Origin of the sequence: Novosphingobium sediminicola, from assembly GCF_014196525.1 — a bacterium.
GTDB classification, from domain to species: Bacteria; Pseudomonadota; Alphaproteobacteria; order Sphingomonadales; family Sphingomonadaceae; genus Novosphingobium; species Novosphingobium sediminicola.
Map to the genome: position 1 here is coordinate 1 of NZ_JACIDX010000025.1, position 52,307 is coordinate 52,307.

The following is a 52,307-nucleotide window of genomic DNA, read 5'->3' on the forward strand; positions in this document are numbered from 1 at the left end:
AACAGGTCCGCGACCAGCCCGATATCGGCCACCTGGAAGATCGGCGCGTCCTCGTCCTTGTTGATGGCGATGATGGTTTTGCTGTCCTTCATGCCCGCCAGATGCTGGATCGCCCCGGAAATGCCGACGGCCACATAGACCTGCGGCGCGACGATCTTGCCGGTCTGGCCCACCTGATAATCGTTGGGCACGTATCCCGCGTCGACCGCCGCGCGGCTCGCGCCCACCGCCGCGCCCAGCTTGTCGGCCAGCGGCAGGATCGTGGCGGCAAAGGTCTCGGCATCCTTCAAGGCGCGACCGCCCGAGACGATCACCTTGGCGCTGGTCAGTTCGGGGCGCTCACTCTTGGCGATCTCGGCGCCCACAAAGCTGGAGAGGCCCGCGTCGCCGGTGGTGGCGATGGTTTCGATGGCCGCGCTGCCGCCGCTCGCATCGGCCTTGGCAAAGGCGGTGCCGCGCACGGTGATCACCAGCCTGGCGTCACTGCTCTCGACCGTGGCAATCGCATTGCCCGCATAGATCGGGCGGGTGAAGGTCTTGGGGCCTTCCACGCTCAGAATATCCGAGATCTGCGCCACATCGAGCAAGGCGGCCACGCGCGGGGCGATGTTCTTGCCGGTGGTCGTCGCGGGGGCGACAAAGGCGTCATAGGAGCCCATCAGACCCACCACCAGCGGCGCGATGTTCTCGGGCAGGCCATGGCCATAGGCCGCATCATCGCCCACCAGCACCTTGGCCACGCCCGCGATCTTCGCGGCGGCATCAGCCACGCCCGACACGCCGGCCCCTGCCACCAGCACATGCACTTCGCCCAGTTGCGAGGCCGCCGTTACCGCCGAAAGGGTGGCATCTTTGAGAGCCGCATTGTCATGTTCAGCCCACACCAAAACCTGCGCCATATTACGCGACTCCCAGTTCTTTAAGCTTGCCCACCAGCGCATCGACATCGGCGACCTTCACGCCCGCGCTGCGCACCGCCGGTTCGGAAACCTTGAGCACCTTGACGCGCGGCGTCACATCCACGCCGTAATCGGCCGGGCTCTTGGTTTCGAGCTTCTTGCTCTTGGCCTTCATGATGTTGGGCAGGCTGGCATAGCGCGGCTCGTTCAGCCGCAGGTCGGTCGTGACAATCGCGGGCAGGCTCAGGCGCACCGTCTCCAGACCGCCGTCCACCTCGCGCGTCACCAGCACCGCGTCGCCATCGACCTCGACCTTGGAGGCAAACGTCCCCTGCGGGCGGCCCAGCAGCGCGGCCAGCATTTGACCGGTCTGGTTATTGTCATCGTCAATCGCCTGCTTGCCCAGCAGCACCAGACCCGGCGCCTCCTCGCCCACAATCGCCTTGAGGATCCTGGCCACCGCCAGAGGCTCCACGCTCTCCTCACTGCTCACCAAAATCGCCCGGTCCGCCCCCATCGCCAGCGCCGAACGCAACGTCTCCTGTGCCTTCGCCGGGCCGATCGACACGACAACCACCTCGCTCGCCGCGCCCTTCTCCTTCAGGCGAACCGCCTCCTCAACCGCGATCTCGTCAAACGGGTTCATGCTCATCTTCACATTCGACAAGTCAACGCCCGAACCGTCCGCCTTCACACGAGGCTTCACGTTGTAATCGATCACTCTTTTGACAGGCACGAGTATCTTCATATGCAGCATCCTCACATAATGGTCATACCATTAGAGCATTGCACACCTCTGTCAAGGCACTACGGTCTGGCCATTGCTCCTTTTTGCACAGGCGTTATACCGGAAGGCGTTTCCTTACAGAGTATATCGCCATGCCACTTGCCCCCGCCGCCCGCCCTAATTTCGCCCCCATCAAGACCCAGCGCACCTTTGAAGTGATCTGCGAACAGATCAGGGCGCGACTGGCCAATGGGTCATTGAAAACGGGTGATAAATTACCCGCTGAACGTGAACTGGCGCTGGAGTTTCAGGTGAGCCGCAGCGCGCTGCGCGAGGCGTTGCGCAGCCTGGAAATGGCCGGGATCATCCGCAACACCAAGGGTGTGAAGGGTGGCTCCTTCATTCAAGCGGCCGAACCAGACCGCATCATTCAGGCGATGCAGGACTATGTGCATCTGGGCAATGTCTCACTCGATGAACTGACTGAGGCGCGTCTTGCCACACTGGATATCATCGTGCGCCTCGCCTGCGAAAGGGCGACCGAGGCGGATCTGGCCGAATTGGAGGCGATTGCCGAGCGCACCAAGCAGGAAAGCAGCGTCGAGGCGCGCTATGAATGCGCCGCGCAATGGTATGAAGTGCTCGCCCGGGCCACAAAGAACCGGATTTACGGCATTTTCGTCAATTCGCTCTCCTCGATCCTGCATGAATTCGTTCAAGGCCCCGATTATCAAACCTTGCAGGAAACGCTGATCGATTCGCGGATGCGCCTGATCCGCCATTTGCGCAAACGCGATGCCGAGGCCGCCGCGCTGGAAATGCGCAAGCATCTCGAACGCATCCATCGCCATGTTCGCAAAAATATGAAGGCGCGCACAGCCGCAGGCTAAGCGCCTTTTCACCCTCATCAATCCATCGGCGCCCATGATGCGCGATTGACCGGCCCGCGCCCTCATGCAATAGGTAGGACCATTATACTATTTGAGGGAGAGCTCATGTCCAACCCCTATCCCGGCCCCGCCCGCGACGCGCTTTCGGGCATTCGCGTGCTGGATTTCACCAGCGTCATGGCCGGCCCCTTTGCCTCGCGCATGCTGGCCGATCTGGGCGCGCAGGTGGTCAAGATTGAATCGCTCGAAGGCGATCAGGTCCGCGCCCGACCGCCCCGGCGCGATGGGAAAAGCGCCTATTTCGGGCATCTCAATGCGGGCAAGCAATCGCTGGCCTGCAATCTCAAGGCCCCCGCCATCCGTAAACTGATCCAGCAGATGGTGCCCGGTTTCGACATCGTAATCGAAAATTTCCGCCCCGGTGTGATGGAGCGCTTCGGGCTGGATTACGCCACGCTATCGGCCATCAATCCCCGGCTGATCTATTGCTCTATCTCTGGCTATGGCCAACATGGCCCCAAGGCGCATCACCCCGCCTATGCCCCCGTTATCCATGCGGCCAGCGGGTTTGATATGGTCAATCTCAACTATCAGGACGATTCCCAGCGCCCCGCGACAAGCGGCGTTTTCATCGCCGATGTGCTGGGCGGCACTCATGCCTTTGGCGCGATTCAGGCCGCGCTTTATCAGCGCGAAAAGACCGGTGTGGGCCAGAATATCGACGTTTCCATGCTGGAGGCCATGGTGGGCATGCTGGTTTATGAGACTCAGGCCGCGCAATTTCCCGGCGATGCGCGCCGCCCGCTCTACACCCCGCTGCGCACGCTCGATGGCTTTATCATGGTCGCGCCCACCAGCCCGCGCAATTTCGAGCAGTTGACGCAGGCCGTCGGCCATCCCGAATGGCAGCAGGACCCGCGCTTCCTCACCAACGCCGACCGCAATGCCAATTGGGCCAAGCTGCTCTCGCTGGTCGAGGAATGGACCTGCCTTCAGACCGGAGCGCAGGCCGAAGCTATTCTGGCAAGCCATGGTGTGCCTTGCGCACTCTATCGCGGGGTCGAGGACGTGCTGAACGATCCGCAACTTGCCGCAAGAGGCGCCTTTACCCGGATCGACGATGGAGCGGGTCCTTACCTCGTCACCAATCCGCCGTTTCGCATGAGCGACTCGCGCTGTCATGCCCGCAATCATGTCTCGGCGCTGGGCGCGGATGGGGCAACGATTCTGGCGGCGGAACTGGGGCTGGGCGAGGCTGACCTTGCCGCTTTGCGTGCGGCGGGCGATCTGGTCTGATGGATGGTGGCGGGGCGCATTAAGCGCCCCGCCACGCAATATTTAACGCAGCAATTCGCGCGCAATCGTGTTGCGCTGGATTTCCGAGGAACCTTCATAGATCCGCGTGATGCGTATATCGCGATAGAGCCGCTCGATGGCAAAGCCCTTGCAATAGCCCGAGCCGCCAAAGATCTGGAGCGCGGTGTCCACGGTGCGGCTGCCCGCCTCGGTGGCAAACAATTTGGCCATTGAGGCCAGTTCGCGCTTCTTCTCACCCTGATCGTAACGCCATGCAGCATCCAACAGCAGAAGACGCGCCGCGCGCATGTCGGTCGCCATGGTGGCGATATAGTGGCGGATGGCCTGAAAATCGGAAATCACGCCGCCAAAAGCAGGGCGTACCTTGGATTCGGCAATCGCCAGTTCCAGCGCATATTCACCCATGCCGACAGCCGTCGCGCCGACATTCATCCGCCCTTCGTTCAATCCTTCGAGCGCATAATGGAACCCGCGCCCTTCCTCACCGATCACCGCATCGGCGGGCAATTGGCAATCGTCAAAGGCCAGCTCATAAACCCCCGGCGAGGCCGTGCCCATCAGTTCGATCGTGCCCGTCACCGCAAAGCCGGGCGTGTCCTTGGGCATCAGAAAGGCGGTAATGCCGCCACGCGGCCCCTTGGACTTGTCGGTATAGGCATAGACGATCACGTAATTGGCGTTCTTGCCGTTCGAGATATAGGTCTTGCTGCCATTGATGACCCAGCCATCGGCATTGCGCACAGCCGTCGTGCGCATCGAACCGGGATCGGAGCCGGAGTTGGGCTCGGTCAGAGCAAAGGCGATGCCGATCTCGCCGGTGGCCATGCCGGGCAACAGGCGGGCTTTCTGTTCCTCGCTGCCATGCTGGATAATGTTCTTGGCGCCCGGCCCCATCAGCGGGCGCAATTCGGTCCAGAACTGGGGGGGCAAACGCGCCAGCTCGATCTGCACCACCGCCTGCGCCAGCGCGCCCAGCCCAAGGCCGCCATGTTCCTCAGGGAGCGCCATAGCGAAATAGCCGTTTTCGACCAGCGTCTTGCGCACGATCGGATCGACCTTGCCGGTTTCGTGAAAGGCGCGTTCATGGACCAGCAGGCCATTGACGATCTGACGCGTAACATCGCGAAATTCAGCGATTTCCTCGGGCAATTCAAAGTCCATCTGCATCCTCCTTGTGGAAAGAGTTTGGGCACATCGGCGCCAAATCACAAATGGTCGTACCATTTAATAAAAGGTCAGTCCATTTGAATTTCACGATTGGCGCGAGGCCATCCTTCCCCTACAATCCCCCCCATGGCAGCCGATCCTTTCGACCTGAACCTGCGGCATTTGCGCGCCCTGCTCTATATTGCCGAAAAGGGCAGCATCACGGCCGCCGCCGACAGCGTCAGCCTCTCGCAACCCGCGCTCACCCAAGGGCTGGCCAAGCTGGAGCGTCAGTTCGGCTATACGATGTTTGAGCGCAGATCAGGCGGCATGGTGCCAACGCCCATGGGCGCCATTGTCATCGAACGCACCCGCGCCGCGCTCGATCATCTCTCCCATGCCACCAAGGGCCTTTCGGCGGTTTTCCAATATCCCGAACGCCTGATGACGATGACCCAGTTGCGGGCCTTTCTCGCGCTGGTCGAGGCCGGCGGTTTTGCCGCTGCGGCCCAGAGTAGCGGCATGTCGCAAACGGCGGTCCACCGCGCCGTGGGCGATCTGGAGCATATGATCGGGGGCCAATTGGTCGAGCGGCGCGGGCGGGCGGTCTGGCTTAATCCATCGGGCAAGCGCCTTGCGCGCGGGGCGCGTCTGGCCGTGGCCGAAATCATTGCGGCTGTGGCCGATCTGGGCTTTGACAGCGGAGGCGAACAGATCGCTTTTGGCGCGCTGCCGCTCTCGCGCCCCTATCTGGTGCCCACGGCCATGGCGCGCATGGCCAACAGCCATCCCCACGCCGCCTTCAAAGTGCTGGAGGGAAGCTGGCGCGAACTGGTCGAACCGCTGCGCGATGGCGAGATTGACATGATCGTGGGCGCGCTGCGCCCCTTTGAGATCGCCGACCTTTATCAAATGCCGCTTTATGAGGACCGGTTGGTGATCGCGGCGGGCAGCCGACACCCGCTGGCCGGGGTGGCCGAACCGACGCTGGAGCAACTGGCCTCCTATCGCTGGATCGTGCCGCCCGCCAATTCGCCGCTGCGCGAACAATGGCAGCGCCTGTTCGATGGCGCGCCCCTGCCCCCTACGCCGGTGGAATGCGGATCGGTGATGATTATCGGCCGCCTGCTGACCGAGGGCGATTTTCTTACCCTGCTCTCGCCCGATCAGGTCGCGCTGCAAATCCGCAGCGGGCTGCTTACACAGATCGGCGCGCCTCTGGAACACAGCCGCCGCGTGATGGGCATCACCACGCGGCGCAGCTGGCGCCCCACCGCCACCCAGCATCACTTTCTCGAATGCCTTGAACAGGTGGCCACCGTCATGCGCTCAAGCACGGCCCAGCCCGAGCAACGCGGCACGGGCTGGGTATAATCGCGCGTCAGTCCAGATTGATCCACACAGATTTGGTTTCCAAATAATCCTCGATGTGATGCGGCCCGGATTCACGCCCGAAACCGCTCAGCTTATAGCCGCCGAAAGGCACGCCCGGATCGAGCATCTGATAACAATTGACCCAGACCGACCCGGCCTGAATGCCGCGCGCCATGCGATGCGCGGTGGACAGATCGCGCGTCCAAACCCCGCTGCCCAGGCCAAAGGGCGTGGCATTGGCCCGCGCCAGCACTTCCTCAACCGTGTCAAAGGCAAAGGCGCATAGCACCGGGCCGAACACTTCCTCGCGCGCGATGGTCATGTCATCGGCCACGCCGGTAAAGATCGTGGGTTCAACGAAGAACCCCTTATCCAGCCCCGCGCCCGCCATACGCGCGCCGCCCACCAGCGTGTGCGCGCCCTCCTGCCCGGCTCCGTCGATAAAGCTCAGAATGCGATCCATCTGGGGCGCAGAAACCACCGGACCGATCTGCGTTTCGGGGTCCAGCGGATCGCCCACGCGAATGGTGCGGGTGTAATCGGCCAGCCGGGCCATGAATTCATCATGGATCGAACGTTGGACAAACAGGCGTGTGCCCGCGCTGCAAATCTGGCCCGCATTGGCGAAAACGGCCATGGCGGCGGCGGGCACCGCCTTGTCCAGATCGGCATCGGCAAACACGATGTTGGGCGATTTGCCGCCCAGTTCCACGCTCACCCGCTTCATGGTCGAGGCGGCGGCATGCAGGATCTTTTCGCCCACACCGGTCGATCCGGTAAAGGCGATCTTGTCGATGCCGGGATGCGATGACAGAGCCGCCCCCGCATCGCCCAGCCCGGTCAGCACGTTGATGACGCCTTCGGGCACCCCGGCCTCAAGGCACAATTCGCCAAAGCGCAGCGCCGAGAGCGGGGTCTGTTCGGCCGGTTTCATCACCATGGTGCAACCGCTGGCCAACACCGGCGCGGCCTTCCAAACCGACATGCCGATGGGGCCGTTCCACGGGTTGATGGCCGCCACCACGCCGATCGGTTCTTTCAGCGTATGCGAGAGCACATCGCCCGGCGCCGAATTGGGCAAAGTATCGCCCGCGATCAGGGTCGCCTGCCCCGCGTAATAGCGCAGCAGAGCGCCCGCCCGCCCCTTGCCCAAAATCGTGCGCGACACCGGCGCGCCCAGATCGAGCGTATCGAGCATCGCCAGTTCCTCGAAATGCTCCTCCACCAAATCGGCCAGACGCAGCATGATGCGCTGGCGCTCGACCGGCTTCATCCGCCGCCATGGGCCTTCAAAAGCCGCGCGGGCCGCCTTTACGGCGCGGTCAACATCCTCCGCCCCGCCCTGCGCCACGCGGGCCAGCAGATCGCCGGTGGCCGGATTGCGCGTTTCAAATCGCTGGCCCGACAGGGCAGGCACGCGCGCGCCGCCGATCAGCATGTCCTGCTCCATCCGGTCGAGCATGGCAGGAGGCTTGCGCATCAGGGTCATTTCCATGGGGGATCTCTCCAAATCTGTCTGGCGGCCTCAGGCCGCGATATTCGAACTTGCGGCGTCTTCCAGAATGAAGGCGGCCGCGCGCTGGGCAATCATCATCGTGGGGGCGCTGGTGTTGCCACTGATGATTTCGGGCATCACCGAGGCATCGACCACGCGCAGCCCCGACACGCCGCGCACGCGCAGGCGGCCATCGACCACCGCCATCGGATCGCTGTCCGGCCCCATCTTGCAGGTGCCGGTGGGGTGATAGGCGGTGTTGACGATCTGGCGCAGGGCCTGGTCGATCTGGGCATCGCTCTGTACATGGGCGCCCGGCTCGATCTCGGCCCCGGTCATCGGCGCCAGAGCGGGTTGGGCAAAGATGCGGCGCGCCTCGCGGAAACCGGCGATCAGCGTGCGCATGTCATAGGGATCGGCAAAGAAATTGGGGTCAATGACCGCCTTGTCCTCCACCCGGTTGCTGGCCAGACGCACCGATCCCTGGCTCTTGGGCCGCAGCAACTGGATCAGCGCCATATAGCCATGCTCGGAAGGAATGACGCGCGCATTGGCCTTCAACCCAACCAGAAAGGTGATCTGAATATCGGGCCGCCCGCTGCCGTCGGTGCACAGGAAACCGCCGCATTCGGCCACATTGCTGGCCAACATGCCGTCGCGCCGCAGCAGATAGCGCAAAGGGCTGAGCAATGCGCGGCCATAGGTGCGCGGCGAAAGCGCATAGGATTCCGCGCTGGGGTTTTCCATCGACAGATGAACCGTGGGATGATCCTGCAAATGCGCGCCCACGCCGGGCAGATCGCACAGCACAGCGATCCCCCTGTCGCGCAGATGCGCCGCAGGGCCGATCCCGGACAGCATCAGCAATTGCGGCGAATTGATCGCCCCGCCGCACAGCACCATCTCGCGCCGGGCCGAAAGTACGCGCCTTTGCCCGGCCTGCTCGATCTCCACCCCGCAGGCGCGGCCCCGGTCAAACAGGATGCGCCGCGCCAGCGTGTCGGACAGCACGGTCAGATTGGGCCGGTTCAGCGCCGGATGCAGAAAGGCCCGCGCGCTCGACAGGCGGGTGCCGCGCCGCTGGTTGAGGTCATAGGGGCCGAAACCGGCCTGTTTCTCGCCCGCGAAATCCTCGTTGCGGGCGTGGCCCGCCTGCCCCGCCGCCGCGATGATCGCATGGGTGATGGGGTTGAGCGAGGCGGGACGCTGAACATCGAGTTCGCCGCCCTTGCCATGCCATGGTTTATCTGCCCCGGCGTAATTCTCCACCGCCATGAACGCGGGCAGGACATCCTGATACGACCAGCCCTGATTGCCCGCACGCTCCCAGCCGTCATAATCCTCGCGCTGGCCCCTTATATAGACGCCGCCATTGATCGCGCTGCACCCGCCCAGCAATTTGCCGCGGGGAAAGCCGATACTGCGCCCGCCAATCGCATCATTGCCCGACAGGCTGTGCTTCCAGTTATAGCGCTCATGCGGGATCAGGAAGATATTGCCCACCGGCATGATCGTCTTGATATTGACCGGCCATTGGCGGTCCGAAGGCCCCGCCTCGATCAGCGCGACCCGATTGGCCGGATCGGCCGAAAGACGGTTGGCCAGCAGGCTGCCCGCCGATCCCGAGCCGATGACGATATAATCGAATGTGTCGCTCACCCTTGAAGATCCTCGGTTCGGCCCCGGCCCAGCGGGGGAATATGGCCGCGAACGGCCAGAAAACTTGCCATATTGACCACCATCAGCGCGCCAAGCGTGGCGAAAAAGCCTGTCCAGCCCACCACCAGCCACGATCCGGCAAAGGCGCTGGCCAGCGCGCCGATGCGCCCGGCCGCCCCCATCAGCCCCATGCCCCGCGCCCGCAGCGGCAGGGGAAATGCATGCGCGCCCAGCGCGAACATGGCCGATTGCGCGGCGCTGGCCGTCAGGCCCAGCAGAGCCAGCCCGACCATCACGCCCGCCCCGTGCCCGGCCAGCAGGATGCAGACCAACGCCCCAAGCCCGGCCATAACCGGCAGCGTCCGCCGCGACCCCACCCGCATGATCGCCAGAGCCGCCAGCATCGCCCCCACCGTGCCGCCCATGTTGAACCATGTCAGGCCCAGACTGGTTTCCCGCAGCGAGAACCCCTGCGCCGAGAGCAGCATGGGCGCCCAGTTGAACATCAGATAGATCAGAAACATGCCCGAGAGCATCGCGGCGGACAGCCCCATCGTGCTGCGCGCCAGATCGCCCTTCATCAATTCTCCCATTGGGGGGAGGGCCACACCGGCACGGGGCGGCGCAGCAGCAGAGGCTTCCCCCAACCGCCGCAGCAGCCGGGCCAGTTCATCTCGCCGGTTTGCATCGCGCGCCATAAAGCCCGGCGATTCCGGCAGACAGCGCAGCAGAATCAGCGCAACCACCATGGTCAGCGCCCCGCTGGCCCAGAACAGCCAGCGCCAGCCCAGCAAGGGCAGGAGCGTTGCCGCCATGCCGCCGCCCAGAATGCCGCCGATCGACACGCAGACCACGCCGAATGTGACTGCCAGACTGCGCCAGCGGGCCGTGGTGAATTCGGCGATCATCGCCGCCGCCGTGCCGGGCACACCGCCCAGCCCCACCCCGGCCAAAGCCTTAAGCAGCGCCAGATGCCAGACCGCCCCGGCATAGCCGGTCGCCAGCGTCGCCGCGCCGAACAGCGCGACCCCCAGCAACAGCGCCACGCGGCGCCCATACTGATCGCCGATCTGGCCCGCCAGCAATGTGCCCAGCGCCATGCCGACAAAGCCCAGCGCGAAAATCCCGCCCAGAACGCCGCGTTCCAGCCCCCATTCATGAAGCAGGGCCGGAGCGGCCAGCCCGAGCATCTGATTGTCCAGCCCGTCCAACACGACCGTCAGAGCAATCAGCATCACCACGCCCAGCCGGTAAAGCCGGACCCCACGCGCCGGACGGCGGGGCATTTCTGTTGCACAAAGGCCCAAGATCTTCTCCTCGCACGGTGCGGCGATTGGTTCGCCGCTTATCCGTCAAACCTGCGCGGCCCCGCCTTCAGGCAAGGCAAGGCCGCGCCTCTGTCAGATGTCCAGCACCAGCCGGGACGATTTCGAACCCGAACAGCAGACCATGATCGAACGGTTCGCGGCCTTGTCGGCATCGGTCAGGAAATGGTCGCGGTGGTCGGGCAGGCCTTCGATCACCTTGACCTCGCAAGTGCCGCAAACGCCCTCGCCGCAGGCAAAGCCAATGTCGATCCCCGCCGTCAGCAGTGCGTCGAGCATCGTTTCGCCCTCCTCCACGGCAATGGTCTTGCCGCTGCGCGCCAGTTCGAGCGTATAGCCGCCTTCGGTGGCCACCACGGTTTCGGCGCTGAAATATTCGATGTGGACATGGCCCTGCGGTCGTTCGCTGTTGATGGCCACAAAGGCGTCGAGCATCCCGGAAGGGCCGCAGCAATAGAGATGGGCATCGGCCGGAGCGTTCCGGCTGATCGCCTGCAAATCCAGCCTTTGGCCGCCCGGTACACCGTCAAAGGCGACGGTGACGCCATCATATTCGGCAACATGGTCGACATAGGCCGCGCGGCTGGGCGTGGCGGCGACATAGTGCAGTTCCCAACTGCGCCCCAGCCGGTTGAGCCGCGCGATCATCGGCAACATCGGCGTAATGCCGATGCCCCCCGCGATCAGCACCGTATGGACTGCATCCTCGACCAGCGGGAAATTGTTCTTGGGCTCGGAAATCTCGACAATATCGCCCGCGCGCCAACGTTCATGGATATGGCGCGATCCGCCCCGGCTTTCCGGCGAAAGATGCACCCCGATTTCGTAATGCGTACGGTTCGCCGGATCATTGGCCAACGAATAGCTGCGCGTCAGCCCCGGCGCCAGTTGTACATCGATATGCGCCCCCGGATCGAAAGAAGGCATCAGCCCGCCGCCGACCGGCTCCAGAATAAAGGACAAAATGCCTTCGGCCTCCCAACGGATGGCCCGAATACGTGCCTGCATCACACTCTCCCTTTGGCGCGATGCGTATCGTGACAGGTTCGGGCCGTCATGGATCGGCGGCCTTTCCTTGCCAGTATGCGTGTCGTCACCTGATTACCCGTTTTTTGGGCAGGCCGGCGCATGGATCGCGCCGGCCTGCGATTGCTTATTCCGCCGCCTCGGTCTTTTCGGGCCAGCGCACCGCCTTGGTCAAGGCGACCTCATAGGCCTGTTGCAGAGTATCCTGCGGATTGTGCAGGAAAGATCCGGCGCGGGCACGATAAAAGACCGAGGGATCCTCGACGCCCGGCGGCACGGTGCCCTTGGTGGCCAGCGCGCGGGCGGCCAGCAGCACCCGGCGGCGCACGCGAGCGATCATCTGGTCGGTGGGGGCCAGATTTTCAAAGCTGTGGTCGGTGATCGGCCCCATGCTTTCGGTCACGGCCTGATCCTGCATGGTGATGTTGGGGATGCCGGTAAACTGGGTGCCGTTGCGCTGGCTGTCGCGGTCGATGGCCCAGTCATTGGCCTCGCTGTCGGTCGAGCGCCAGCGGCCGTACCAGTCGGTGGTGTTGGGCGCATAGCTGATTTTGTCGAACAGCGGCGTGCCGTCCTTCAGCGTCGAGGTATAGGCCGGATTGCCCGCATCCACCCCGCAGGTGATGTCAAACAGCATCGAATGCTCGTCATCCATCGGCACCCATGCGCGGGCGATGGCGCGGGTGGCAAAGCGGTTGTTGGGGGTCTGGGTCCAGAAGGGGAACATGTAATGGGCCACGCGCCATGACATCTGTCCGTCGTCATTGGGGCGATAGCCGCCATACATCACGCCCCAGTCGGCCTGCGCCACCTCATATTCGGGCGCGCGGTTCAGCACGGTCGGGCGCATCGGGTGGTCCTCGTCCAGATCGTCGGCATTGATCGAGCCGACATGCAGGAAACCGACATGGCTGGTGTCAATGTCGCCTTCCAGCGCCTGAAGCCAGTTGCAGTCGCGCTGGAGGCACCAGATCTCGGCATCGGGGTGCATCGTCGCCTCGATTTCGGGCAGCGGCGGCGGGCTGGCCTGATTTTCGCCCATATAGACCCAGATCAGCCCATTGGCCTCATGGGTCTTGTAAGCCTTGGCATGGACCTTTTCCTTGAAATCCATCCGCGCGGGCACCGAGGGCATATCGACGCATTTGCCGTCCACGTCGAATTTCCAGCCGTGATAGACGCAGCGGATGCCGTTTTCCTCATTGCGGCCGATGAACAGCGAGGCGCAGCGGTGCGGGCAGCGGTGATCCATGATGCCCACCCGGCCCGAGCTGTCACGAAAGGCGATCAGCTTTTCGCACAGGATCATCAGGCGCACCGGGTCGCCATCGGCCTTGACCTCGGAGGAAAGGCAGGCCGGCATCCAGTATTGGCGCATGAACGACCCCATGACCGTGCCAGGCCCCACCCGGGTCAGATCGCTACTGTCATTGGACTGCATTGTCAGGCTCTTCCTCTGCTTTTGGCGGGTCCGGCCCGGCGCATCCCTGTTGTGGAGCGGCGGCCTGCCCTGCCGTGAACTTGTGCCACCCTTGTTAGAGGCACAGGCTTTGACGCCCCAATCGGAATAAGGTCTTACCATTCAAAAAACGGGACGATCCACTTGCGACCATTCACGCTTTGCTGCTTTTGTGGGTTGCGAGGCGGTCTTGAAGCCGCCCGATTTATGGGGAGAACCATTCGGATGCTGTACAAATCCGGTTATATATCAGCCATTTTCGCCCTTTGCGCGGCATCATTGCCGGCATTGGCCATGGCCCAGCAAGCAACCACTCCGGCCAACGCGCCGGCCAGCGAGGATATCATCGTCACGGCCCAGCGCCGCGAAACCACCGTGCGCGAAGTGCCCTTTTCAATGGCGGCCTTTGGCGGCGAGCAATTGCGCACCCAGCAGGTGTTCAGCCCCGCAGCCCTCGTGCAACAGATCCCCGGCATCACCATCAACACAGCGGACAAATCGCTTTCCATCGTGGCGATCCGCGGCAATGTTTCCACCTTCCGCACCGCCACGCTGGACACGCCCGTCGCCTATTTCATGGATGACGTCTATTACGTGTTCAACAATGACCTGAACGCCAATTTCTATGACATCCAGCGCGTCGAAGTGCTGCGCGGGCCGCAGGGCACCCTGTTCGGGCGCAATGTGGTGGGCGGGGCGATCTCGGTCGTCGCCAACAATCCGGTGATGAAGGATGACTATTTCGGCGAAGTGACCGGCGGCAACGGCGGCTATCTGCGCACCGAAGGCATGCTCAACACCACGCTGGTCGATGACAAGCTGGCCGCGCGCGTATCGTTCAGCACCGAACATTCCGACGGGCTGATCAACACCCCCAACCAGAGCGGCCATTATGGCCAGACCGACGGCTATGCGATGCGCGGCAAATTGCTGTTCAAGCCCAGCGACCGGCTCAAGATCATTCTGGCGGGCGATTATTCCTATACCAGCGGCAATGGCGGCGCGATTCAGCTGGGCATTGGCGGCAATCAGACGATCCCTGCCACATTCGGCAATTTTACCGATGCGCGCTGGACCAACAATGATTACGCCCGCTCGCCCTATAGCCAGCGCCTGCGCGGCGGCTATCTGCGTGGCGATCTCGATCTGCTGGGCGGCACGCTGACGGCGATCACCGGCTATCGCATGAATGACAGCCATGCGATCAACGATGACGTGCCCACCGGCACCGTGACCCCGGTGTTCGACCGCCGTCAGGATGTGCGCAACCGCAGCTTTACCCAGGAATTGCGCTTTGCCTCGGCGCCCAACCGGCTGTCCTATGTGGTGGGGGCCTATTTCCTCTCGGCCGATGTTTCGACCACGAACACGTTCAATTACAGCCCCCTGCCCGGTTCGGCCACGGGCGGCGCGATTCGCCCCAATCCGGGCATCACCAATATCGTGCGCGTCCAGAACGGCGATGTCCGCTCGATCGCGGTATTTGGCGAGGCGACCTTCAAGGTCACCGAGAAACTGGCCGTGGTGGCGGGCGGGCGCTTTACCAGCGACCGCAAGAACATCACCTATCACGCCTACAGCAACAGCGACCCCGGCGCGATTGCCGCCTTCGGCTTCCCCGGCGAGGTCAATGCGGCGGGCGGCAAGACATGGGACGCTTTCACCCCGCGCTTTACCGTGAAATACGAACCGGTGCGCAAGGTGAACCTGTATGCCACCTTTGCCCGCGGGTTCAAATCGGGCGGTTTTGTCGACAATGCCTATCGCAACCCCACCATCCCGCTGGAGCCGGAAAAGGCGCGCAATATCGAAATCGGCGCCAAGACCCGCCTGATCGACAACAAGCTGGATTTCAACGTCTCGATCTTTGATCAGCGGACCAACAATCTCCAGAACTTCTCGGGCGCGGGCGGCATTGCCCATACCTATAACGGCACATTGCAGATGCGCGGGCTGGAAATGGAAAGCGTGTTTCGCCCTACCCCCGCCCTGCGGCTGAGCGCGAATTACACCCATCTGGCGGGGCGTTATACCTCGCTGCGCGATCCGCTGGTCAATGTCGATTATTCGGGCAATCCGGCCAAGTTCGCGCCGCGCGATTCCTTCACGGTAGGGGCCAGCTATGCCCTTGCCTTGCCCAGCGGCGCTACGCTGACCCCGCAGGCCGATTTCAGCTATTCGGCCCGCATTTCCACCGATGACGCCAACACGCTGCGCCTCTATCCCAATCTCTATGACAAGACAGAGGGCAAGACGCTCAACGCCCGCCTGACCTTTGAAGCGCCCAGCAAGCGCTGGCAGATCAATGCATGGGTGAAAAACCTCACCAACAACTTCCAGATCGTCAATGCCGATGACATCACCTCCTTTCTGGCGGTGCCGGGCCGGGGCGCGACCTATTGGAAGATCTTCACCAATCAGCCGCGCACCTTTGGCCTGACGGTCTCGCTGCACCCCTGATCGCCTGAACCGGGAGGGGTTGTTCGACCCCTCCCGCCACTATGAAAGTTTCCCCCATGACCGACACATTCACCCTGCCCGCCAATGGCAGCTTTTCCTTTGAGGGGCGCAGCGCCCTGATCACCGGCGGCGGCCGGGGCGTGGGCGAGGCCATCGCCCGCGAGATCCACGCAGGCGGCGGCAAGGTGGCGGTCAGCGATGTCGATGCAGCCGCCGCGCAAGCCGTGGCGGACTCGCTTGACCCCACCGGGACCAGCGCCATCGCCATCATGCTGGATGTGCGCGTCAAGGACGATTTCATCGCCGCGCGCGACCGGATGGTGGCCGCATGGGGCCGGGTGGATATCGTCGTCAACAACGCCGGCTATGCCAAACGCACCCCCACGCAGGACATCACCCCCGAGGAATTTGACGAAATCGTCCAGATCAACATGCGCAGCGTATTCCTGAGCTGCCAGATCTTTTCGCAGCACATGCGCGAGAGCGGCTATGGCCGGATCGTCAACATCACCTCGCTGGCCGGACAGAATGGCGGCACGGTGGCCTCGCCCCATTATGCCGCATCCAAGGCGGGGGCGATCATGCTGACCAAATATTTCGCACGCGAACTGGCCGGGACCGGCGTGACGGTCAATGCCATCGCCCCCGGCCCCATCGACACCGCCAAGGCGCGCCTCAGCCCCGAACAAATCGCCCGCGTCGAGGGCGAAGTGCCGATTGGCCGTTTCATGCAGGTGGGGGAAATCGCGGCGGCGGCGGCGCTGTTGGCCTCGGACCGGGGCGGGTTTTTCGTGGGCGCCACGCTGGATATGAACGGCGGGCTTTACCTGCGCTGACCCATTCATAAGGCGGGGTGCAATCATCCCGTTTTTATTATGGCTTTATAAGATTGCGATTGGCCTGCCCCCGCCCTCGCCCATACTCTTGCCCCCAACACAAAGAGCGCCTTAATCCTTGGCGCCGCCAACATTCGGGAGATCGTCATGTTCATTCGCAACACATGGTATGTCGCCGCCTTTGCCGAGGAAATCGCGCCGGGCAAGACGCTGGGCCGCCGTTTCCTGAATGAGGCGGTCGTATTGTTCCGCACCGAAGACGGCCAGATCGCCGCGCTGGAGGATCGGTGCAGCCACCGCGCCATGCCGCTGAGCAGCGGGCATGTTGAAGGCAATATCATCCGCTGTTGCTATCACGGGGTCGAATTCGACGGGCGCGGCACCTGCACCCGCATCCCCAATCAACAGCGCATCCCGGCCGCCGCCAATGTGCGCCACTATCCGGTGGTGGAAAAGGATCATCTGATCTGGATCTGGATGGGCGAGGCGGCGCTGGCCGACCCTTCAACAATCATCGATTCCCCCGAACACAATGATCCGCGCTGGAGCTGGCGACCCTACAACTTCCATGTGAAGGCCAATTGGCAGCTCATCATCGACAACATCATGGACCTGACCCATGTGCCCTATATCCACGCCCGCACCATCGGCGGCAATCCGGAACAGCATTACGGCGCCGACACCAAGGTGGAGTTCGACGGGCGCAAGGTGACCTTGCTGCGCCAGATGCCCAATTCGGTGCCGCCCAAATCCTATGTCGATGCAGGCGGCTTCAAAGGCCGGGTCGATCGCTGGCAGGAGGTCCGCTTTGAACCGGCGCGCGGGATGAATTGCCGGGTGAACGCCGGGGGCTGCGATGTGGGCACGGGCGCCTATGAAGGCCGCCGCGACAATGGCTTCATGCTGGCCAACAACCATTTCATCACCCCCGAAACCGAAACCACCAGCCATTATCTCTGGACCATCTGCACCACCGCTTCGCGCGAAAGCGGGGTGCCGGAGGTGTTGTTCGATCAATTCTTCGACACGATCACCGAGGATGAAGTGACGTTGGAGGCCCAGCAATTGCGGATCGACGACCAGCCCGAGCGGCCCTTCGTCGGCATCGCCAGCGATGGCGCGGTGAACCAGACCCGGCGGCTGTTGAGCAGCATGCAGGAAGCGGAGCAGGACCGCCGCATCCCGGCCTGAGGCCGCCCATTTCCGATGATCTGCGGCCTCGCGCGCGCTGCGCGCGGGGCCGCGCCGTTTTAAAAGGCCCCGCAATGGACCAGCAAAGGCCCGCCCCACTTTGGCTGCTTGGCCTGATCGCGCTGGGCGCGGTGATGACGGCGCATATTCTCATTCCCGCCCTGCCCTTTGCCGCCGCCTCTCTGGGGGCGAACGCGCGCGAGATGCAGTGGACGGTCAGCGTCTATATCGTCGGCCTTGCCATCGGTCAGTTGATCTTTGGCCCGCTGGCCGACTGGATGGGGCTGCGGCGTATTCTGATCGCGGGCCTGTGCCTCTATATTCTGGCCAGCATCGCGGCGGGCATGGCGATGCAGGCCGGAACGCTGGTGGCGATCCGGCTGGTGCAATCGCTGGGCGGGGGCGTGGGGCTGGTGTTGGCGCGGGCCATCGCCCGGCGCGGCTGCGAGGCGCGCGAAGCCACAAGGCGGCAGGCGATGATGAACCTGCTGATTACGCTGGGGCCTGCGCTTTCGCCTTTGCTGGGGGGCACAATTGCGGCGCTGTGGGGCTGGCGGATGATCTTTGCCCTGCTGGCCCTGTTTGGATGCGTCAATCTGATCGCAGTCCTGCGGCTGATCCCCGATACGGACAAGTCCGAGGCATCAGGCGGCGCGGTCATACGCCATTACCTGCAATTGATGGTCACCCCCTATTTCGTCGCCTGCTCGATTGCCGGAGGGTGTTTCACAACCTCGATGTATGCGCTGATCGGGGCCGCGCCCTTTATCCTCGTTCGGCAATTTGGCTATACGGCGGGGCGGATAGGGCCGATGCTGGCGCTGGCCACAGCGGGCATCTGGCTGGGCAGCATAGCAGCAAGCCGGATGGCCCCTCGGCTGCGCACCGACCACCTGCTGATGGCGGGCGGGGCCTGTGTCTGTTTCAGCTCTTTTGGCTTTCTGATCCTCGTCCTGAAAGGCGGGCTGACGGTTCCGGCCCTGATCGCAACCATGGGGATCTTTCTCTTTGGCGTCGGCCTGTCGGGGCCGCCCGCGCTGACGCTGGCGATCAGCGTCAACCCGCTGGCCATGGCATCGGGGTCGGGGATCTATGGCGCCACCCAGATGGCGATAGGAGCGCTTTGCTCGATGGCAAGCGCACAATGGGCCGATCCGGCGCGCGGCGCGGCGGTGACTATCGCGGCGGCGTCATGCGCCGGGCTGCTGGCGCTGGCCATGATGCAGTTTATGCGATTGAAAACTTATCCCAATAGGCCCTTCCTCACAGGATAAGCCGGTCTGTGCGCAAGAGGGAAGTCCTGCATCAGGCTGTAGGCTGACAGATCGCGCGCGCAACTTCGGGGGCACGCCACCGCGCAACAGCCAGAAGCACCCTCGAAGTGGTCATTCATAGGGCAAGACCAGCCTGTCCGAAGCTGCCCTGCATTCATGGCCCTGATTACGAAATTTCCGGGCTGGGCAGTGGGGCCAGCAGGCCTATGAAATTGGCCTGTGGCAACAATTGCCTGATTATGTTTCATCGCACTTCTCAGGCAATGAACCTTTTTCGTCTTTCCGCGACCAGGATGGGAAGATGGAGACAAATCTTGGGCAAGATGACCGATATCGAAAGCCGGTTGCGGGACGAATTGTTATTGGGCATCTGGCGCTTCTGCTCATCGCGACCGGCGTCAGCGTGGTTCTGGCCTCGCTTTTGCTCACGGAAAAGGCCTTGCCGTTGCGGACAACGGCTTCCTTCGCCGTATTGTTGATGATCAACCTCAGTTGGACGGCCTATGCCACTTGGGTACTGACCGCGCGTCGGCGAATGCTGCTCAACCATCGGGTTGTCGCCGGCTGGATTGCCATGGCGGCGGCGGCCGTTTTCACGGTTGGGACATTGATCATCGGCGCGACGACCCGGACCGCCGCCGCTTATCCGGCAGCAGGGGCTGGCCTCATCTTCCTTCTCATCGCCATCACGCTACTGGTGCGGGCGACCCTCGATTTCAGGGCCCTTCAGATGCGCCGCGCCGAGATCGAGGCCCGCCTCGGAGAAATGGCAGGGTGATATTCCATGCCGGTGTGCCTGAGAGGGGGGGCCTTCATAGCTGCGCAGGCTCCCCCTCCCCGGTCAGACTTGTGCAATGCCCGAAATGCTGCCATAAATGTGGTGGGTGTTTTCATTCGGATACGAATGAGCAGGTTGGTACATCGGTCGGGCCGCCGGTGAAGAAAACCATACTTGGAGACTTGCGCCTATGGCTCACCCCCATGGCCTGATCCGCCCATGGCTTGCGCATGTGGATGCGGAAATTGCCCGCCCTGTCTTTGTGCATCGCGTTTTTAATGAAAGCGGATGTAGCCCGCGCTTTATTTCCAAGATTATCATGACGGCAGGCATTGCCGCAATCGGCCTGCTTCAAGCATCGCGGCCGATGGGAATCGAGGCCGCACTGCATCTGGGCTGGAAGCAGTTGCGGCGGCAAGGCTCGCTGGTGCTCAGTCCTGCCTTTGCCGTGGTCGCTTTCTCGATTTTTGTGCGAGGGCTTATGGGCCCCTTCTGCGTCGCAAAGCAGACGGTCGCTGAGGTCGAGCGATGATTTATGCCGTGCACACCGGCATCCTTTGCCTTCATATTAAAAAGCGATGCGAGGATGAATTTTTCGAATGCGGAGCTACCTTTCAATGGTCACATTCGCAAAAGTAAAAATGGCCGAAAGCGTTCTTCAATATTATCATCAGAACCGTGACGAACCAAGATTTACAAAAGGGCTACCTGATGATTGAATTTCAGTTTGATCTTCCACCAATTCATCATCGTGGCAGTCAATAATCTATGTTGGCGCCGCTTCTAACTCCGCCCTATCTGCCGTTTGCGATCGCATTTTTGGTGATGATCGGGATCGGCTTGATTGAAGCAATCGGACTTGGTTTTGGCAGCCTCGATCTGCATGGAGACCTTGCGCCAGACGGCTCAGCGGGTCTGCTCGACTGGCTGGGCCTTGGCCGCGACATCCCGATTTTGATCTGGCTGACTTCGCTGCTGGCCTGCTTCACATTGACCGGCGTTGCGCTTCAGAACATCGCGGTGGCGATGATCGGGGGCCCTCTGGCTTGGTGGCTGGCCTGCGGCATTGCCTTGCTGCTGGGCGCTCTGCTCAACACGCTGGCCGCCAATGGGCTGATGCGGATCATGCCGTCTTTTGAGACGACCGTCATTTCCACCGACGATCTGCTGGGGCGGCGCGGCGTCATATTGGAAGGCACAGCCCGGCGCGGGGCGCCTGCACGTGCCAAAGTGGTCGATCAGTACGGGCAGGCACATTTCATCATGGTCGAGCCGCATAATGATAGGGATGAGATCATCTCGGGCCAAAGCGCGCTGATCGTGCGGCGCGAGGGGCCCATCTTCTTCGTGCTGCCCGACGAAAACACACAGCTAAAACCTATTTGAACCAATGATTTTACGCCTCACTCTGGAGAAGGCATCATGCCGCAGTCACTCATTGAAATTCTGATCTATGCGGGGATCATCCTTGCAGCACTGGTCGTTATCGGCATCATTCTCACGCGCCTCTACCGCCGGGCGACCAAGGACGTAGCGCTGATCCGAACCGGCTTTGGCGGCGAAAAGGTTGTACTCAACGGCGGCATCATGGTCATTCCCGTGCTGCATGAATTGATGCAGGTGCGCCTCACCACAGTGAAGCTGGAAGTATCGCGTTTAAACAAGGATGCGTTGATCACGCTCGACAAACTGCGCGTCGATGTGATCGGGCTGTTCCACATCAAGGTAAAGCCGGATGCCGGTTCCATTGCGGCCGCCGCGCAAACTCTGGGTGCCGCGGTCAACAGTCCTGAGGCTGTGAAATCGCTGCTCGATGGCAAGTTGGTGTCGGCGCTGCGTTCGGTTGCGGCGACGATGACGATGGAACATCTTCACGCCAACCGCGCGGATTTCATTCAGAAGGTGCAGGAAGCGCTGATGACGGATCTGGATATGAACGGTTTCCAACTGGAATCGGTCAGCATCACCCATTTCGACCAGACAGCTTTTGAGCATTTCAATGAAAACAATGCGTTCGATGCCGAGGGCTTAACAGTTCTCACGCGTACCATCGAAGAGCGCAAGAAGATCAGAAACGATATTGTCGCCACCAATCGGGTGGAGATTGAGCAGCGCAACCTTGAAGCCAACAACCAATCACTGGAAATTGCACAAGCGGCCGAGCAGGCAAGGTTGACGCAAGAGCAGACGCTGGCTGCGCTCCGCGCCGAACAGGCAACCGCCATAGCCACGGCAGAGGCGGAACAGACCCGTTTGACCGAGATCGCGCGCATCACCGCCAATCAGGCCAAGATCGTTGCACAAACCGAAGCCGATAAAATCATCCAAAGCGCCAATATCGTCCGTGATGGGGCCATTCAGACGGCGACTATCGAGCGTGACCGCACCATCGAGATCGCGCGTATCACCACAGCGGTGCAGACAGCGCAAAAGTCCGAGGAGGAATCGACCGCAACGGCTGCTGCGAATGAGGCGCGCGCCCTTGCCGTAAAAGCTGAGGAAAGCGTCGCAACGGCCAAAGCCACCGAAATTGCCAATCGTAACAAGAATGTCGCGGTGATTGCCGCCACACAGCGCGCTCAGGAAGAAGCTGTGGGCATTACTGTTGCCGCCGAGGCGGAAAAAGAAGCGGCCGAGGCGCGCGCGATGGCTTTGCGTACGGAGGCAACTGCCGAGGCAGATGCCGAAAAGGTGCGCGCCGAGGGGCGTGCAGCCGCATTCAAGGTCGATGCCGCGGGGCAAGCCTCGCTTAACGAAGCTACCAATATTCTGAGCGAAGCCCAAACGGCCCTGCTGTTGCGCAAAGCGATGCTGGAGGCGCTTCCCGCCATTATAGAGGCCGCCAGCAAGCCTATGGAGAATATCGACAAAATAAGCATTGTCGATGCACGAGGGCTGCATGGCAACGGATCGGATACCGTGCAGAGCGAAGGCCATTCAAACCTTGCCGATGCCGCTGTGGCAGCGGCGATGCGCTATCGTGTAGGCGGACCGCTGATCGATGGCTTGATGGCTGAATTGGGTATGACTGGCGGAACACTAAACGGTATGCTGGCAGGCACGGGTGCAACCCCATCTCGCAACGAGACCGCTGCGAGTTCGTCGACAGCAAACCAGGCATAAGAAGTATCACGGCGGGCCGATATCGGTCCGCCGCTTGATCGAGCGAAATCGGCAACGAGCAGCCGGTTTCAGGGCGCCCGCCGGAACCATAAGACGGGTGAACGCGGGCTTCAGAGGCTTTCGCGTAATCTGGTGATGTCGCGCGATGGCGGCAGGCCGAATTGGCGGGCATATTCGCGGCTGAACTGGGTTTGGCTTTCATAGCCCACATCCATCGCCACTGATGTGACATTGCCCTCGCCCGCCATCAGCAGTGAACGCGCGTGCAACAGGCGCACCTGTTTCTGGTATTGCAACGGGCTCAACGTGGTCACGGCCTTGAACTGGCGGTGAAACGCCGAGACACTGAGCGCCGCCATGGCCGCCAGAGTTTCGACCCGCAGCGGCTGCGTAAAATTTTGCCTGATCCATCGGATCGCCGTGCCCACCCGGGCCAAGGCTGTTCCCGGCGTGGCGATCGCGCGCAGCATCCAGCCCAATGGCCCCTGCAACACCCGAAACAGGATCTCCCGTTCATAGGCGGGCGCCAGCACAGCGATCTCGTCATGGCGCTCCATCAACCTCAGCAGCCGCACCCAGGCATCCAGCAAATCCTCGGTAATGGGCGCCACGCAAAAGGCAGCACCGTCCACCGGCCCGCCGGGGGCATTGGGCGCATCGGCCAACAGGGCGGCGATGATCCTGGGCTCCAGCGTCAAGCTGACCGCCAGATAGGGCGCGCCATCATCGGCCGGATGCACGTTGCCCACCGCAGGCAAATCCACCGACATCACGAAATAGGTGGCCGGGTCGTAACGCAGTGTGCGCCCACCCACCGTCATTGTCTTCGCACCTGTCAGGATCAGGTTGATCATGGGATCATAAACAGCGGCAAGGCGATGCTCGGCAATTTCGCCCTGCACCATGGCCACCCGCGGAATTCCCGTTTCGGTCCGGCGGTTTTCGGCCCGCGATGCCAATCTGCGCAGTTCGGACAGCCGGGTTTCCATGTGTCGTGCTGTGTCATACCCGATTGAGCCCGGCAATGACAAAGCAGGAATAGGCATCAATGCAGGAGGATCATGGGCGCACGCTCCTGCGCGGGGCGATTAGATCCACCGCATCATAGCGAAGAGGACGACCATGAGCATTGTCATCATCACCGGCGCCAGTCGCGGCCTTGGCGCCAGCATGGCTCGGCATTGCGCCAGGCGCGGGTTTGGCACCATCATCACTTACCGGACAGGCCAGCAGGAAGCCGAGCAATTGGTCGCTGCGATTGAGGCCGAGGGCGGCAAAGCAGCGGCCTTGCCGCTCGATGTCAGCGACATCGCCAGCTTCCCCGCCTTTTGTGCGATGCTGCGCGACGCCTTGGCCAGCGTATGGCAGGCGACTAACTTTGACGCGCTGGTCAACAATGCGGGGCATGGGCAATTCGCGCCCATCGCCAATGTCGCTGAAGATGATTTTGACGCCCTGTTCCGTGTCCACCTCAAAGGGCCGTTTTTCCTGACGCAGACCCTGTTGCCGTTGATGGCGAATGGCGGCCACATCGTGAATGTCACCAGCGCCACCACCCGCGTGGCCACGGCGGGCGTCGCGCCCTATGCCGCGTTCAAGGGCGGGCTGGAGGTGTTGACCCGCTATATGGCCAAGGAGTTTGGCGAACGCGGCATTCGCGCCAATGCCATTGCGCCGGGGGCGATCCGCACGGATCTTGGCGGCGGCATCAACGCCGAATTCGAGACCATGCTGGCCGGACAGACTGCGCTGGGTCGTATCGGCGAACCCGACGATGTGGGCCGGATGGTGGCGGGCCTCCTGTCTGACGATAACCGCTGGATCAACGCGCAGACCATCGAGGTGGCGGGCGGTTACATCATCTGAGCGCGGCGCTTTCGACCATCAGGTCAAGCAATGCGCGCAGGCGCGGCAAGCGCTTCAGGTCACGGTGATAGCCCAGCCATGTCTCGCGGCTCGGCGGGGCGCTGCCAAGATCCACCTCCACCAGACCCGGCGTGGCGGCGCCCAAAGGTTTGGGCAGGACCGCCAGCCCCGTGCCCAGCGCGCAGAGCTGCGCCTGCATCTCGCGGCTGTTGCTGCGGGCCACGATGCGCGCGGCGGGCAGGCTCTGCATCAGCCAGCCCACATCGGGCATCCCGCCAAAGCCGGTGTCCATCACCACCACCGGCACATCATCACCCAAAGACCGATAATCATCCGGGCCATAGCCTGCCGGGGCATAGAGCGCATAGGGCACCGTCATCAGCCGCCTTGCGATCACCTCTGGCTCATCAAACGGGGCGATGCGCAGCACCAGATCGGCCTCGCGGCGGGCAAGGCTGTAGATGCGCGGATCGGTCAGCGTTTCGACCACCACGCCGGGATGGCATCGGTGGAACTCGGCCAGTATGGGCGCCAGCACGATCCGCCCGAACCAGTCCGAACAGGTCAGCCGCAGCATGCCCTCCAAGCGCTGCTCATTGCCCGCCAATTCGCGTGAGAGCGCCTGAGCCTCGGCCTCCATACGCTCGGCATGGCGCAGCATCACTGCGCCTTCATCGGTCAGCACAAAGCCATCGGCGGTGCGCTGAAACAGGGCGGTGCTTGTGGCTTCTTCCAGCGCACGCAGGCGGCGGCCCATGGTGGGCTGCGATTGGCCCAGTTTTCGCGCCGCGGCACCCAGCGTGCCTTCACGCGCGATGGCGAGAAAAACCGGCAGATCGCTCCATTCAAGCGGCGTGGAAGACATGGCGCACCCAAACAAATATGAATGGACATCATGCAGCATAGTTGATTTTCATTCAAGCATGATCGGCGCACCATCAGGGCATCAAACAGGAGATACCCCGATGACCCATAACCCCACCATGCTCGCCGCCATAGCTGATACCGCCAATGGCCCCTTCACTCTGCGCACCGTCGCACGCCCCACCACTGGCGCGGGCGAGGTTCTGATCCGCGTCCATGCCAGCGGCACCAACCCGCTCGACACCAAGATCCATGCAGGCGAGGCTGCCCATGCCCGCCGTCCGTTGCCCGCCGTGCTGGGCATGGATGTGGCCGGCGTGGTGGAACAGGTTGGCGCGGGCGTCACAGGTTTTGCGCCCGGCGACGAGGTCTATGGCCTGATCGGCGGTGTGGGCTCCCTGCCCGGCACGCAGGCGCAGTATGTCGCCGCCGATGTCCGCCTGCTGGCGCATAAGCCTGCAAACCTGACCATGCGCGAGGCGGCGATCCTGCCGCTGGTGGTGATCACCGCGTGGGAAGGGCTGATCGACCGCGCCGCCATCCGCCCGGGTGACAGCGTGCTGGTGCAGGGCGGCGCAGGGGGTGTCGGCCATGTGGCGGTGCAGATCGCGCTGGCCCATGGCGCCCGCGTGTTTGCCACCGCCTTTGCCGCGGATCACGATTACCTGCGCGCATTGGGCGCCACCCCGATCGACGCCGCGCTGGATGTGGACCTATACGTGGCCGAACATACCGCAGGGCGCGGCTTTGATGTGGTCTATGACACCGGCGGCGGGGCACTGCTCGATGCCTCGTTCCGGGCGGTGCGGCGATTTGGCCATGTGGTCAGTTGCCTTGGCTGGGGCACGCATGCGCTGGCTCCGCTATCCTTCAAACAGGCCACCTATTCGGGCGTCTTCACACTGCATACGCTGCTCGCCGACGAAGGGCGCGCCCATTATGGCGAGATCCTGAATGCCGCCGCCGCCATGGCCGAAGGTGGCCACCTGCTGCCCCGGCTTGACCCGCGTACGTTCACGATGAACCAGATCGGCGATGCCTATGACGCGGTGACTGGCCGCAACGGCGCCCGGCGTGCGCAAGGCAAGATCGCCATCACCATCGCCTGATTGGCGCTGGTGATGCATTTTCCGCGATAGGGCCAAAACGCTTCAACGTATAAAGCTGAACCAACCAGCGGCTATATCACCATAGACCCACGCAAGCGCGCTGATGGTCACCGCGATGCTGAAATAGATCTTTTCGCGCAGCAGGGAGTCGCGCCTGCGGATCAACGCCTCACGCAAAGGCTCGATCGCGTGCTTCAAGGCATCAAGATGCTGAATGCCTTCTTCGTTAAGGACGTGGCCGGCTTGTCCGAGGCGATCATACAGATCGGCCTCTGCGGTCGGCTTCGCCACCAGAAACACCGCAAGCGTGAGTACGAAGGCCAAGGCGCCGCCCGATCCGCCAACGGCCCTATCGCCCCAGCATCCGGCGTAAACAATCCCGATCAGGGATAAGGTGAGAGCGACCAGCATCGTTATGAAAATGCGCAATTCGCTGGTCCATTGCGCATTTCCACCTTCATCGTTCCTGTTCCGATCCTGATCGTAATGCCATTTGACGGCGAAGAACATGGCGGTGCCGATGACACTACCCTTTACAATCAGCAATATTACGGGAGCCCAATCCATCACGATGTCCTAACAAAAATCATTTTCCGGTGAGGTTTGGAACCGCATCCTCACCCTCCCATATTCCGACATACCGGCCCAGAGTATCAGACCAGATTGATCTTGCGCGGTGCCTGCGGACCAATCAGGGCAGCCAGCAGGTTGAGGCCACGTCGCAATTGATCGCGCCCTATTGCTCCACCAACTGAAACCCGCATGGCGGCGGGCCTGCTTGATGATTTTTCGGCCGCGAAAGCATCAGCGGGGATCGCGGGCAGGCCATGCTGGCGCAGCGCATCGCAAACGTGGCGAGCATCCAGATCCTCCGGCACCTCGACCCACAGGTGATAGCCATAGTCCTGCGCGCGGAAGCTGCCCGACGAAAGGCTTTCCCGCACGATATCCTGTCGCAGGCGGGCCTCGGACCTTACCTCGTCAATCAGCTTGTGGAACAAGCCGCCCCTGACCCAGTCCGTGACAACGGCGGCATTGAGCGGCGGCGCCATGATCGCGGTTTCATGCATATCGGCGGCCAGTCGCCACGCGCCCGCAACATTGGGCGCGCGCAGCCACGCCAAGCGCAAACCGGGGGTCAAGACTTTCGAAACGCTCGCGATGTGCCAGCTTTGGTCGGGCACATAGGAGGTGATCGGGGGCAGAGGATGGTCTGGAAGCCAGCCATAGGCATCGTCCTCGATCAGCAGCAGATCGTGCTTTTCGATCACTGCGGCCACCGCCTGCCTGCGGGCATTGGGCATGGTGATCGTGGTCGGATTGTCATTCGTTGGCACGAGGTAGACGCCCCGCACCCCGCCGCCCGCGCAGGCCTGATCCAGACTGGCGGGATCCATGCCATCGGCATCCGAGGCGATGACCTGCAGCGTCACGCCAAACCGGCGGGCCAGCGCGAGCAATCCAGGATAGGCATGGGCGCAGACCGCCAGCCTGTCGCCAGACTTGAACTGGGCGCTGAAAATGGCATGGAGAGCATTCTGACCGCCCGCCGCCAAAAGCACTGTGTCCTCGGAGCAGGCAATACCACGAGACATGAGCAGTTCGGCTCCAGCCCTGCGCGCCGATGGCGCACCGCCGCTGCGCTGATACTGGAGGGGCGCCGCGGCCATGTCAGCGCCGAGCAGGCCTGCCACACTGTCGCGAAAGGCCTGAGCAAGCGTGCCGCCAAAGCCTTCGGGCGGGGCATTCATCCCGGTATCGCCGGGATCGTCGGCGGAAATCGACGGAGCCACTTTGTCCCGGGCCTTCACATAGCTGCCACGGCGGCCACTACCCTCTATCAGACCAAGCCTTTGAGCCTCGCCATAGGCGCGGGTTACTGTGGTCAAATCCAGACCAAGCATGTCAGCCAGCGCCCTTTGCGGCGGCAGCCGGTCGCCGGGCGTCAGAGCTCCCGCCTCGATGGCATCGGCCAGAGATTGGGCAATCGCAAGGTATTTAGGGCCGCTCGCCGTGTTGATGTCAGGCGTCCAATCGGTCATTGTGAGGTTCCAACCCTTTTGCAGGTATTTTGCATGGATCATCAGTCCCGATGATTGAAAACGGGGCGCCCTGCAAGCACGTTCCTCGCCATTTCCCCACCATCATGCAGCGCGAGCATTCCGCCCGGCGTCGTATCATCCCAAAGGCCGGGATCGGCATATTGCCGTAGCGCCGATTCATAGCGGCCAATGCGGGCCGTTTCATGTTCCAGCAGCGCTGCGGCGTCGGCGATCTCCGGAAAATCCTCTGCCTGTCCTGCGCGGATCATGGCGGCAAGATCCGGCCTGTTGATCGCGTCATACACTTTCGCAACCAGATGTGCGGCCAAAGTCAGTGCATTACCGCCTGTCGCAGTAAGATCAACATTCTCTGTGCACATATCAATCAGCCTTGTCCTCGGCGCGGGCATGCAGTTCGGCCCACAGCCTTTCGGTGCCTGCCTCCTGCGCGTGATTGACATAGGCCGAGGCGACCAACCATCCCTTGATATAGGGCAATGGCAAGATGCAGCCGAGCATCATCAGCGGAAGCGATGTGACCAGATGCACCCAGTAGGGCGGGTCAAACGCGACCTGAAGCCAGACAACAAAAAAGGACAACGGAAAGGCCACGATGCAGAGCGAAAAGAACGCCGGGCCATCGTCCGGCGCGGCAAAGTTATAATTCAGCCCGCAATTGGGGCAGCGGTCCTGCAGCTTGAGCCAGCGCTTGAACATGGACGCTTTGCCACAATTCGGGCAACAGCCCTTCATGCCACAATGAAAAATCCATTTCCCTTTATTTTCAATCAGATTTGTGGGTTTCATCGGCCTTATCCCTTAAAGGGGCACTGATTCTGCAGCCCATCTACAATGCATGCATATTGCATGCAATAGTCCATACATTAAGAAGGCAAAATTCACATCACGGATCTGCCGGCATTGCCGTTCAGGAGCGCAAAAGCGGCTCAGGGCCAACAAGCCAAGGCCGCGCGAAACCACAACAAAGCCGACATCGGTTGTACGGCCCGCTGTCGAGTGCGCGGGAACTGCGATGTCATCAGGCTGGTTGCACCTCCTTGGCGACGAACCCCCGATAGCGGGCCGTCAGTCGGCTCTGCGCTCTCCAAGCGATCTCACGGACCTTTGGCGTGGTCTGCTTGAGGTGTTATTGGTTTGAAGGGCACAGAGATAAGCTTCGTTAGGCCAGCATCGAGACTGCTTTGACAAACATCTGATCGTTCCGTGAAAGCCGATGTCAGCTCGCCGCTGCCGTTCAGTGCCAGTTTGAACCGACATCTCCCAAAGCCCGTTTCAGCGGCCCGAGAAATCTCTCGTAATTGCGCCAATGCTCAAGGGCCGAACGATAGATCGGCTGACGCACCTGTTCGGAGCTGACGGTTCGCACGGCCCGGCGGTTCTCGTGAAAGCGCAGGCATTCCGGCGCGAAACCCACTCCGGCAGCATCGAGCAGTGCCGCAATCTGTGCCTCGGGTGCCGCGACGAGCGACTCGTAAACCTGTGTGTAGATCTTGCCGGGCTGGACCTTGGCGAAGTGCTGCATCACGGACAGATAGAACCGGTAGTACCGGCCCAGTTCCGCCAAATCATAGGAATAATCGTGACCTTTGGCGAAGAGCTGCTTGAAACACGAAAATCCGGCGGCCATCGGATGGCGCCGCACATCAATGATTCTGGCATGCGGCAAGATCAGCCGGATCAGCCCGACGTGGCGGAAGTTGTTCGGCATCTTGTCAATAAAGCGGGGTCGCCCCAATCGGCGATGGATGGCCGCCTGCGCCAGATATTCCTCACCAAGCGCCCGCACCTCCGGCTCGGCCAGGCGGGAGACGGCATCGGGGCCTTGAACCGCCAGACGACTGGCGATGCTGCCCATATAGGGCAGTTCCATCGTGCCTTCGATATCCGGATGCGTGGCAAGGATCTGCTCCACCAGCGTCGAGCCGGATCGAGGCAGTCCGAGGACAAAAATCGGCGCAGCGCTCGCTGCTCCCCAGCCCTGTCGGCGGGCGAAGAATTCCTCTGAAAAGAGCGCGCTGATGTCGGCGCCCTGTTGCGGATAGTCGGGCAAGGCCGTCTGGCGCTGCCGAAAGGCGATCGCTGCTCCTGCGGCATAATGCTCGAAACTCTCGGCAAAGGCCCCGGCATCCTCAAGCAACCGGCCAAGCGCATAGGACAATCGCATGCGCTCTCGCTCGTCAAGGCGCGGGCTTTGCAAAATACGGCGCATCTCGCGCTCATCGGCATCGCCAAGCGCGCCGATCTTGAGGTTGGCAAGGCTCCACCATGCCTCACCATTCGACGGTTGCAGGGCGGCGGCCCGGCGGTAGGCGGCAATCGCGCTGTCGCGCTCACCCCGTGTGCGCAGAGCGTGGCCAAGGTTCACCGCAATGCGCGGATTGGCAGGATAGCGAGCCGCCAGTTCACCCTGAATTTCTGCCGCACCGGCCTCATCGCCTAACAGCGCAAGGCAGGCCGCCCGCAGATTGCGATAGGCCGGATTGGCCGGATCCCCCCGCTCCAGCGGCGCCAGTTCGAGCAGGGCCGCTTCGGCCCGCTGCGCCGCGAACAAGGCCCGCGCGAGAGCAAAACGCAGGGGAGCAAACTCTGGCTGGATCGTCAGAGCATGGCGCAGGAGCGCCTCAGCCTGTTGATGCGCCCCGGCGATGGAGAGGCAATCGGACAGCAGACGCAAGGCTTCGACGTGATCGGGATGGCTTGCCAGATAGTCCCGCAAAACCGGCTCGGCATCCTCGCAGCGGCCCAGCGCCACCGCCTCGGCCGCCCCGGCAAGCCGGGGGTCTGCAATGGAAAGCCGCGCCAGCCTCGCTTGCGCCTGCGCCTCGGTTGCATAGCGCCCTAACGCAAAGGCCGTGTTCGACAGGGCTTCCCACGCTTCCACCAGCCCCGGCTCGATGGCGACCGCCGCCTCCAGATGCGCGATGCCCTCCTCTTCGCGCCCCAGCAGCGAGAGCGACAGGCCCAGTTCATAGCGCGTGCGGGCGGCACGGGGCCACTGCGCCGCCAACGCGACGAGCAGCGGCAGGGCTTCGCCCGGCTTGCCCAAACGGCGCAAGGCCGAAGCGAGGATCAGCCGGGGGCGCGGATCGGCTGAATTGCGCATGACCAGCGCCTGCGCCAGTCGGCTTGCCTGCGCGGGATTGTCGGCGAGGGCTGCGGCCGCTTGCTCAACAGGATCGGTCATGCCGCTCTCCGGGCGGGGTCCAATCCCCCCGCAAGTCCATAGTCTGGCAGCGCGAGGGCCGCCCCGCAACATCTTGCGGAACGGCCCCGCCCAGCCTCAGAAGTTGTAGGTAACCCGCCCGTAATAGTAACCGCCATTGATGCCCCAGGGCGTAAAAGCGATTGCGGCATTGTAGATATTGTTGAGCAGCGGCCGCTGCGTGCCATTGACGGTGACGGTCGGCATCGTCGGCGCCTGCTTGTTGAACAGGTTGTTCGCGCCCGCGTTGAACCGAAGATGCGGCGTCAACGCATAGCCGATGTCGAGATCGGTGATGAAGGTCGTGCCGATCCGGACCAGTTGCGCGCTGCTGCCCTGCCCTGAGCCATCGGGGCTGAGATGCTGGCTGGTGACACCATACATCGTCTCGCGCAGGTTCACCTTGAGCGGCCCGTGGCTCCACAGGGCGTTGGCGATCGCCTTGACCCGAGGCGAGGCCGTGGTCAGCGCATCGATCGCATATTGCGTCATCAACTTCGTCTGCCCCTGACTGGCGTTATAAACCGCAGACGGCAGATCGATGATATTGGTCACCTCTGTCTTATTGTAATTCACCCCCAGCGACCAGTCGACGTGATTGGCCTCGCCAAAATCGCTGGCATAGTTGGCGGTCGCCTCGACCCCGCGGGTGCGGGTGTCGGCCCCGTTGGTAAAGATGTCGATACCGGCATAGGACGTCGCATCGGCGACCGAAATTTTGCGTGCCGACAGGGCATCAAGCACGGCCTGAGACACCACAGTGGAACCGTTGGAGCCGAAGATGTCGCCCGATCCGACGATCCGGTGCTTGATGCTGATCTGATAGGCATCGAGCGTGAATTGCAGCGCGGGGGCAAGGTGAGTCACGATCCCAATCGACAGGTTGGTCGACCTTTCGGGTTTGAGTGGAGAGAAACCCAGCAGTTGCGAGGAAGGCGAGTTCGCCGGGAACTGGCCATAGACATAGCCCGGCCCGACATTGACCGACGAATAGTGCTCTTCGGCCAGACTGGGCGCGCGGAACCCGTTGGCAACAGTGCCGCGCAGGGCGAAGGCGGGCGAGAAGTCGTAGCGGGCGGTCAACTTGCCCGTGGTGACAGATCCGAAGTCGGAGAAATGCTCGTAACGCCCCGCAAGGTCAGTATGCAGGCCCGCCACCGGATCGGCAGCAAGGTCGGCATAGAAGGCATAGCCGGTGCGGCTGAACACGCCTGCATCGGTGTCGGCAAAGCCCTGATAGCCCTGACCACCGCCATAGGCGTTGGCGGCCCACTCGCCTTCGCCGATGGCATAGCTGTCGCGCCGGTACTCGGCCCCCAAAGCGAGGGTGACCGGCTTGGCAAAGCCCACTTCGAATTCGCGGCTGAGATCGAGGTTGGCCGCCCATTCGCTGTTGGACAGCTGGCCATCATAGAAATCGCGCTGCAGGCCTGTAAGCGGCGTGGCGCTGGTCGACTGGAGGGCAGAGAACAGGCCACGGTTGGCCGAGTTCAGCGTGTAGAGCTTCACCGTGTCGCGGCCATAGGTGCCCGAGAGGTCATAGTTCCAACCGGCAGCCTTGCCCTTGATGCCGGCGGTCAGCGAGAAGTCTTCCTCGCGCACGCCTTCCTGCGGGGTAAAACCATTGGGCAAGGGATAGACGGTCACCCCCGTGCTGGTCGTGCCGGAGACACGGTTGCCAACGCGATAGTTCTGGTTCGAGCGAGCGCTGCGGTTGCCGTAGCTGCCGAAAGCATAAAGCTGCGCGCTGCCCAGATCATAGCCTGCGCTGAAGCTCACGTTGTAGATCGTGTAGCGCGCATCGCCATTGATGCGGTTGACGCGGGGGAAGCCGTCCGAGGCCTTAAGACCGGCAACGATGACCGGATTGGTCGCAGTGATATTGCACTGCGGGTCGAAATAACGGCGGTCGCATGTCCCGTGCTGGGTGAAGTCGTGGAACTTGTACTCGCCCGTCAGGTTGATGAAGCCGTTTTCGCCCAGCTTCATACCCGCATTGATCGCAGCCGATGCGGTCTTGCCCCCATTCTCGTAATTTTGCCCGCCCGAGGCGGTCAGCATCCCGCCATGGGATGCGGTCTTGGTGATGATGTTGACCACACCGGCAATCGCATCGGACCCGTACTGGGCAGCCGCGCCGTCCTGCAGCACTTCGACCCGCTGGATCGATGCGACCGGAACAAAGCTCAGGTCGGTCGTGGCGCTGCCGGAATAGGGGCTGCCACCGGCAACGGCAAGGTTCGCCGTGGTATGGCGACGCTTGCCGTTGATCAGCACCAGCGTTTCGTTCGGGCTGATGCCGCGCAGCGCCGCAGAAAGCGTGAGGTTGGCCGTGTCATTGCCAAAGCCCTGAAAATTCAGGGAAGGCAGCGATGCCGAAAGCGCGGGTCCGAGATCAGGCGGCCCAACATTTTGCAGCGCCTGCACCCCGATCACCTGCACCGGCGCTGCGCTGTCCTGCGCGCGCATCCCGGTCAGGCGCGTCCCCGTCACGATGATGTCTGCGGCGGGCGGCGGGTTTGTCGCATCGGCCGCATAGGCCGGGGCCGCCGCGCACAGAACAAAGGCGGTGCTCGAAAGGAGATGAAGCTTCATGGTTTGGAACCCTCCCGGGAATGATTTTGGTTTTATTTTTTCGCCGGGCACACCGCATCAGCCATGTCGATGCTTCCCCAAGCACCAACAAGGCTATCTATTTCGCTTTAGAATCCACAGCCGCATATCCATGCGCGCGGCGACACCTTCGGCCGTTTTTGCCGCTGCTCCGGCACGAAGTTTTGTGGTGTAGATTGGCCCGCCTGCCACCATAGGCAGGGCGGAGGTCTCCCCATGATGGCAGGCGCGGTGCGACATGCCCATGCGGTACGATTTCTAGACGCCTATCACCCCTGACCCAACCAATCCCGGTTGGGCGCCAGAACGCGGCCGAAACGGGCGGTCAGAGCCCGCACCTCCTGAAGATGGTGATGCGGGTTTTCGCCGGGCAGGGCAGCGTCCTGCGGCGCGGGATGGCGCATGCCATAGAGGATATATTGATAGCTGGCAGGGCCAAATAGTTGAGAGGTATGCGGAAAATCCCCGCTGATCGGCGGGCGGTTTTGCCAAATGCGCAAATTCTCGCGCAGGGATTCCGGGATCGAGCGTTTGTCGCGATTGGCCACCCAAAACGGCTCGCTGCGGTCGCTCAGTACATAATGCAGTTTGAGAAAGTCGATGGCATCGCGCCATATTTGATCGAGCTTGCGGTTAAAGCGCGCCGCCTCAATCGCCATGACCTCGCGGTCAAAACTCAGGTGCTCGGCCAGATGGTTGGCCGATACTTCGATCATCGCAATGCTGGAGGCTTCGAGCGGCTCGACAAAGCCCGATGACACGCCGATGGCCGCGCAATTGGCCACCCAGAACCGTTCACGATAGCCCGAATTGATGGCGATGCGGCGCGGCTCGGCAGGCAAGGCCCGGCCCGAAATCGCGCGGACATAGCGATCGAGCCGCTCGCGCGCTTCGTCGTCCGAACAGTATTCGCTGGAATAAACATAGCCCACGCCGCGCCTTGTGGTAAGGCCGATATCCCAGATCCAGCCGGCCTCCTGCGCCGTGGCCAGCGTAACCGAAGCAATCGGGCTGTCAGCCTCGGGATAGGGCACCTGAATGGCCAGAGCGGTGTCAACGAACAGCACATCGCGGCAATTGACCAGCGGCACCTTGTAAACCCGGTCGATCAGCACGCCGTGCTGGCCGCTGCAATCCACGAAGAAATCGCCCGCCAACTCGCCATGGCGGGCGGTGAGCAGGGCCGCAATCGCCCCGTCATCATCCATCCGGCAGCCCTCCACATCGTCGGAGAGATGGCGTACGCCCAATCGCGCGATGCAGTGTTCCTTGAGGAAACCGGCCACTTTGCCCGCGTCAAAATGATAGGCGTAATTGCCGATGCCCTCAAACTCCGGGCTGCTGCGCGTCTTGGGCGCAAGGCCCGCGCGGCAGAGGGCGGTCTGGAAGCAGACGGCCTCATCAAATCCGGTCGATGGCGCGGCGAGCCATGCAGAAGCCAGATCAACCTCGCCAAAGCGGTGGGGCGGGGTGAAGGGGTGGATATAGCTGTGCTCGCCCGCCGCGCCCTGCTGTCGCCACCCGACGAATTGCGAGCCTTGCTTGAAGGTCGCATCGCAGACCGCCAAAAATTCGGCCTCGCCAATGCCCATGACCTGAAGGCTCTGGCGGATCGTCGGCCAGGTGCCCTCACCCACGCCCAGAATGGGCACGCCGGGCGATTCGACCACCGTGATGCTCAGATCCCGGCGCGAAGGCAGGCCAAGCCGCCCCGCCAGAATGCCCGCGGTCAGCCACCCAGCCGTGCCGCCGCCCACGATGATGATCGAGCCGGGATCAGAGGGCATGGGGCGCCCTCGCCCGGTTTTTGCGCAGGATGAGATTGGCAATCTGGCCCACAGAAGCCGCCTGTTGATAGGCCCAGCCGAGATAGCCCTGCCGGTGCAGATCGGCCAGGGCATCAGCGGGCAACTCGGCCAGACGAGCCTCGGCAATGGCAAAGAGGCCCGATGGATTATGGCTGACCCCGCCGCCCAGATCGATCCGCACCTCGACAGGCTCGACCAGGCCAAGCGCATCGAGGGCCGCCGCATAGGCGCTGCCCTGCTGCGCGCCCTTTACCAGCGCTTCGAGGGAGTCGATGATCGACTGCAAACGTTCGGACGGGCGGCCATCGGAAAAGAACAGCACATCGCCGCCCGCCTGCGTGAGACGCGGGCTGTCAAGGTCGATCATCAAACTGTTGCGGTCGGGATTGGCGGGGCTTTGCTGCACGGCAAAGGGGTCGCAGCGGCGCACAAGCGGGACATAGGCGGCATCCCAGCCGTCATCGGCCAGAAACAGGTTTTCCTCCGCCGCAAAACCCAGCATCGCGCCCAATTCATACCCGCCCGTCACAGGGGAAACGCGGAAAAACAGCGGATAGGAATTGGCCAGAGCGGGAATTTCCGTCGGCACCACACCCACCATGCCCAGCCCATCGCCCAAAGACGCGCCATAGCCGTTGGCGAGGCGCAGCAAGCGATGTTCTGCAAAGTTCAGCGGAACGAAATTTGCCATAATTGATTGACCCATCCCAAAAATATAATATCATTCATGAAATTATTTTGAAAAGATAGTCATATGAAAAATATGTCGCAATATTTTGACGTAACGCCGCAGGTATTCCTTGAAGAAATAAAGCCGATGGTGCAGCCTGCCGTATTGAAGGGCGTCATATCCTCATGGCCTTCTGTTCTTCTCGGCCCTGACGGCTTGCTTGATCATCTTTGCGCCATCAGCTCCGATCTTCCCATCCCTCACTTTGTCTGCGATCCGGTTCATCGCGGGCGATTTTTCTATGAGCCCGGCTATACCAGCTTCAATTACCGCAAGGAACTGACCCCCATCGTCGATTTCGCCGCGCGCCTGCGTGCCGAGGCGGCCCTTGTCGAGCCATCCGCCCTGTTCGCAGGATCGCTGGCGCTGGCCGGTTATTTCCCCGGCTTTGCCCAGAGCCACGACATCACGCCCTTCATCCCGGCCAGCCAGTTTCTGCAATCCATCTGGATCGGCAACCGGACGATGACCGCCCCCCATTATGACAATGTCGAAAACATCGCCTGTGTGGTGGCGGGGCGGCGCAAATTCACCCTGTTCCCCATCGGGCAATTGCCGAACCTCTATATGGGCCCGCTCGATCTGACGCCTGCGGGCCAACCGATCAGCCTGGTCGATATACGCGCGCCCGATTACGAACGCTTTCCCCGCTATCGCGAGGCGGAGGCGCATGGATTGACCGCCATTCTCGAACCGGGCGATGCGATCTATATTCCGACCCTGTGGTGGCATGGCGTGGAATCGCTCGATAATGTCAATGTCATGGTCAACACGTGGTGGCGCGATGTGCCGGCCTATTTCGGTTCGCCGATGACCGCCTTGCTGTCCGGCCTGCTGACCCTGCGCGATTTGCCAGAGGATCAGCGGGCGGCGTGGAAAGTGGTGTTCGACAATCTGGTGTTCGAAACCAACGGCCCCGCCTTCGACCATTTGCCCGAGGCGGCACGCGGGGCCTTTGGCCAACTTACCCGGAACAGCGCGGCGCATCTGCGCGAAATGCTCCTGCAGACATTGAGGTGAGAGGCCGGGCCGCCCCAATGAGGCGGCCCGGCCTCTCAAGCCTTACAGCTTGACGCGCACACCCACCTGATAGCGCCCATAGCCCTTGGCGGCATACAGGAACTGGTTGGTGTAGCGCCCATACTGGCTTTGCGATGCGCCAAGGATGTTGACGGCATCGATGAACACCGTGGCGTGGCGGTTGATGTCATAGCTCGCGCTGGCATCAAGCTGGCCATAGGCTGCGGTATAGGTCGGCTGGTTCGCATAGAGCGGCTGGGACAGCGCGGCCAGGAACGCATCGCGATGGTTCCATGCGACGCGGGTCTGGAACCCGTTCTTTTCATAGAAGCCGACGATGTTGTACGACTTGCTCAGGCCGGGCAAGGCGAACTGTTCAAGGATATTGCTGTTGTCATAACGCGCCCCGCCCGCAGGCAGCGACACGTTGGCCTGAAGGCCGAAGCCGGTATCGCCAAACACATATTGGCCCGCAAATTCAAAGCCATGGATGTTGACCGTCGGTCCATTGCTGGGCTTGGTCAATTGCCATGTGATCAACGGGTCGTTGGGCTGGCCGACAAAGGCCTGCTTGCCGGTATCGGCCACCATTTGGGCAAAGATGTTCTGCGGGCTGGCCTGTTGACCGGCGGCCAGAACCTCGGCCGTCGCTTTTTGGGCCAGAGCGCCTGCAGAGGAATCGGTCAGGCCCGGAATGGTGACATTGCTGGTGGTGTTGGTGATGAAGTTTGACACTTGCTTGACGAAATAGTTCGCCGAGAAGTAGCTGTTATTCTTGATATAATATTCAAACGACAGATCGAAGTTCTGCGACGTATAGGGCAGCAACGCCGGATTGCCCGACGAGATCGTGCGGTTGCCGACATGCGGGTTGGCATTGACCACCTGCGTTGAAACCAGCGAGGTCAGATCCGAACGGGTGATCGTCGTGCTGTAGGACGCACGCGCAACCAGACGCTTGGTGATCTGCAGGCTCATGTCGATAGCGGGCAGGAAGTCATTGTAGCTGCTGCCTGCGGTATAGACCTGCGCGCCGGGCAGGAACTGGGTCTGGAACTCAGTAGGGTTGTTCCATGTCACCGACACCGGGGTCTGCTGAAGGCTGGCCGAACTGACGCTGGTGTGTTCATAGCGCACGCCCGCCTGAGCCTTGAAGCGCATACCGTTGAAATCGGCATCAAACTGCATTTGCGCATAGGCCGAGAAGGTGCGTTCGCGGATCAGATTGTCCGTGGCCGGGACGGTGCCATAGCCATAGCCCGAAGGATAGGCGGGCGCCGGGCCGGTGCCGTTGTAATTGGGCAGACCGGCGAGCGCCTGCGAGACAGCCATCGGGTTGAAGCTGTAGAAATAGGGCACAAGAATGTCTTTGCCCCCGCCCGACATGCCGCTCAGCAGCGAGGATGAATTGACCTTGGTGAAAAGCGACGAGGACAAGGCGCCATCAAGCCGAGGGTCATAATAGCCGTTCGAGATATTGCCGCTGTTGTAAACGGTAAAGCCCGTCTTGGTCTGCTTGTAGTTCACGCCCACCTTGATGGCGCGCAGGCCGCTGTCGCCATTGTTGCGCCATTCGGTTTCCAGCTTGGCCTCATCGACAGCGGTGCGCTGGCGGCTGAGATTATGCTGGCCAAACAGAGGCGTGATCAGCGAGGTATTGAGATTGTTCACATTATACGGCGACTGGAAAGTCCAGGTCGTCGTGGGGATGGCGGTCTTGGTCGAATCAAAGATTTTGTTGATCGAATAATTCTGATCCTGACCCACAATGTAGAACTGGGACTCGTCGGTCGAATTGTTCACCGAGTGATGGGCGTCGGCCGTAATGGTCAGATTGTCGAACGCCTGCCACTTCACATTGCCGCCCAGCGAGCCGAGCTGATTGCGCTGCTGATCATCGGTGCCCGTATAGGACAGGTCCGAACCGGCATCGACCAGATTGGTCATCGTGCCGTTCTTGTCGATGGTCGCGCTGTTCAAGGCGCCGCCATAGCCGAACCATGCGCCAAAGCTGTTCTTGAGCGCGTGGTCCTTGTACAGCGCATAGGTGTAGTCGATGGTGCCCACGATCGTGTCGGTCGGCTTGAATTGCAGCACGGCCTGACCGTTGATGCGGGTGCGGTGATGGTTTTCCACCGCCCAGTTGGCATCCTGCGGCGCCCAGGTGGGGCCGCTCTTGTTGGTCCGGTTGTCGGTGATCGCGGCCGTGCCCAGATCGACATTGTTCAGCCACCCGCGCGTATAGGCCGACTGGAGCTGGCTATCGCGTTCGGAATAGGAACCGTTGAGCAGGATGCCGATGCGGTCATCGGCGAAAGTGTCGCTGATGAGGCCGGAAATTTCGGGCGTCACGTGGAAGCCCGAGCGCGAGGTGTCATCCGTGCCCTTGACCTGAGCCGAGGCGCGCAGACCATTGTGATCGAACGGGCGCGCCGTGTGAATGTCGATGGTCGAACCAATGCCGCCCGACGCCACATCGGCCCGCCCGGTCTTGAACACATCGATGCCCGACACGCCATCGGCCGAGATATTGGAAAAGTCGAAAGAGCGCGTGCCGCCGGTGCCGCTGCCCGGCATCGAACGGCCGTTAAGCGTTACCAGGTTGAACTCCGGCCCAAAGCCGCGGACGGTGACGCGCGAGCCTTCGTTGTTGGAGCGGTCGATCGAAACGCCGGGAATGCGCTGGATCGATTCGGCCAGGTTGGTATCGGGCATCTTGCCGATATCTTCCGAGGTGATCGCATCGACCACGCCTTGGGTGTTGCGCTTGATGCCCACGGCATCGGCCAGAGATTTGCGCAGACCCGTCACGACGATGGCGCCGGGTTCTTCGGCGGCGGGTGTTTGGGCGCCCGTCGCGGCCTGCTGCGCCTGCGCGGCGCTGGCCCCGCAGGCAAGAACGATGGCGACCCCGGCAAGCGAGACCACAGTTTTTTGTATCTTCCTCATGACCATCCTCCTGATAGATGTTTTTCTTCAGAGTTTTTCTTCAGAACTTTGCTTCGGTGCAGCTGGTGGCGGCACCACCGGGGCGCACCTCGATCGTGGCGATTTTCATGCCAAGCGGCGCGGCCACGTTCAGATCGACCCCGGCGATGCCGCCGCCGGCTTTGCCCGCCAGACAGGCGAGCGGGATACGCGCCGTCTGCCAACCGCGCCCCGCCGCCGCGCGCAGCGTGGGCGCAAGGTCAACCTGCGTACCGCCCGCGCCGGTTTCCGTGATGCCGGTGAGGGTGACGGGGCCGCTCGGGGCCTGGTCGATGGTGTAGCGCAGCACGACCTCGCCCGATGTCGCCCCGGCAAAGGGCTTCATATTGGCAATGGGCCAGCTCAGCCGCAGATCGGCGGGGCCTTTCCAGATCAGTTCGCGCGCATCTTCCTGTGCGGAATAGTCAAAGCCCAGCACGCTCAATTGCTTGCCCGCGCCCACAAAGCCATGCAGCAGCGTTTCGTCCGCGCCCTCGCGGATGCTGGCATCGACGCCTGCGGCAAGGCGCTTGTGAAACACCTCGAACGTGCCGCTGGCGCTGGCATTGAGCGCCGCGCAGGTTTGGCCCAGCACCGGCAGACGCGGCGCGGGCTGGCGATAGCTGCCGCCATAGTTCACGCTGAACAAAGGCTTGCCGTTGTCATCGCAGGCGGCAGGCCAATGAAACGGCAAACGCCCGGAAAAGTCGGTTTTGCCACCGATCAGTACGTCGGCAATCCCCTCGCCCTCGCTGCCCGGCAACCACGCCGCGACAAAGGCATCGGCAAGCGCCAGTTCACGATTGACCCACAGGGGGCGCCCGGACAGCAACACCGCCACAGTCGGAATATGCGCGGCCTTGAACTTGCGCAGCAGCTTCAGCCCTTCCTCGTCATGCAGCGCATGATCGGGCCGATCCCCCACGAATTCGGCATAGGGCTGCTCGCCAAACACCACGATGGCCACATCGGGCCGGGCGGAATAGCTGCCGTCGCTTGACAGTGTGGCCTTGCCTGCGGCTTTCGCGATGCCGCCATAGATCGAGGTCGCGCCGGGGAAATCGGCATTGGTCAGATCGCCGCCGCCCTGCCAGGTGATCGTCCAACCGCCCGCTGCCTGCGCGATATTGTCCGCCGCGTGCCCTGCGACCAGAATGCGGGCCGAGGATTTGATCGGCAAAACGCCGTTGTTCTTGAGCAGCACGAGCGACTTGGCCACCGCCTCGCGGGCCACGGCACGGTGATCGGGCGAACCCAGCAGGCCCCATTGCCCCGCCAATTCGCGCTGTGCGGGCGCGGGCTTGTCAAACAGCCCGTCGCGCAGCTTGACCCGCAGCACGCGTCCCACCGCCTCATCAAGACGCGCCATGGGAACAGTGCCATCGCGCACCTCGCGCAGCAGATTGTCATACAGGGCGCGCCAGTCATTGGGCACCATGAACACATCCAGCCCGGCCAGCAGCGATTTCGGGCAATCGCCGTTGCTGCATCCGGGCACCTGCCCATGCGCATTCCAGTCGCCCACCAACAGCCCGTCAAAACCCATCTTGCCGCGCAGCAGATCGGTCAGCAGCGCCTTGTTGCCATGCATCTTTTCGCCGTTGATGCTGGAGAAAGAGGCCATGACCGTCTGCGCGCCCGCCTTGATCGCGGGGACATAGGCGCTGGCGTGGGTGGCAATGGTCGTGTTCAGATCACCGCGCGTATCGCCCTGATCGACGCCGCCCGTGCCGCCATCGGCAAAGAAGTGCTTGATGCTGGCCAGCACATGACGCTGATTGAGGAAATCCTTGCTGCCCAGCTTGCCCTGCAGGCCCTCGACTTCGGCCATGCCCATGCGCGCCACCAGCGCGGGATCCTCGGAGAAGCTTTCGTAGGAGCGGCCCCAGCGCGTATCTTTCACCACAGCCAGCGTCGGCGCAAAGGCCCAGTCAATGCCGGTGACCGCGATCTCTTCGGCCGTGGCCGCGCCGATGCGCTGCACCAGAGCCGGATCATGCGCCGCGCCCAGCCCGATATTGTGCGGAAACAGCGTCGCGCCGATGATGTTATTGTGGCCATGCACCGCATCCGTACCCCAAAAGGGCGGGATGACCGGCTCGCCTGACGGCAGCGGCTCGGTGCCCGCGCGATACATCGTATCGGCCAGCGCCAGCCATGCCGGAGCCAGAGCCTTGTCATTGCCGCCGGGGCCGGAATTGCCGCCGTTCAGGATGGTGCCAAAACGATAGCGGCGCATATCCTCGGGCGTGATCGAACCGATGTCGGGCTCGATGAGCTGCGCCACCTTATGCTCGACGCTCATATGGGCGAGCAGATCGGCAATGCGCTGCGTTTGCTGGTTTTGCTCCTGCGTCTGCGCCGCGACGGGCATCCCCATCGCCACAGCAGCCAGACTCAGGCCGCAGATCAGCCCCTTGCGGGCCCATTGCCGGTTCATCGCGCTCTCCCTTGCCGCCGCATTGGCGGCCGACTCATTGTGCGAGAGAGCGAATAGCCAAGATTGAGAGCGTTCACAACATATTTTGTGAACGCTCTCAATTGACTTGCGATGACGCCCCTTTGTGGGGATAACCGCCCAAAGGGACAAAGATGCACAAACCTGCCAAAGTGACGATTGAAGATGTTGCCGCCGCCGCCGGCGTCTCGCGCCAAACGGTGTCGCGGGTCATCAACAACGGCCCGAATGTCAAACCCGCCGTGCGCCAGCGGGTCGAAGCGATGGTGGAGCAACTGGGCTATGTGCCCAACCTGTCGGCGCGGCGGATGGGGGGCGCACGTTCCTATCTGATCCTCTCGATCAATGACCGCGCCCGCACCTTTGAAAACTGGACATCGGGGCGCGGCAATGACTGGGTCGATCAGATGCTCTATGGCGGCATGAGCGAATGCGAGCGCCACAATTACCATATGGTGCTGGAATTGATCGACACCGATGCGGGCACAACGATCCCGCAGATCGCGCGCGCGGTCGGCTCCCTGCGCCCCGATGGCGTGATCCTGACCCCGCCGCATTGCGATAATCTGGAACTGGTGGCCTGGCTGGAACGGCAGGGGATTCCCTGCGCGCGGGTGGGCCATTACGAAGGCGGCAACTTCGTCGATGTCTTTATGGATGACGAAGGCGCGATGCGCGAAGTCACCCGCCATCTGCTCGATCTGGGCCATCGCTCCATCGGGTTTCTGGCCGGGCCGCTCAACTACGGCCCCTCGCAAAAACGCCGCAAGGCTTTTCGCGAAGCGTTGGCCGAGGCCGGAATTCCGCCCGAAGCCGGACCGATCGGGGCGGGCAATTTCTATTTCGACATGGCGGTCAGTGTGCTGGAAACCATGCTGGCCGCGCCGAGCCCGCCCACCGCGATCATTGCCGACAATGACAAGATGGCCTTTGCCGCGCTCCATGTGGCGGCCGATCGCGGCCTGAAAGTGCCCGATGACCTCTCCGTCATCAGCTTTGAGGATACGCCGGGCGTGCGCTTCAGCGTGCCCCCCCTCACCGCGATCCGCCAGCCCACCGCCGCGATGGTCGGCAAGGCCTGCGCCCAACTGATCGCCCTGTCGAAGGGCGAGGAAGGCATGGGCGCTTTCGAACTGCCCTATGAATTCGTCGTGCGCGCCACCACCAAAGCGCCGCGCGGCTAGACCGATGGCCCGCAACAGGCCCCTGTCGGCGGGCGAGGCGCTCTATGTTCTGGCCTATATGGGCGCCAATATCGCGTTTATGCCCTTTCTGGTGCTGCTTCTGCCGCGCCGGGTCGCCTCGATCGGGGTCGCGGCGGGGGGCGAGCATCTGCTTGCACTGTTGGTGCTGGCAGGCGGGATCACCGCCAGCCTGGCCAATATTGTCGCGGGGCAGATCAGCGACCACGCTATGGCCCGCCGGGGCAATCGGCGGCGGGCCATAGCGGGCGGTCTGGCCTGCCTGTTGGCCAGCTACAGCGTGCTGGCCTTTTCATACAGCCCGCTGGTGCTGGCCTTAGGTGTCATTGGTTTTCAGATAGCGGTCAATCTGTTGCTCGGGCCGATGGGGCCGCTGATCGCGGATTATATTCCCGATGAGCGCAAGGGGCACATTGCCGGGTTCCTCAATTGCGGCGTACCGGTGGCCAATGGTTCGGTGGCCATTATCGCATGGGCCGCGCCGGTCGATGGATCGGCTGGTTTTGCCCTCACCATGGCGCTGATCGCCGCCTGCGTTTTGCCGCTGCTGGTCTTCTGGCCATTTGGCGCGCCTTTAAAGCCGCAGGCCGAAACCATGCCGGTAAGTGGTCCCGGCCCCCTCCCCCTGCGCAATCTCGCACTGGCATGGTCGGCGCGGTTTTTGTTGCAGCTTGGCGCGGCCTTGCTGACCAATTATCTCTATCCCTATGTCGCCTTTCTGATGCAGGGGCCGATGGCGGTCAGCCGGTTGACGGCCGATGCGGCGGTGGGCTGGCTCTCGCTCTGGGCCGCGCTGGCGGCCTGTTGCGGCGCAGTGGCCTTTGGCCGCTGGTCCGACAGGCTGGCCGACCGACGCAGTCTGATGATCGGCAGCGCGCTGCTCGCCGCGCTGGCCCTGACCGGTTTTGCCATGGCGCCGGGTTGGTGGGTGCTGGCGGCGGCCTATGCGCTGTTTCATCTGGCGCAGGCGGCGTTTTTCTCGGTCGAGGCGGCGTTTGTGGCCGAGATCATCACCGCCTCGCGCCAAAAGGGGCGATGGATGGGTTATATGAACCTTGCCAACACCATGCCCGCGATCCTCATCACCTTACTGACCATACAGGCCAGTCAACGCAGCTTGCTCGATTTTGCCATGCATCTTGTGCTGCTGGTTTGCGCCTCGGCCTGCGTGATCGCCGCAGGGCTGTGTTTTGCCATGCGCGATCATTTGGGCTTTACGTCCAACGAGGCCGCAAGCCCAGCCCGCCAACCCAATCCGATCAGGCCGATTCCCTGATGGAAAGCGAATAAGGCACGACAAAATCGCCTTTTTCCCAGGGCGCGCTGATCGGCCGATCGGTGATGAGCGACACGGCTTTTTGGGCGATGGCATCAAGGGGCTGGCGCACCGTGGTCAAGGACGGGCTGAGGAAATGGGCCAGACCGACATCATCAAAACCGGTGATCGCCAGTTGATCGGGCATGGAAATGCCCTTGGCATGGGCCGCGCCGATCGCGCCCGCCGCCATGTCATCGTTGAGCGCCACAATCGCATCGGGCCGGTCGGCCATGTCCAGCAGGTGCTGCGCGGCCAGCCGGCCCGAGGTAAAGGTGTAATCGCCGGTCACCACCCAATCCTCGCGCACCTCGATGTCATAGGCGAGGCAGGCGTCGCGGAAGGCCTGCGTGCGCACGGCGCAGTCCAAATGGGCGGGGTGGCCGGTAATCAAGGCGATCCGCCGCCTGCCCCGATCGACCAGCAGCTTGACCAGATCAAAGATCGAGGTTCGGTTATCGAAGCGCACGGTGGCCATGTTTTCAAACGGGCCGATGGTCAGAATGGCGACAGCGGGGATCGACAAGCCCTTGAAGTAATCGGATTTATCCAGATACTCACCAAAGGGCGGCGGCAGGATCAGCGCCTGCGCGCCCTCTTTGATCAATTCCTCGGCGGCCCGCTCCGTATGATCGGGCAAGGCGCGGGCCACATCGCGGCTCAACAGATGCAGCCCCTTGTTCGCCATCGCCAACGCAATGGCCCGCACCGTTGCATTGACATAAAGGCTCTCGATCCGCGCGCTGAACTGGAGAAAGCCGATGTTGTTGATGGCGCGGCCCTGAAGCCGGAGGGAATGTTCACTGGGCTTGTAGCCCAATTCCTCGATGATGCGCTGCACGCGTTCGCGCGTTGCCTCGCTCACCCGGCCGCGGCCGTGAAACACGTTGGAGACGGTCATGGGCGACACGCCTGCGCGTTCTGCAACAGCAAGGATGTTAACGCCGGTCGATGGCTTGCGAGGTCTGGACACGAATCTTACTTTGCAGGATGCGCTCTCTTGCGTTTTCCATGCCATAATCGCAAGTTCCGTTTTGAAAATCAGGCCTGACGCCTCCCTTCATCAGGCCTGATCCCGCGTCAGTTCGCCTTACTGGCGCGGATTTTACCGGCCGGAAACGCCTTTGCCGCGAAACAGTCTGGGCGCGAAATCGGCCAGATAGTCGCGCCAGTTGAGCCAGGTGTGCCCCCCATCGCTTTCATGATAGGTATGGGCGATATGGAAAGTGTCGAGCACGCGCCGGGTCGGGGCGGCGCTGGCATAGAGGAAATCCTCGCGTCCCATCGCGTAATAGACCAGATGCATCGAGCGCGCCGCCTGCGTCAGCGCGGCGGCATGGTCACGGGCATAGGCATCGACCTGCGCCTGATCGACGTTCAGCCCCATGCCGATCCCCAGCCCCATCGAAAACACCCCGATCCAGTGGAACGTGTCGGGCCGGGTCAGCCCCTCGCGCAGAGTATGCGAACCGCCCATCGACAATCCCGCCATCGCGCGCGCATCGGCCTGGGCAATCGTGCGATATTCGCGATCGACATAAGGGATGACATCCTCCACCAGATCGCGTCCGAAATCGTGATTGGCCGTCATCGGCACACCGGGCCGGTCAGGCGTATGGCCCGCAGGCATCACCACAATCATCGGTCTCGCCCGCCCCGAGGCAATCAGCCGGTCGAGAATGACATGCGCCTGCCCCACGCTGGTCCAGCTGTCATCACTGTCGCCCGCACCATGGACGAGATAGAGCACCGGATAGCGCCCCGTCCCCCGCATATAACCGGGCGGGGTGTAAACATGCATCCGCCGCTGAGCATTGAGCGATTTGGACCAATAGGTGACCGATGTCACCGCGCCATGGGGCGTGGCCGCATCCCATTGCTGGAACGTGCCGGATGGGCCATCGACATGGACCACGCTTTCAATCCCATTGCGCGTTTCCGACCAGCGGTCCGACAAAGGATCGGCCACCTTGATCCCATCGACGCGGAAACTGTAGCGATAGGCCCCCGGCGCCAGCGGGATCGCGGTGGTCCCGCTCCACAGGCCATTGGGTTCGCGGGTCAGTTCCAGCCCCTTGGGGCCGTTGGGGGCAAAGCTCATCGGGATGGCGGCCCCGGCGTCGGAACTGGTGACGATCACCTGTCGGGCCTGCGGCGCGCAAAAGCGGAAGGTGATCCGCCCGTCTCCCAGCACCTGCGCCGAGGCGTAGGGCACGGGCATCCCCACGAACCACGGCGTATGCGCGCAATCAGCAACGGGGGCAGTCGCAGCAGGAGGCGTTGAAGGCATCGGGGGATTGCCCTGTGCAGAAAGAGGCGAAGTGCTGAGCAGGCAAGGCAGGGCCGCCAGCAGGAAGCGATTTGAGATCACACGGTTTGAGATCACACAATGTCCCTTCACGGACAAAAAGGAAAGATCGCGGTTCCCCTTGGCCGCCGGAGGGGGCGGCCAAGGGGCATCCATCAGAACTTCAGACGCATCTGCACGCCCATGGTGCGCAGATCCGGCAGAGCCGCATGCAGCGCCGAATAGGCGGCAAAGTGGAAGGCATTGGGATCAATGGTCCAATTGTCGTAAATGCCGGTGATCGTGCGGTTGTTGAACAGGTTGTTGGCAAACAGCTCAAGGGTGACATCGCCCTTGGTCATACCGACGCGCGTGTTGAAAATATGCAGATCACGCGTGCGCGTCACATTGGCCGCCGAGGCCCACACGCCGGATTTGAAATTCCAGTCGGTGCGCCAGAACCAGCGGGCATCCTTGATCGGCGCAAAGCCCCCGCCCAGCGTGACGCCCACATTGGCCGAATATTTCGAGGCCAGCGGCATTTCCTTGCCCCGGAAATCGGTGATGCCCGTCAGCGTGGTCAAAGTCGGGTTGGCATAGCGGTTGATACGGCTGCCATTATAGGCCCCGGCGGCATCAATCGACACCAGCTCATTGACCTTCCACAGCACCTGCGCCTCGACGCCGAACAGATCGACCGAGCCGGTATTGGCCACGCCGCCAACAAAATCATAGGCGTTGGACGCACTGTTATACACCGCCTGATAGATGGTGTTCATCTGATTGCGCCACAGCGAGTAATAGCCCGCCAGCTGATAGCGGATCGCGCCATCGGCCAGCTTGCCCTTCAGGCCGATTTCGTAATTGGTGATCTTTTCCGGATCGACCGCCATCTTCAGCCCGGCAGCCGCCAGACTGGCCTGAATCGAGGGCGTATATTGCAGGAAGGCGCTGTTGAACTGGCCCGGATTGACGCCCAGCGACACTGAACCATAGACCATCATATTGGGATTGATCTGATAATTCACGATGCCGCGCGGCAGGAAGTTCTTATAGGACTTGCTGAGCAGCACCGAGAAAGGCGCGAAAGTGCCGTTCACGGTCGTGAGCGAGGAATTGTTCTGATAGGCGGTGATGGTGTCGATCTGATACCGCCCTTCCAGATTGAGCGAGAGGCGGTCGGTGGCATCCCAGGTGATGCCGAAAAACGCGCCAAAGTTGCGCGCGCGGCTGCGCCCGCCCTGGCTGAACACCGGATCGCCCGCCGAGGAGAACGAGAAGTAGCCGCCCCCGCCGCGCGATTCCGCGTCCAGCCAGCTTACGCCCACAACGCCGCGCACGGCGCCATATTTATAGGCCACGCGCCCTTCGAGCGAATAGTCCTGCTGGGCCGAGTCGATGTAATAGGGATAGGAATAATAGCTGGGATTGGCCGAAGGATTGGACCCGAAAGCCTTCGACGGATTGGCAAACTGCGTAAAATCCAGAAGCGGCAGATCGGTGAGTTGGCTCCAGTCCTCATGGTTGTAACCGGCAAGCACCGTGGCCGTCAGATGCGGGTCGATCACATATTCCGCCGTGCCATGCACGTGCTGGGTATGGCGCAGCAGGCCAAAGCCCTGCACGCCGACCGAGGGCTGAACCACGCGGTTCGGGCTGGCCGTGTTTAGGAAATTGCGAATCCAGGCATTGTTGGTGGTCATCGCCCCCACGGGATTGACCACCCCCGGCGCCGCGCCGCAGAAATAGGGATTGCCGTTCATCACGCAATTCGACTGGCTGACATAGGTCACGCCGCTGCCATTGGTGACATTATAGGCCAACAGACGCGTCTGAGCCGAGGGGCCATCATCATCGCTGGCAATCATGCCGAACAGTTTGACGGTCAGGCTGGTCGAGGGCTTGGCCACCAGATACAAGGTGCCGTTGGTGCTGGACTGATCGCCCAGCATCTGGCCGGTGGCGGAATTCTGCCACGAGCCGCCCTTTTGATAGCGCCCAACCGTGGCGCGGAAGGTCAGCCAGTCGGTCACCGGACCTTCGATGGCGCCCTGAACGCGCAGGTTGCGGCGCGTGCCATACATGCCGCTGACGCTGGCGTGCCAATCCTTGCCCGGCTCTTTGTTCACGATGTTGATGGCGCCGGCAAAAGTGTTGCGCCCGAAATAGGCAGCCTGGGGGCCTTTGAGCACTTCAATCTGCGCCGGATCGGCAATGGCGCTGAGCGCGGTGGGCGAGGATACCGAAACGCCGTCGATGAAGATCGAAGTGGTAACGGCCGTGGCCGAGGTCGGCGTGAAGCCGCGCAGGTTCACCTGCTGAAACGAACGGTCGGCATGGCCCCCACCGCTGCTGGCCGTGGCAATGTTGATGCCGGGCGTGGCATTGGCGGCATCGGAAACCGTGGCAACGCCGCGCGCCTCCAGATCGGCCGAGGTCAAGGCGTTGACCGTCACCGGCACTTTGAGGATGTCTTCGCGGCGCTTACGGGCCGAAACGATGATCTCGCCCTTGGCGGGCGGGGCTTCTGCGCCGGCTTTTTCCGGAGCCTCTGCACTGGCGCCTTCCGCACGAACGGGCTGGGAAAGCAGGGTCATGGCCAAAGCCAGACCTGATGCTGCGATTCCCGCGGCGCACTTCCTGTGATTTTTCATGTCTTCCCCTGTATTTTGCAGCTTTGCCGCCATGTCCTCGTCCGTGACCGATGCTTCCCGCCCACCCTTGGGGCTTCCCTTGGGCGGCGATTGGATGGCCGACCTTACGTGTACGGAATTTGATTTAAGGCTAAATCAGGCAGTGCGGGCTCTTCGCCTGCCGGATAGAGGCGGCGGCGAAAGGGGAAAATAAGGGGCCGTTCTCGACCACCTACGGTCGCACACGCGCTGCGCCCGTAAGACCATGGCCATTCGTTTGATGGTGATCGTGCCGTGAACGGCTATCCCCGCGGCCGAAAGTACGAATGTAACATATCGCATGTTGCCGCTTTGGAACTGAGGTTGATCGGGTCCCGGCCAGTTGATGCAGTTGCTTCGAACTGCTGGCACGGATGGGGCCGAGAAGCCGCAATGTTCGAAATTTCCGAACATATCGTTCAAATTTAATCGGCTGTTTTGGAGGGCTGAATTTCGCCATTGACGCCTTGTCACGCAGGATAACCGCAAACTCCTGACGTAGAGGAGCATTCTCATGGCTTATCTGGATCTCACGCAGGGTTTTATCTCAACCGGCCCCGCCGAAGCCCGATCTGCGCAGAATTCGCGGTTCGCCCCGGCGCTCACAAAGCTTGAGCGACTTGCCATCCACATCGCCCGGAGCGATGGGATCGACAGTCTGGCACAGCCCGAGCGCGGCAATCGCTTCACGCGTTGGCTGTTCAGGGCGGATCGGCCCAATCCACTGGCCGATCCGCGACTGGAGGCATTGCGGCGCTATGCTGTCCTGTTACGCTTGCGCGGTGACGCCATGCCTGCCGATGAAACGCGCCGTTTACTGGATGCCGGTTTTGCCCGAGAAACACTGAACGAGGTCCATCATCTCGTTTATCGCGAGGCTTCTCAGTCATGACCTGGTTGCCCGTGATGCTCACCCTCTTGGGTTTTAACCCGATGCAGACCGCACAAATCACCGCCACACTGGATGCCATTCACGCCACCGGCTGGAGCTCCCTGCGTCGGCGTCGGCTGGACGCTGAATAGCTGCTTGCGTTGGCGCTAAGTCTGAAGGGAGGGTATGAGGTGCTGCCGGTTTGATGGACACCGAGATAAGCTTCCTTAGGCTACCCCAGCCTGACGTTCGAAGTCGATAGGACTGACATAGCCCAACGT

At 62.2% G+C, this 52,307-nt stretch carries 40 protein-coding genes and 1 pseudogene; 17 read left to right on the forward strand and 24 right to left on the reverse strand.

Features of this window, described 5'->3' with window-relative positions; translation table 11 throughout:
- Together GGR38_RS21955 and GGR38_RS21960 are read right to left on the reverse strand one after the other, a co-directional pair.
- Nucleotides 1-899 (reverse strand): electron transfer flavoprotein subunit alpha/FixB family protein (locus GGR38_RS21955; RefSeq protein ID WP_183628825.1); only part of this gene is annotated, 899 nt, incomplete at its 3' end.
- 1 nt (nt 900) lies between these two features.
- Nucleotides 901-1,647, reverse strand: coding sequence for an electron transfer flavoprotein subunit beta/FixA family protein (locus GGR38_RS21960; RefSeq protein ID WP_183628827.1), 747 nt, complete (start codon nt 1,645-1,647; stop codon nt 901-903).
- Nucleotides 1,648-1,778: 131 nt separating this feature from the next.
- Between GGR38_RS21960 and GGR38_RS21965 the strand changes: the two genes are divergently transcribed.
- Nucleotides 1,779-2,516 carry a FadR/GntR family transcriptional regulator gene (locus tag GGR38_RS21965; RefSeq protein ID WP_183628829.1) on the forward strand — a complete coding sequence of 246 codons (738 nt, stop codon included), beginning with the start codon at nt 1,779-1,781 and terminating at the stop codon, nt 2,514-2,516.
- A gap of 105 nt (nt 2,517-2,621) precedes the next feature.
- A complete protein-coding gene (locus GGR38_RS21970; RefSeq protein ID WP_183628831.1) occupies nt 2,622-3,812 on the forward strand; it encodes a CaiB/BaiF CoA transferase family protein in 1,191 nt (396 codons plus the stop codon).
- 42 nt (nt 3,813-3,854) lie between these two features.
- On the opposite strand, the gene GGR38_RS21975 is transcribed toward GGR38_RS21970, so the two are convergent.
- On the reverse strand, nt 3,855-4,994 hold the full coding sequence (locus GGR38_RS21975; RefSeq protein ID WP_183628833.1) for an acyl-CoA dehydrogenase family protein: 1,140 nt from the start codon (nt 4,992-4,994) through the stop codon (nt 3,855-3,857).
- A gap of 132 nt (nt 4,995-5,126) precedes the next feature.
- Between GGR38_RS21975 and GGR38_RS21980 the strand changes: the two genes are divergently transcribed.
- The gene (locus GGR38_RS21980) at nt 5,127-6,353 is read left to right on the forward strand and encodes a LysR family transcriptional regulator (RefSeq protein WP_183628835.1); all 1,227 of its coding nucleotides are present in this window, start codon (nt 5,127-5,129) and stop codon (nt 6,351-6,353) included.
- Between the two features lie 7 nt (nt 6,354-6,360).
- On the opposite strand, the gene GGR38_RS21985 is transcribed toward GGR38_RS21980, so the two are convergent.
- The 5 genes from GGR38_RS21985 to GGR38_RS22005 form a co-directional block, all read right to left on the reverse strand.
- Complete coding sequence (locus GGR38_RS21985) at nt 6,361-7,833, reverse strand: aldehyde dehydrogenase family protein (RefSeq protein ID WP_246405191.1); 1,473 nt, start codon at nt 7,831-7,833, stop codon at nt 6,361-6,363.
- Between the two features lie 45 nt (nt 7,834-7,878).
- Nucleotides 7,879-9,507 (reverse strand): GMC family oxidoreductase N-terminal domain-containing protein, encoded by a 1,629-nt coding sequence (locus tag GGR38_RS24585; protein WP_183628837.1) that lies wholly within the window; start codon nt 9,505-9,507, stop codon nt 7,879-7,881.
- Nucleotides 9,504-10,793, reverse strand: coding sequence for an MFS transporter (locus GGR38_RS21995; RefSeq protein ID WP_183628839.1), 1,290 nt, complete (start codon nt 10,791-10,793; stop codon nt 9,504-9,506). The genes GGR38_RS24585 and GGR38_RS21995 overlap by 4 nt, the downstream gene beginning before the upstream one ends.
- Nucleotides 10,794-10,907: 114 nt before the next feature.
- Entirely contained in the window at nt 10,908-11,840 is a 933-nt protein-coding gene (locus GGR38_RS22000) for a PDR/VanB family oxidoreductase (protein WP_183628841.1), read from the reverse strand.
- A gap of 145 nt (nt 11,841-11,985) precedes the next feature.
- Nucleotides 11,986-13,236, reverse strand: coding sequence for a Rieske 2Fe-2S domain-containing protein (locus GGR38_RS22005; RefSeq protein ID WP_246405192.1), 1,251 nt, complete (start codon nt 13,234-13,236; stop codon nt 11,986-11,988).
- Between the two features lie 375 nt (nt 13,237-13,611).
- On the opposite strand from GGR38_RS22005, the gene GGR38_RS22010 reads away from it, so the two are divergent.
- From GGR38_RS22010 to GGR38_RS22045, 8 genes are all read left to right on the forward strand, one after another.
- Entirely contained in the window at nt 13,612-15,777 is a 2,166-nt protein-coding gene (locus tag GGR38_RS22010) for a TonB-dependent receptor (protein ID WP_183628843.1), read from the forward strand.
- A 56-nt stretch (nt 15,778-15,833) separates the two neighbouring features.
- Nucleotides 15,834-16,613 carry an SDR family NAD(P)-dependent oxidoreductase gene (locus GGR38_RS22015; protein WP_183628845.1) on the forward strand — a complete coding sequence of 260 codons (780 nt, stop codon included), beginning with the start codon at nt 15,834-15,836 and terminating at the stop codon, nt 16,611-16,613.
- 147 nt (nt 16,614-16,760) lie between these two features.
- Complete coding sequence (locus GGR38_RS22020) at nt 16,761-17,804, forward strand: aromatic ring-hydroxylating oxygenase subunit alpha (RefSeq protein WP_183628847.1); 1,044 nt, start codon at nt 16,761-16,763, stop codon at nt 17,802-17,804.
- A 74-nt stretch (nt 17,805-17,878) separates the two neighbouring features.
- Nucleotides 17,879-19,078 carry an MFS transporter gene (locus GGR38_RS22025; protein WP_183628848.1) on the forward strand — a complete coding sequence of 400 codons (1,200 nt, stop codon included), beginning with the start codon at nt 17,879-17,881 and terminating at the stop codon, nt 19,076-19,078.
- A gap of 301 nt (nt 19,079-19,379) precedes the next feature.
- Entirely contained in the window at nt 19,380-19,856 is a 477-nt protein-coding gene (locus tag GGR38_RS22030) for a hypothetical protein (RefSeq protein WP_183628849.1), read from the forward strand.
- Between the two features lie 190 nt (nt 19,857-20,046).
- Nucleotides 20,047-20,388, forward strand: a complete 342-nt coding sequence (locus tag GGR38_RS22035) for a hypothetical protein (protein ID WP_183628850.1) — start codon at nt 20,047-20,049, stop codon at nt 20,386-20,388.
- A 236-nt stretch (nt 20,389-20,624) separates the two neighbouring features.
- Nucleotides 20,625-21,242 carry an OB-fold-containig protein gene (locus tag GGR38_RS22040; RefSeq protein WP_183628851.1) on the forward strand — a complete coding sequence of 206 codons (618 nt, stop codon included), beginning with the start codon at nt 20,625-20,627 and terminating at the stop codon, nt 21,240-21,242.
- A gap of 36 nt (nt 21,243-21,278) precedes the next feature.
- Nucleotides 21,279-22,979: a flotillin family protein gene (locus GGR38_RS22045; protein ID WP_183628852.1), complete on the forward strand. Its 1,701-nt coding sequence runs from the start codon at nt 21,279-21,281 to the stop codon at nt 22,977-22,979.
- 110 nt (nt 22,980-23,089) lie between these two features.
- On the opposite strand, the gene GGR38_RS22050 is transcribed toward GGR38_RS22045, so the two are convergent.
- Complete coding sequence (locus GGR38_RS22050) at nt 23,090-23,968, reverse strand: AraC family transcriptional regulator (RefSeq protein ID WP_183628854.1); 879 nt, start codon at nt 23,966-23,968, stop codon at nt 23,090-23,092.
- Nucleotides 23,969-24,101: 133 nt separating this feature from the next.
- Here GGR38_RS22050 and GGR38_RS22055 point away from each other — a divergent pair, with 133 nt between their 5' ends.
- Nucleotides 24,102-24,845: an SDR family NAD(P)-dependent oxidoreductase gene (locus GGR38_RS22055; RefSeq protein ID WP_183628856.1), complete on the forward strand. Its 744-nt coding sequence runs from the start codon at nt 24,102-24,104 to the stop codon at nt 24,843-24,845.
- Here GGR38_RS22055 and GGR38_RS22060 read toward each other — a convergent pair.
- Nucleotides 24,838-25,710 (reverse strand): LysR family transcriptional regulator, encoded by an 873-nt coding sequence (locus GGR38_RS22060; RefSeq protein ID WP_183628859.1) that lies wholly within the window; start codon nt 25,708-25,710, stop codon nt 24,838-24,840. The two genes, GGR38_RS22055 and GGR38_RS22060, sit on opposite strands and share 8 nt — an antisense overlap.
- A gap of 100 nt (nt 25,711-25,810) precedes the next feature.
- On the opposite strand from GGR38_RS22060, the gene GGR38_RS22065 reads away from it, so the two are divergent.
- On the forward strand, nt 25,811-26,818 hold the full coding sequence (locus tag GGR38_RS22065) for a zinc-dependent alcohol dehydrogenase family protein (protein ID WP_183628860.1): 1,008 nt from the start codon (nt 25,811-25,813) through the stop codon (nt 26,816-26,818).
- Between the two features lie 42 nt (nt 26,819-26,860).
- On the opposite strand, the gene GGR38_RS22070 is transcribed toward GGR38_RS22065, so the two are convergent.
- The 8 genes from GGR38_RS22070 to GGR38_RS22105 all read right to left on the reverse strand — a co-directional run bounded on the left by GGR38_RS22070 (nt 26,861) and on the right by GGR38_RS22105 (nt 37,195).
- On the reverse strand, nt 26,861-27,328 hold the full coding sequence (locus GGR38_RS22070; protein WP_221227211.1) for a hypothetical protein: 468 nt from the start codon (nt 27,326-27,328) through the stop codon (nt 26,861-26,863).
- 143 nt (nt 27,329-27,471) lie between these two features.
- Entirely contained in the window at nt 27,472-28,860 is a 1,389-nt protein-coding gene (locus GGR38_RS22075) for an aminotransferase-like domain-containing protein (protein ID WP_183628864.1), read from the reverse strand.
- 41 nt (nt 28,861-28,901) lie between these two features.
- Nucleotides 28,902-29,240: a hypothetical protein gene (locus GGR38_RS22080; protein ID WP_183628866.1), complete on the reverse strand. Its 339-nt coding sequence runs from the start codon at nt 29,238-29,240 to the stop codon at nt 28,902-28,904.
- Between the two features lies 1 nt (nt 29,241).
- On the reverse strand, nt 29,242-29,667 hold the full coding sequence (locus GGR38_RS22085; RefSeq protein WP_183628868.1) for a DUF983 domain-containing protein: 426 nt from the start codon (nt 29,665-29,667) through the stop codon (nt 29,242-29,244).
- Between the two features lie 448 nt (nt 29,668-30,115).
- Nucleotides 30,116-32,065 (reverse strand): tetratricopeptide repeat-containing sulfotransferase family protein, encoded by a 1,950-nt coding sequence (locus GGR38_RS22090; protein WP_183628870.1) that lies wholly within the window; start codon nt 32,063-32,065, stop codon nt 30,116-30,118.
- A 96-nt stretch (nt 32,066-32,161) separates the two neighbouring features.
- Nucleotides 32,162-34,678 (reverse strand): TonB-dependent receptor plug domain-containing protein, encoded by a 2,517-nt coding sequence (locus GGR38_RS22095; RefSeq protein ID WP_183628872.1) that lies wholly within the window; start codon nt 34,676-34,678, stop codon nt 32,162-32,164.
- Nucleotides 34,679-34,965: 287 nt separating this feature from the next.
- Nucleotides 34,966-36,483 carry a tryptophan halogenase family protein gene (locus GGR38_RS22100; RefSeq protein ID WP_221227212.1) on the reverse strand — a complete coding sequence of 506 codons (1,518 nt, stop codon included), beginning with the start codon at nt 36,481-36,483 and terminating at the stop codon, nt 34,966-34,968.
- Nucleotides 36,473-37,195, reverse strand: coding sequence for a SapC family protein (locus tag GGR38_RS22105; protein WP_183628874.1), 723 nt, complete (start codon nt 37,193-37,195; stop codon nt 36,473-36,475). Before GGR38_RS22105 ends, GGR38_RS22100 begins: the two co-directional genes overlap by 11 nt.
- A gap of 72 nt (nt 37,196-37,267) precedes the next feature.
- On the opposite strand from GGR38_RS22105, the gene GGR38_RS22110 reads away from it, so the two are divergent.
- A complete protein-coding gene (locus GGR38_RS22110; RefSeq protein ID WP_246405199.1) occupies nt 37,268-38,254 on the forward strand; it encodes a cupin-like domain-containing protein in 987 nt (328 codons plus the stop codon).
- Between the two features lie 42 nt (nt 38,255-38,296).
- Here GGR38_RS22110 and GGR38_RS22115 read toward each other — a convergent pair whose 3' ends face one another.
- Nucleotides 38,297-41,203, reverse strand: coding sequence for a TonB-dependent receptor (locus GGR38_RS22115; RefSeq protein WP_246405194.1), 2,907 nt, complete (start codon nt 41,201-41,203; stop codon nt 38,297-38,299).
- 40 nt (nt 41,204-41,243) lie between these two features.
- Nucleotides 41,244-43,661: a glycoside hydrolase family 3 protein gene (locus tag GGR38_RS22120; protein WP_246405196.1), complete on the reverse strand. Its 2,418-nt coding sequence runs from the start codon at nt 43,659-43,661 to the stop codon at nt 41,244-41,246.
- Nucleotides 43,662-43,813: 152 nt separating this feature from the next.
- Here GGR38_RS22120 and GGR38_RS22125 point away from each other — a divergent pair, with 152 nt between their 5' ends.
- Both GGR38_RS22125 and GGR38_RS22130 read left to right on the forward strand, forming a co-directional pair.
- A complete protein-coding gene (locus GGR38_RS22125; RefSeq protein ID WP_246405197.1) occupies nt 43,814-44,863 on the forward strand; it encodes a LacI family DNA-binding transcriptional regulator in 1,050 nt (349 codons plus the stop codon).
- Between the two features lie 4 nt (nt 44,864-44,867).
- Nucleotides 44,868-46,157, forward strand: a complete 1,290-nt coding sequence (locus GGR38_RS22130; RefSeq protein WP_183628880.1) for an MFS transporter — start codon at nt 44,868-44,870, stop codon at nt 46,155-46,157.
- On the opposite strand, the gene GGR38_RS22135 is transcribed toward GGR38_RS22130, so the two are convergent.
- From GGR38_RS22135 to GGR38_RS24685, 4 genes and pseudogenes are all read right to left on the reverse strand, one after another.
- Entirely contained in the window at nt 46,141-47,097 is a 957-nt protein-coding gene (locus GGR38_RS22135) for a LacI family DNA-binding transcriptional regulator (RefSeq protein WP_183628900.1), read from the reverse strand. The genes GGR38_RS22130 and GGR38_RS22135 overlap by 17 nt on opposite strands.
- A 204-nt stretch (nt 47,098-47,301) precedes the next feature.
- Nucleotides 47,302-48,417, reverse strand: coding sequence for an alpha/beta hydrolase-fold protein (locus tag GGR38_RS22140; RefSeq protein ID WP_425497082.1), 1,116 nt, complete (start codon nt 48,415-48,417; stop codon nt 47,302-47,304).
- A 242-nt stretch (nt 48,418-48,659) separates the two neighbouring features.
- Complete coding sequence (locus GGR38_RS24680) at nt 48,660-49,979, reverse strand: TonB-dependent receptor domain-containing protein (RefSeq protein ID WP_425497083.1); 1,320 nt, start codon at nt 49,977-49,979, stop codon at nt 48,660-48,662.
- Between the two features lie 654 nt (nt 49,980-50,633).
- A pseudogene (locus GGR38_RS24685) lies at nt 50,634-51,170 on the reverse strand (TonB-dependent receptor plug domain-containing protein); the annotation flags it as partial.
- Nucleotides 51,171-51,669: 499 nt separating this feature from the next.
- Here GGR38_RS24685 and GGR38_RS22150 point away from each other — a divergent pair.
- The gene (locus tag GGR38_RS22150; protein ID WP_183628886.1) at nt 51,670-52,047 is read left to right on the forward strand and encodes a hypothetical protein; all 378 of its coding nucleotides are present in this window, start codon (nt 51,670-51,672) and stop codon (nt 52,045-52,047) included.
- Nucleotides 52,048-52,307: the final 260 nt, after the last annotated feature.

Excerpts from the sequence above, each read along its gene's own strand:
- GGR38_RS22090 (WP_183628870.1), bottom strand. The coding sequence starts at position 32,065 with ATGACCGATCCTGTTGAGCAAGCGGCCGCAGCCCTCGCCGACAATCCC.
- GGR38_RS22065 (WP_183628860.1), top strand. The coding sequence starts at position 25,811 with ATGACCCATAACCCCACCATGCTCGCCGCCATAGCTGATACCGCCAAT.
- GGR38_RS21965 (WP_183628829.1), top strand. The coding sequence starts at position 1,779 with ATGCCACTTGCCCCCGCCGCCCGCCCTAATTTCGCCCCCATCAAGACC.
- GGR38_RS22085 (WP_183628868.1), bottom strand. The coding sequence starts at position 29,667 with ATGAAACCCACAAATCTGATTGAAAATAAAGGGAAATGGATTTTTCAT.
- GGR38_RS22015 (WP_183628845.1), top strand. The coding sequence starts at position 15,834 with ATGACCGACACATTCACCCTGCCCGCCAATGGCAGCTTTTCCTTTGAG.
- GGR38_RS22150 (WP_183628886.1), top strand. The coding sequence starts at position 51,670 with ATGGCTTATCTGGATCTCACGCAGGGTTTTATCTCAACCGGCCCCGCC.
- GGR38_RS22030 (WP_183628849.1), top strand. The coding sequence starts at position 19,380 with ATGGAGACAAATCTTGGGCAAGATGACCGATATCGAAAGCCGGTTGCG.
- GGR38_RS22005 (WP_246405192.1), bottom strand. The coding sequence starts at position 13,236 with ATGCGCCAATACTGGATGCCGGCCTGCCTTTCCTCCGAGGTCAAGGCC.
- GGR38_RS22070 (WP_221227211.1), bottom strand. The coding sequence starts at position 27,328 with ATGTTCTTCGCCGTCAAATGGCATTACGATCAGGATCGGAACAGGAAC.
- GGR38_RS22105 (WP_183628874.1), bottom strand. The coding sequence starts at position 37,195 with ATGGCAAATTTCGTTCCGCTGAACTTTGCAGAACATCGCTTGCTGCGC.
- GGR38_RS22115 (WP_246405194.1), bottom strand. The coding sequence starts at position 41,203 with ATGAGGAAGATACAAAAAACTGTGGTCTCGCTTGCCGGGGTCGCCATC.
- GGR38_RS22110 (WP_246405199.1), top strand. The coding sequence starts at position 37,268 with ATGTCGCAATATTTTGACGTAACGCCGCAGGTATTCCTTGAAGAAATA.
- GGR38_RS22080 (WP_183628866.1), bottom strand. The coding sequence starts at position 29,240 with ATGTGCACAGAGAATGTTGATCTTACTGCGACAGGCGGTAATGCACTG.
- GGR38_RS22075 (WP_183628864.1), bottom strand. The coding sequence starts at position 28,860 with ATGACCGATTGGACGCCTGACATCAACACGGCGAGCGGCCCTAAATAC.
- GGR38_RS22040 (WP_183628851.1), top strand. The coding sequence starts at position 20,625 with ATGTTGGCGCCGCTTCTAACTCCGCCCTATCTGCCGTTTGCGATCGCA.
- GGR38_RS22050 (WP_183628854.1), bottom strand. The coding sequence starts at position 23,968 with ATGGAAACCCGGCTGTCCGAACTGCGCAGATTGGCATCGCGGGCCGAA.
- GGR38_RS22130 (WP_183628880.1), top strand. The coding sequence starts at position 44,868 with ATGGCCCGCAACAGGCCCCTGTCGGCGGGCGAGGCGCTCTATGTTCTG.
- GGR38_RS22000 (WP_183628841.1), bottom strand. The coding sequence starts at position 11,840 with ATGCAGGCACGTATTCGGGCCATCCGTTGGGAGGCCGAAGGCATTTTG.
- GGR38_RS21960 (WP_183628827.1), bottom strand. The coding sequence starts at position 1,647 with ATGAAGATACTCGTGCCTGTCAAAAGAGTGATCGATTACAACGTGAAG.
- GGR38_RS22140 (WP_425497082.1), bottom strand. The coding sequence starts at position 48,417 with ATGCCCGTGCCCTACGCCTCGGCGCAGGTGCTGGGAGACGGGCGGATC.
- GGR38_RS21980 (WP_183628835.1), top strand. The coding sequence starts at position 5,127 with ATGGCAGCCGATCCTTTCGACCTGAACCTGCGGCATTTGCGCGCCCTG.
- GGR38_RS22100 (WP_221227212.1), bottom strand. The coding sequence starts at position 36,483 with ATGCCCTCTGATCCCGGCTCGATCATCATCGTGGGCGGCGGCACGGCT.
- GGR38_RS22025 (WP_183628848.1), top strand. The coding sequence starts at position 17,879 with ATGGACCAGCAAAGGCCCGCCCCACTTTGGCTGCTTGGCCTGATCGCG.
- GGR38_RS22010 (WP_183628843.1), top strand. The coding sequence starts at position 13,612 with ATGGCCCAGCAAGCAACCACTCCGGCCAACGCGCCGGCCAGCGAGGAT.
- GGR38_RS22045 (WP_183628852.1), top strand. The coding sequence starts at position 21,279 with ATGCCGCAGTCACTCATTGAAATTCTGATCTATGCGGGGATCATCCTT.
- GGR38_RS22125 (WP_246405197.1), top strand. The coding sequence starts at position 43,814 with ATGCACAAACCTGCCAAAGTGACGATTGAAGATGTTGCCGCCGCCGCC.
- GGR38_RS22095 (WP_183628872.1), bottom strand. The coding sequence starts at position 34,678 with ATGAAGCTTCATCTCCTTTCGAGCACCGCCTTTGTTCTGTGCGCGGCG.
- GGR38_RS21970 (WP_183628831.1), top strand. The coding sequence starts at position 2,622 with ATGTCCAACCCCTATCCCGGCCCCGCCCGCGACGCGCTTTCGGGCATT.
- GGR38_RS22060 (WP_183628859.1), bottom strand. The coding sequence starts at position 25,710 with ATGTCTTCCACGCCGCTTGAATGGAGCGATCTGCCGGTTTTTCTCGCC.
- GGR38_RS21975 (WP_183628833.1), bottom strand. The coding sequence starts at position 4,994 with ATGGACTTTGAATTGCCCGAGGAAATCGCTGAATTTCGCGATGTTACG.
- GGR38_RS21985 (WP_246405191.1), bottom strand. The coding sequence starts at position 7,833 with ATGCGCAAGCCTCCTGCCATGCTCGACCGGATGGAGCAGGACATGCTG.
- GGR38_RS22020 (WP_183628847.1), top strand. The coding sequence starts at position 16,761 with ATGTTCATTCGCAACACATGGTATGTCGCCGCCTTTGCCGAGGAAATC.
- GGR38_RS22135 (WP_183628900.1), bottom strand. The coding sequence starts at position 47,097 with ATGACCGTCTCCAACGTGTTTCACGGCCGCGGCCGGGTGAGCGAGGCA.
- GGR38_RS22035 (WP_183628850.1), top strand. The coding sequence starts at position 20,047 with ATGGCTCACCCCCATGGCCTGATCCGCCCATGGCTTGCGCATGTGGAT.
- GGR38_RS21995 (WP_183628839.1), bottom strand. The coding sequence starts at position 10,793 with ATGCCCCGCCGTCCGGCGCGTGGGGTCCGGCTTTACCGGCTGGGCGTG.
- GGR38_RS22055 (WP_183628856.1), top strand. The coding sequence starts at position 24,102 with ATGAGCATTGTCATCATCACCGGCGCCAGTCGCGGCCTTGGCGCCAGC.
- GGR38_RS22120 (WP_246405196.1), bottom strand. The coding sequence starts at position 43,661 with ATGAACCGGCAATGGGCCCGCAAGGGGCTGATCTGCGGCCTGAGTCTG.